Genomic DNA, 55,318 nt, shown 5'->3' on the forward strand with positions numbered 1-55,318 from the left:
GCGCCCGGCGCGCGGAACCGGCCGTCGCCGTGCTCGCCTGAAACCCCGAGGGAGAAACCATGCCGCACCCCCTGTCCGCGCTGACGGCCGACGAGATCCGGGCCACGCGGAAGATCCTCGACGAGGCCGGCCTCACCTGCGAACACACCCGGTTCTCCTACGTCATGCTCCGCGAACCGCACAAGGAGGACGTCCTCGCCTGGGACGGCACGAGCGCGTTGCCGCGTGAGGTCTCCGTGCTGCTGACCGAGCTGGACCCGCTGTCGCTGAGCAGCGCCGTCGTCGACCTCGAGGCAGGGCAGGTCGTTTCGCGCACGGAACTCGACCCGGCGGCGGCCGGGTTCGGTCCGTGCCTGGACGAGGACTACGACCTGGTGGACGAGATCGTGAAGGCCGACCAGCGCTGGCTCGACGCGGTCGCCAAACGCGGGATCACCGACGTCGGGAAGGTCCGGGCGGTGCCGTTGTCGGCCGGCGTCTTCGGGTACGACGACGAGGTCGGCACCCGCGTGTACCGGGTCCTGTCGTTCCACCAGGAGCACCCGGGCGAGCCGCCGTGGGCCCATCCGGTGGGCGGTGTCATCGCCCACGTCGACGTCGGCAACCGCAAGGTGCTGCGCGTGGTCGAGACCCACGTCGAGCACGTGCCGCAGGAGTCCGGTGACTACCTGCACGACGCCGTCCGCGGCCCGCGGCGCACCGACCTCAAGCCGATCGAGATCACCCAGCCCGAAGGCGTGTCCTTCACCTTCGAAGACGGTGTGCTCAGCTGGCAGAACTGGCGGATCCGCGTCGGCTTCAACGGCCGCGAAGGCCTGACCCTGCACCAGATCTCCTACGGCGGCCGGCCGATCGTCTACCGGGCCTCGGTCGCCGAAATGGTGGTCAACTACGGTGATCCCGGGCCGACGCACGGCTGGCAGAACTACTTCGACCTCGGCGAGTACCAGTTCGGGCGGCTGGCGAACTCGCTGGAACTGGGCTGCGACTGTCTCGGCGAGATCACCTACGCCGACGCCGTGGTGGTCGACGACCACTGCGAGCCGAAGACCATCCGCAACGCGATCTGCATCCACGAAGAGGACTTCGGCGTGCTGTGGAAGCACAACGACATCTTCACCGGCACCTCGGAAACCCGGCGGCAGCGTCGCCTGGTCGTGTCGTTCTTCGGCACCGTCGGCAACTACGACTACGGCTTCTACTGGTACTTCACCCTCGACGGCACGATCGAGCTGGAGGTCAAGGCCACCGGCATCCCGTTCCCCTCCGGCTACGACGGCGAGGACCCGTACTTCGCCGAGCTGGCCCCCGGCCTTGGCGCGCCGGTGCACCAGCACCTGTTCTCCGTCCGGCTGGACCTCACCGTGGACGGCGTGCGCAACCACGTCGACGAGCTGGAAGTGGCGCCGGTCCCGATGGGCGAGGGCAATCCGTGGGGCAACGCGATCGGCCGCAAGCGCACACGGTTGCGCACCGAAGCCGAGGCCCAGCGGGTCGCGGCCAACCACCTCGGCCGGGTCTGGGAAGTGTCGAGCGCCGAGCACACCAACCGGCTGGGCCGGCCGACGGCGTATGTCCTGCACCCGCAGGGGCAGCCGGCCCTCCTCGCGGATCCCGGCGCGCCCATCTCCCGGCGGGCGGCCTTTGCCCGCAAGCACCTGTGGGTGACGCAGTACGACCGGGACGAGCTGTGGCCGTCGGGCTACACGGTCAACCAGAACCCGGGTGGCGACGGCCTGCCCGCCTACGTGGCGAACAACCGGCCGGTCGACGGCGAGGACGTCGTGCTGTGGCACACGCTCGGGCTGACGCACTACGTCCGGCCCGAGGACTGGCCGATCATGCCGGTCGACCACGCCGGGTTCAAGCTCAAGCCGGACGGCTTCTTCGACCGCAACCCGACCCTCGACGTGCCCGACCTGAGCAAGCGGCACACCGGGTGCGAGTGCCATGAGTGACCGGGCGCTGCGGGCCTGGCTGGCCGCGGTGGCGCTGCTGGGCGCCGTCGCGCACGCCGGTGCCGTGCCGGCCGATCCCGGCCTCGCCGTGGTGTTCGCGGTGATGGCCGTGGCGTGCGTGCCGTGCGCCGTGCGCGTCTGGCGCCACGACAGCACCCGGGCGCTGGTCATGCTGGGCGCCACCGCCGCGGCGATGGTCCTGGTCCACCTCGCGCTGATGGCGCGGGCCCACGGCGGCCACGGCTCGCTCGCCGTGCTCACCGTCGTCGAAATCCTTGTCGTGGCGGGCGTCTGGTACGCGCTGCGGCACCGTGCACCGGAACAGGAGCAGTCATGACCGCCTTCACCACCGACCTGTACCTCGACGGGGCCTGGGTGCGCGGGGGAGCGGGAACCTTCACCACGCTCAACCCCGCCACGGGCGAGCCGCTCACCGAGGTCGCTTCGGCCGGGCGGGCCGACGTCGACCGGGCGGTCGCGGCGGCCACGCGTGCCCTGCGCGGGGACTGGGCGGAGACACCGCCGTCGGCGAAGGGCGCCCTGATCCACCGGCTCGCCGGCCTCGTGGAGCGGGACGCCGACCGGCTTGCGTGGCTCGAGTCGAGCGAGATGGGCGCGCCCGCCGGGATCGCGCAGGGCCTGTTCGTGCCCAACCTGGCCGCCTCGCTGCGGTACTACGCGGGCTGGGCGGACAAGATCAACGGCGAGCAGCTGAGCACCGACGGCTACTTCGGCGCGGCGACGCACTCCTACACCCGCCGTGAGCCCGTCGGCGTGATCGCCGCGATCGTGCCGTGGAACTCGCCGCTGATGATCCTCGGCTGGAAGCTCGCCCCGGCACTGGCGGCCGGGAACACGGTCATCGTCAAGCCCGCCGAGGACGCCTCGCTGGCGATCCTGCACCTGGCGACGCTGGTGGCGGAAGCCGGTTTCCCGCCGGGCGTCGTGCAGGTGCTGCCGGGCATCGGAAGCGTGACCGGAGAGGCTCTCGCGGTCCACCCCGGCGTGCACAAGGTCAGCTTCACCGGTTCCCCCGAGACCGGCAGGCGGATCCTGCGCAACTCCGCGGACACCTTCAAGCGCACCACCCTCGAACTGGGCGGGAAGTCCCCGCAGATCGTGTTCGAGGACGCCGACCTCGCCGCGGCGGTCCAGGGCGTGGCCATGGGCATCTTCACCAACCAGGGCCAGGTCTGCGCCGCAGGCAGCCGGATCTTCGTCCAGCGCACGGTGCTGGACACGGTCCTCGACGGGCTCGCCGACGCCGCCGTAGCGCAGGTGCTGGGCGACCCGTTCGACCCGGACACGACGATGGGGCCGCTCATCAACGCCCGGCAACGCGAACGCGTTCTCGGCTACATCCACCAAGGACAGGAGGAGGGCGCCAAGCTCGTCGCGGGCGGCGGAAAGCCGGACGGGCCGGGCTTCTTTGTGCGGCCGACCGTCTTCGCCGGCACCAACGACCTCACCATCGCCCGCGAGGAGATCTTCGGGCCGGTGGGCACGGTGATCCCGTTCGACGACGACGCCGAGGCGATCGCGCTGGCCAACGACAGCGACTACGGGCTGGCCGCCACCGTGTGGACCCGCGACGTCGGCCGGGCCCACGGCGTCTCCGCGGCACTGCAGGCGGGCGCGGTCGGCGTGAACGGCTGGTCGCCGTTGGCGCCGCAGCTGCCGTGGGGCGGGCTCAAGGCCAGCGGCGTCGGCCGTGAGCTGGGCTACGAAGGGATTCTCGCCGACACCGAGGCCAAGACCGTCACGATCGTCCTGTGAGGAGCGCCATGACACTCGAAGAACTCACCCGCCGCGTCGAGGTACTGGAGGCCGAAGCCGAGATCCGCCGGGTCCAGGCCCGGTACATGTTCCTGTGCGACACGCCGAACCCCGAGTACGGCGTACCCGACGACGCGAAGCGGATCGAGCTGATCCTCGAGCTCTACACCGAAGACGCGGTCTGGGAGGGCGTCGGGGAGTACTACGACAACCAGTTCGGCCGCGCGGCGGGGAAGCAGGCGATCCGCGAGCACTTCCAGCGGTTCTGGGGCGAGAAGCAGGAACCGGCGCTGCTGCTCAACGCCCACTACCTGACGTCCGAGCAGATCCACGTCGACGGCGGCACCGCGACCGGCCAGTGGATCCACATGCAGCCGTGGCTGTTCTCCGACGGCAGGTCGCTGCTGCGCTCCAGCCGGCTGAACAACGCCTTTCGCAGGGAGCCTGACGGCCGCTGGAAGATCACCCGCACCCGGACGGAGAACGTCTTCGTCGCGCCGCTGCCGGACCACTTCGCCAGCGACTACCCGGCGGCGTCGGTGCTGCTCCGGCCATGACGGGCGAGGTGGTCGTCCACATCGTCGACGACGACGAGGACCTGCGGCAGTCGCTGGCGTTCCTGCTGGGCAGCGTCGGCATCCAGGCGCTGACGTACCCGGACGCTCCCGCCTTTCTCGCGGAGTTCGACCCGGCCGAGCCCGCGGTCGTCATCGTGGACGTCCGGATGCCCGGGATGAGCGGGTTCGGGCTGCAGGAGGAGCTGACCGGCCGCGGCTACCCCGCGCCGGTCGTCTTCTGCTCCGCGCACGGCGACATCCCGATGTCGGTGCGGGCACTGACCCGCGGCGCGGTGAACTTCCTGGAGAAGCCGTACGAGCCGCAGAAGATCCTCGAAGTCGTGCAACAGCAGCAGATCGAGGCAGGTCGCCGGTTCGCCGCGCACGCCGCACGCCAGGAGGTCGTGCGGCGGCTCGACGGGCTCACGCAGCGCGAGCGCGAGGTGCTGCGGTTCGTCCTCGACGGGGCACCCAGCCAGGTGGTCGCCCACCGGCTGGGCACGAGCGTGAAGACGATCGACGTCCACCGGGCGCGGATCAAGGCCAAGACGGGGTCCGAAAGCCTGGGCTCCCTGGTGCGCGACATCCTGGCCCACCGCGTCGAGGTCTAGCGATTGCACCCCAATGTGGCGTTCGGTGCGTCAGACGCAACCAACGCCACATTGGGGTGCTTGCAGTGCGCTTTCCACCCAGCACCCGGTGGCGAGCAACGCGGTTTCCCCACCGCGGCGGCCGACGAGCTGCACGCCCAGCGGCAGACCCTCCGAAGTGGACAGACCGGGCACGGTGACCACCGGCAGGCCCAGCGCCTGCCACGGGCGGCTGAGCACCGGGTCGCCGGTCGCGTGGCGGCCGGCCGGTGGCGGGCCCAGTGCCGCCGGGCCCAGGATCGCGTCGTACGGCTCCAGCAGCGGGGCGATCCGGTCCCGAGCGTCCCGGATTGCCCGCAGCGCCGCAGCATAGGAGGCCTCGGGCGTTTCGAGCCCGGCCCGCAGCAGGGTGGCGAGGGGGACGCTCAGCCGGGCGATCTGCGCCAGCTCCGCCGCCCGCTCCCGCGCCGCCTCGTACGCCATCACCACCGGGTGCGCGGCCGTCAACTCGGCCACCGAAGCCGGGAACTCGTCGATCGCCGCGCCGGCCGCGGCCAGCCGGGCGGCCGCGAAGCCGATGGCCGCGGCCATCGATGGCTCGACGGGCGGGCGCCACCGCAGCAGCCGCGGCGGGCGAGCCGCGGCCGTGGCCGGCGAGCCGGTGAGCAGGGAAAAGGCCAGGGCCAGGTCGGACACACCGGCGGCGAACACCCCGTGGCTGTCGAGGCTCGGGCTGAGCCCGGTGACGCCGTCCATCGGGAACCGGCCGTGGCTCATGACCAGCGACGCCACCCCGCAGTACGACGCGGGCCGCGTGACCGAACCCGCGGTCTGGGAGCCGAGCGCCAAGGGCACCTGGCCCGCGGCGACCGCGGCCGCCGAGCCGCTCGACGAGCCGCCGGGCGTGTGTCCCGGGGCGCTCGGGTTGTCGGTGGGGCCGGGGGAGAAGTAGGCGAACTCGGTCGTGACGGTCTTGCCGACCGGGACGGCCCCCGCCGCGCGCCAGGCCGTGACGATCGCGGCGTCGGAGAGCGCGGGCGCGGCGTCCGCGCGCAACGGCGAACCGCAGCGCGTCGGGAAGCCGGCCACGTCGATGATGTCCTTGACGCCCAGGGGAATCCGGCCGGACGAGGGGAAGTCCAGGGCGACCCACGCCCGCAGCCGCGACTCGGTCTCGGCGATCCGGGCCCGCGACCGGGCCAACGGGGTCGCGTCCCGCAGGGACCAGGACGCGCGCAAGCCGGTCAAGCTTCCTCCCACGCGGCGTCGGCGACCCAGTAGTCCATCCCGCTCTCGCTGACGCCGTGCCGCCACTCCGACGTCCGTTTCAGCAGGGGTTCGACCCTCGCGGTGACGGCGTCCGCGGCGGCCGGCCCGTCGCCGGGGACCTGCCAGTGGACCCAGTTCAGCTCCCGGCCCTCGGCGTCGTGGACGAACAGGTCCACGTGCCGCCAGCCGTAGCCGTGGGTGTCGTTGTAGCAGGTCAGCGTCATGCGGTGCACGGTTCCTCCCGGCTCAGGCTGTGGAACCGGCGCTGGAAGTAGACGAGCGCCCCGTGCTCGGCACTGCTGGCCACCGCCTCCACCTCGACGAACAGCACCGAATGGGACCCCAGCTCCTGGTCGGCCACGATCCGGCCGACCACCGACGCGGGGGCGCCGAGCAGCAGCGGGACGCCGTGGGTCTCGGTGTCCCACGGGCCGCCGGCGAACCGCTCCTCGGTGGGCACCCGCGTCGCGCCGGCGAAGTGGCGGGCCAGCTCCTCGTGGCCCGCGCCGAGGACGTTGACCGCGATCCGGCCGTTCCCGGCGAGCACCGCGTGCGAGCGGCTCGACCGGCTGACGCAGACCAGCATGGTCGGCGGCGAGTCCGTCACCGAACACGCGGCGCTGACGGTCATCCCGGCCTTGCCGTACGGCCCGTCGGTGGTGATCACGTTGACCGCGGCGGACAGGTTGGCCATCGCGGCGCGGAAGTCCCGCTGCGTCCGGGTCAGTTCGGTCACGATTCCTCCCGTTGCTGGACAGGGTTCGACCGTAACCGCGCACACACCAGGCCGATATTGAGAGTTCTCCCGCCGGAGCTAAGGGTTTCCCCTAGCCAGCGGCAGCGCGAAGCCGAACCGCGAACCGCCTTCCGGCCGCCGCTGCGCCCAGATCCGGCCGTGCTGGCGGGTGATGATCCGGTAGGACAGGGCCAGCCCGATCCCGCTGCCGCGCTCCTTGGCCGTGAACGACTGGGCGAACGGGTCGTGCGGCAGGCCGCGCCCCTGGTCGTCCACGGTGAGCACGCCCTCATCGCCCTCGACCGTGGTCGTCAGCACCATCCGGCGGTCCGCCGGCGGGCACGCGGCCAGCTCGTCGATCGCGTTGAAGCAGAGGTTCAGCAGCACCTGCCCGGTGAGCACGCGTTCGCACCGCACCGGCACGGGGTCCGGGTGCTCCCGCACGACGACCTCCACGCCGGCGGCGTCGGCACGCAGGCGGACGAAGTACAGGCACTCGGCGAGAATCTCGCCCAGCTCCGTGACCTGCCGGACGTGCTCGAGGTGCCCGACGAAGGCCCGGACCGCGCCCACGATCGTGCTGGCGCGGTCGATCTGCCGCACGGCGCTGCCGATCCCGAAGGCGAGCGGCTCGGCCGCCTTCGCCGACAGCTCGCCCGCGGCCGCCAGGGCCTCGGCGTGCCGGGTGGCTCCGCCGAGGAAGTTCCCGGCCGCGGCGAGGGGCTGGCCGAGCTCGTGCGCGATCGCCATCGCCATGTCGCCCATCGCGGTGTAGCGGGCGAGGTAGTTCTCCCGCTGCAGCTCGCGTTCCCGCCGGACCTCCTCGTGCACGCGCCCCGACACGTCGTGCAGGATCATCAGCCACGCGTCGCCGGCGTCCCGCAGCCGCTCCAGGCTGCCCTCCAGCCACACCGGATCGGCGTCGCCCCGGACGGCCAGCCGCACCGCCGTGACCGGGTCGGCGCGGTCGCGTATTTCGTCCCATGTGGACGCACGGCCGCCGAGCCGCAGCGTGCCGTAGCGCGCCAGCGGCCCGAGCTCGTCCGCCGGGTCCGCGCCCAGGAGGGCGAGCGCGGTGTCGGTGGCGAACTGCACGAGACCGGTGCCGTCGAGCACCAGCGCGACGGTGGCGGTGTGGTGCGCGAGCGCGTCGACGTAGGACGTCGTCAGCCGCAGCCGCTGTTCGATCTCCTGCTCGCGTTCGATGTCGCGGAACTGGACCATGACCGCCGGCCCCTGGGCCAGCTCGACGCGGGCCGCGACGACGTCGGTGGGAATCACCCGGCCCGACCGGCTGCGGTAGTGCCACTCGTACCGGCAGGTGCCCTTGTCTACGGCTTCCTGCAGCAGCGCCCGGCCGATGACGCGGTCGTACTGCTGGGCCGAGCTGCTCATGTCGTTGGCCTTGAGCGGCCGCAGCTCGCTGACGCTCCACCCCAGCAGCTCGCTCGCGGCCGGATTGGCCCACAGGATCCGCTTGGTGTCCGCGTCGTGCACGAGCACGCACGTCCGGCTGGCGTGCATCATCGCGACGAAGTCGCCGGCGACCAGTTCGGGGGCACGGGGATCCACCTGCATCGGCCCAGCGTAAGCCGGATGACGCCGCCGCGCGCTGAAGGAATCCCCTACGCCGGGCGTGGGCGCTACTGATTGCGTTCACCCGGCCCGCCTCCCTACTTTCGACGAGGAAGCTGCGACGAGGAGGAGGCGCGATGGCGCACACGAACGAGTTCGCGGGCGTGCTCGCCGAACTCGCCGAGCGGAGGCTGGAGTTCCGCGAGCAACGGTACGTGCCGAAGGACTTCATCGCCCGGCTCAAGCAGCTCGGTCTCTACCGCGCCGCGACCCCGGCGAAGTTCGGCGGCGAGCCGCTGCCGCCCGCCGAGTTCCTGGACCGCGTCGAGCGGATCTCCGCGGTCGACGGCTCGACCGGCTGGGTCGCCAGCTTCGGCTCGTCGCTGGTCTACCTGGCCGCGCTGCCCCTGGAAACGCAGGCCGAGCTTTACCGCGACGGGCCGGACCTCGTCTTCGCCGGCGGGCTGTTCCCCATGCAGGCCGCCGCGCCCACCGAACGTGGTTACCTCGTCGACGGGCGCTGGAAGTTCGCGAGCGGGTGCATGGGCGCGGACGTGCTCGGTGTCGGCCTGGCCGGCGACTCCGGCACCGGCGGCAAGCCGCGCACGGCGCTGCTGCGGCCCGAGCAGTGCGAGATCGTCCAGGACTGGGACGTCGTCGGCATGCGCGGCACCGGCTCGTTCGACCTCGTGGTGCGCGGGGTCGAGGTCCCGCGCGAATGGACGTTCATCCGGGGCGGCGAGCCCACCGTGGACGAGCCCCTCTACCGCTACCCGGCGCTCGCCTACGCCTCGCAGGTGCTTTCGGTGGTCGGGGCCGGTGTCGCCGGTGCGGCACTCGGCTACGCGAAGGAGGCCGGTGGCGGGTACACCGGGGTGACCGGCGCGCCCAAGCTCGCCGAACGCCCTTACTACCGCGGCGAAGTGGCCCGGGCCGAGGCCGAACTGAGCTCGGCGCGAGCATGGTTCTACGACCTGAGCGACGAGGTGTGGCAGCACGTCCTGGCCGGACGGCCCGCCACCGACGAGCAGAACGCGCGGCTGCGGCTCGCCTCGGCCCACCTCGCCAAGGTGTCTTCCGACGTCGTCGCCAGGCTGGTCGAGATCTCCGGCACCGCGCCCATCCACATCGGACACCCGCTGCAGGACCTGCTCGGCGACGCGCTGGTGCCCAAGCAGCACGCGTTCCTCGGCCCGTCGGTCTTCGACGCGGCCGGCGCCGTCCTGATGGGACTGCCGCCCACGACCCCCGGCTTCCGCTGACCAGAACCCGACCCCGAGGAGGCCGGATGCGCGCGCTCTTCTGCATCGGCATCAACCAGAACTTCTTCGACCTGCCCGCCGGCGGCATCACGACCGGGCACGTGTGGCAGGCGACTGTGTCCATGATGGACAGTCTGAAGGCGTTGCCGGGTGTGGACTTCATCGCCGACTTCGACGACGACTCCCACCTGGTCGGGCCGTCGGACGGCTGGCCGTGGACCTGCTACATCCTGGCCGACGTCGACAGCCAGGAGACCGTCAAGGCCGCCTGCAACCTCTTCCGCACCACCCCGGTGGGTGACGGTGAAGCCAAGCTGTGGCGGTTCGCCAAGGTCGAAGCCCGGATGGGCCGCGCGCTCACCGTGCGCGAAGACGTCGAGCTGCCCGACTGACCCCGGACGGAGGATCATGACCGACAACATCGTGGCGAGCGCGCCCGCGGACCTCGTCCGCGAGGACCGCGTCGCCGGCCGCCTGTACACCGACCCGGAGATCTTCGAGCAGGAGCTGACGAAGGTCTTCGAACGGACCTGGGTGTGGGTCGCCCACGACAGCGAGCTGCCCAGGCCCGGGACGTTCAAGTCCACCTTCGTCGGCCGGCACCCGGTGGTGGTGACCCGGGACCGCAAGGGGAACGTCCACACGATGGTCAACCGCTGCCGGCACCGCGGCGCGAGCCTCTGCGAGAAGCCGTACGGGCAGGCGAACGGGTTCACCTGCCCGTACCACGCCTGGTCCTACGGCCTCGACGGCACGCTGCGCGGCGTGCCCTACCCCGACGGCTACGAAGGGGTGCTGGACAAGAAGGACCTTTCGCTGCGCAAGCTGCGCACCGAGAGCTTCCACGGCATGATCTTCGCGACTTTCGCCGAGGACATCGAGCCCCTGGACGACTTCCTCGGCGACGCCAAGCTCTGGATCGAGCGGTTCTTCAAGCAGGGTGGCGGCTACCCGGTCAAGGTACTCGGCAGGCACCGGTTCAAGTTCCGCGGCAACTGGAAGATCCAGCTGGAGAACACCACCGACGGCTACCACTTCCCGATCGTGCACCGCTCCTGGATGGCGTCGGTCGACGCGGAGACCGCGGACATGATGTCGTTCATGACCGATCCGGCGGCGATCACCCACCACCTGGGCAACGGCCACAGCGTGAGCGTCATGGTGCCCGGCCACGCCGACCTCGACGCCGACGACGGCACCGAGCCGCTCCAGCCCCGCTTCGACGTGCTCGCCGCGGAGCTGAAGCAGCAAGGCCTGGACGACACGGCCGTCCGCAAGCTGGTCCGGGCCATGCACGGGACCGGCTTCAACCTCAACCTGTTCCCGAACGTGTCGATGTCCATCTCGTTCTTCCGCGTGCTGCGTCCGCTCTCGGTCGGCGAGACCGAAATCGAACACGTGGCACTCGGCCCGGACGGGCCCGCCGCGATCGTCGACCCGGTGAACCGGGAACGCCTGCGCATCCACGAGCACTTCCAGGGCCCCTTCGGCTTCGGCACCCCCGACGACGCCGAAGGCTGGGACCGCGTCCAGCGCGGCGCCCAGGCCGTGCCCGAGATGCCCATCCTGGTCAACCGCGGCCTGGCGCGGGAGAAGACGAGCCCCGAAGGCTGGCCGACCTCGCACGTCACCGACGAGACCGGCATGCGCGCGGCCTACCGGCAGTGGAAGCGGATGATGAACGATGACTGAGGCAACCATCGCCACCCCGGTTTCCGCCGACCCGAGGGTGCAGCGGGCAATCGAGCTGATCTGGCGCGAAGCCGAGCTCCTGGATCGTAAGAACTACGAGACCTGGAACGGCCTCTACGCCGAGGACGGGTTCTACATCGTGCCCGTCGACCCGGCCACCGAGGACTTCGCGGGCACCTTGAACATGGTCTACGACGACGCCCGGATGCGGCGGATGCGCGTCGCCCGGATGACCGAGGGCTACGCCATCGCCGCGGTCGACGCCGCCCGGACCGTCCGGACGGTGTCCCGGTTCGTCGCCGAGTCCGTTTCGGACACCGACGTCGTCGTCCGCTCGGCGCAGGTCCTCGTCGCCTACAAACGCGGCCACCACGACATCTGGGCGGGCGATCTCGTCCACCGGATCCGGCTGTCGGACGCGGGGGACCGGATCGTGCAGAAGGTGATCCGGCTCGTCGACTGCGACGACGTCGTCCCGGCCGCGGGGTTCCTGCTGTGAGCGCCGCGCAGGTCGCGGTCGTCACCGGCGGGGCGAACGGGCTCGGCGAGGCGATCGTGCGCCGCCTGCACGCCGACGGCTACCGCGTCGCGATCGCGGACCTCGACGGCGCCGCCGCCGACGCGCTCGCGAAGGAACTCGGCGACGCCGCGACGGGGTACGCGGTCGACGTGGGCGACCGGGCCGCCCTGGAGCGGCTGCTGGCCGCGGTGCTGGCCGATTTCGGCGCCGTGCACGTCCTGGTCAACAACGCCGCCCGCACCCAGGCCCGGCCGCTCCTGGAAATCACGACCGGCGAGCTCGAAGCCGTCATGAGGACCAACTTCGGCGGGACGTTCACCGCCTGCCAGATCTTCGGCGCCCACCTCGCCGGGCAGGGTTACGGGCGCATCGTCAACATGGCGTCGCTGGCCGGGCAGAACGGCGGGACCGCGACCGGCGGGCACTACGCGTCGTCCAAGGGGGCGATCCTGACCGCGACCAAGGTGTTCGCCCGGGAACTGGCGCCACGCGGGGTGACGGTGAACGCCGTTTCGCCCGGCCCGCAGGACAGCCCGGCGGTGCGCTCGCTCATCGGCGAGGAGAACCTCGAGGGCTACGTGCGGAACATCCCGGTGGGCCGGCTCGGCGACCCGGCGTTCATCGCCCGGATGGTCGCCCTGCTGGTGTCCCCGGAGGCCGCGTCGGTCACCGGCGCCTGCTGGGACGCCAACGGCGGGTTGTTCCTGCGATGACGGCCATCGAGGTCCGCGTCGCGGAAGTCACCGAGGAAGCCGCCGGTGTCCGGAGCCTGCGCCTGGTCCGGGCCGACGGCGAACCGTTCGGCGCCTTCGAGGCCGGGGCGCACGTCGACGTCACCGGGCCGACCGGCGTGCTCCGGCAGTACTCGGTGTGCAGCCCGCCCGACGACCTGTCGGCGTTGCTCGTCGCGGTCAAGCTCGAACCGGAATCGCGGGGCGGCTCGGCGGCCCTGCACACCGTGGTGGCGGGGGACACGCTGGAGATCGGTGCCCCGCGGAACCTGCTGCGCCTCGCCGGCGGGGCGGACCGCCACGTCCTCGTCGCCGGCGGGATCGGGATCACGCCGCTGCTGAGCCTGGCCTACGAGCTGCGCCGGCGTGGCGAGGTGTTCGAACTGCACTACTTCGCCCGGAAGCGTGCCGAAGCGGCGTTCGCCGACCTGCTGGAGCAGTGGGCGGAGGTGCGCCTCCACATCGGCGTGCCCCGCGCCGAACACCCCACGCTGCTCAAGGAGGTGACGTCCCGGCTCACCCCGGCCAGTCACGTCTACACCTGCGGGCCGGACGGGTTCATGGCGCAGGTCTCGGCGGTGTTCGCGCCGGTAGTGGGGGAGGACCGGGTCCACATCGAGCACTTCGTGGCGGCCGGGATCGACACCAGTGGTGACCAGCCTCTGACGGTCGAGCTCGACACCGGTGAGGTCTTCGACGTCCCCGCCGGCAAGTCCATCCTCGCGGTGCTGACCGAGAACGGCATCGACGTGTTCAAGTCCTGCGAAGAGGGAATCTGCGGCTCCTGCGTCTCCGGGGTCCTGGACGGCGTTCCCGACCACCGCGACCAGTGTCTCTCGGCGGCCGAGAAGGCGGCCGGGGACCAGATGGCGCTGTGCGTGTCCCGAGCGCTGGGTGAACGGCTGAAGATCGAACTGTACTGACCGGCATCGCCCGGCAGCCCGCCGTTACGCTGGCAAGATGAGCGGAGTGGCGTACGGATCCGGCCGGCAGGCCCTCCTGGAGGCGACGGTCCGGATCGTCGCGGCCCAGGGACTGCGGGGGCTGACCTACCGCGCGGTGGCGGCCGAGGCGGGGGTCACGCACGGCTCCGTCCGGTACCACTTCGGCGACCGCGCCACGCTCATCGAAGAGGCACTGGTGTACTGCGTCGAGCGCAGCATCAAGGAGACGGAGCTGACGTCGGACCTGCCCGGCTTCGACGGCTTCGCCCGCGGGCTCGTGTCCCTGGTCGTGACCGATCCCGACGCGCAGGCGTTCCAGTACGAGCTGATGCTCGAAGCCCGCCGCCGGCCGGAACTGCGGGACACCATCCGCCGCGTCAACGAGTCCTACCGCGTCGCCACCCACCAGGAGCTCGCCCGCCACGGCCTCGACGACCCGGACCTGACCGACCTGGTCTACGCCGCGCTCGACGGCCTGGTCTTCCAGCAGACCGCCTTCGCCGACACCACCCGGACCGAGCGGGCCGTCGAAGTCCTGCGCCAACTGCTCGAAACCTACGCCACGGCCAGGTCGGCGTAGGGGCCGTGCTCAAGTGACGCGGATCAGGTTCCACGACAGCGGCGGGAGCGTGATCGCCGGCTCGCCGCCGTCGAGGGGCCGGCTTTCGGCGGTTCGGGGCACGACCCGGTGGGGTTCTTCCTCGGTGTTCGCGGCCAGGGGGTCGCCGCCGCCGAGGTAGGTGTGGGTGGCCCGGGTCAGGTGGGGGAAGGCGCGCAGCTCGATGGTCAGCGGCAAGGCCGCGTGCTGGTCGCGGTTGACCGCGAAGACCACGACCCCCTCGTCGTCGCGGACCGCCACCGCGTCCAGCAGCGGCACCTCGCCGAATTCGGCTGTCTCGTAGCTCGGCGCCGTGATCGCCGGCCGCAGCACCTCGCCGCGTCCGTAGCGGCTCGTCAGGGCGAACGGGTGGAAGATCGTCTGCCGCCAGGCGGGACCGGCCGGCTCGGTGCGGATCGCGCCGATCGCGTTGACCAGCTGGGCCAGGCAGGCGATGCGGACCCGGTCGGCGTGGCGCAGGAGGCTGATCAGCATGCTGCCGACCACGACGGCGTCGACCACGGTGTACCGCTCTTCGAGCAGGCGCGGCGCTCGTTCGAACACAGCGCGTTCGCCGGCGGGGTCCGGCGAGTGCCACACGTTCCACTCGTCGAAGGCGAAGCCGAGGCGTTTCTTGTGGCGCCCCTTCGCTCGCACGTAGTCCGCGGTGGCGATGGCCGTGTCGAGGTAGGCGTCCATCCCGGTCGCGCAGGCCAGGAAGCTCGCACGATCGCCGTCCCGCTCCTGGCTGTAGGAGTGCAGCGAAAGGTAATCGACCTGCTCGTAGCAGTGTTCGAGCACGGTGGCGTCCCACTCGGGGAACGTCGGCATCCCCGCGCCGGACGAGCCGCACGCGACGAGCTCGATGCCCGGATCCACCAGCCGCATCGCCTGCGCCGCCCGCGCGGCCAGCCGCGCGTACTCCTCGGCGGTCTTGTGCCCCAGCTGCCACGGGCCGTCCATTTCGTTGCCCAGGCACCAGACCTTCACCGCGTGCGGTTCGGCCACCCCGTGCGAGCGCCGCAGGTCCGACCAGTACGTCCCGCCGGGGTGGTTGCAGTACTCGACGAGGTTCGCCGCCGCCGCCACGCCGCGGGTGCCGAGGTTCACCGCGAGCATCGGCTCCGCGCCGGCCCGCCGGGCCCAGGCGCAGAACTCGTCGGTGCCCACCGCGTTGCTCTCCACCGATTTCCACGCCAGGTCGAGCCGGGTGGGACGGTGCTCCCGGGGGCCGACGCCGTCCTCCCAGCGGTACCCGGACACGAAGTTCCCGCCCGGGTACCGCAGGATCGGCACCCCCAGCTCGGTGACGAGCTCCGTCACGTCGCCGCGGAAACCGTGCTCGTCGGCGGTCGGGTGGCCCGGCTCGTGGATGCCGGTGTGGACGCAGCGGCCGAGGTGCTCGACGAACGACCCGTACAGCCGCGGGTCGGTTTCGCCGACGACGAAGGCGGGGTCGACGACGAGCCGGGCCTGGGACATGGGGTTTCCTTCCGCTGGACGACGAACGCCGGACGTCTCACCCCGCCTGCCGCACCGACAGCACCGCCCACGGCGGGAGGTCGGTGTCGATCTCGAGCGTGCCGCCGGTGGACGCGGTGAGGGTGAACCTGCGGAGCGAGCCGGCGACGCCACGCAGGTACTCGCTCTGCGCGCGGGACAGGTTGAGCGGGGAACCGAGCTGGTACCAGGCCTCGGCGACGTTCCCGTGCTCCCAGTCGAGGACCTCGGCCAGGAAGGGGGTTCCGGGCGCCAGCCCGCCGACCGAGTGCCGGACCCGCCGGGCCGGCCCCCGGTCGGCCAGTGAGCGGGTGGCCGCGTACGAGCCGGCCGAGCCGACGGACTTCCCGGCCATCTCGTCCGGGTAGTTGAAGAACAGCGCCGACACGGCCGAGGTCCGGCTGTCCCGGGTCACCACGCCGTCGGCCGTCGCGAGGAGCAGCCGGTCGCCGAGCCGCTCGAGCATCCGGAACGCGTGGAACGTCGGCTTGGGGATGCCGTTTTCGTTCACGAGACCGAAGCCGCCGTGGAACGGCCCCAGCCCGGCGCCGCCCTCTTCGAACACGTCGGTGAAGGTCCAGTAGGAGATCGAGTCGGCGAGCGTGGCGCACTTCAGGTACGCCCGCGTGATGTACGTCGCCGCGAAGAGCGTGTCGTGGATGAAGTCGCGGGCCGACGGCGACGTCGACCACTCGGTGATGTGGATCTCCGCGTCCGGGTACGCGCTGTTCGCCACGAGGTCGCGCAGCAGGGTCAGGTCGTCGAACGTGGCGTCGGCGTACCGGGCGATGTGGACGGCCTCGCCGTCGGCACCGTAGGCGAAATCGGTCGGGTACAGGTGCGTCGAGATGAAGTCGACGGGCAGCTCGCGCTTGGCGCACCAGTCGATGAAGTCCTCCACCCACACCGGCCGCCAGTCGAGATAGTCCACATCGGACGCACTGGCGGTCGCGTGCATCGCCGAGCGGTCTTCGGATTCGCCGGAGTAGCGTTCGTCGGGCACGAAGACGCTCGTCGCGGGCCCACCCACCTTCAGCCCGGCGTCGATCTTCCGGATCGCCGTCACGGTCTGCTCGTAGAGTTCGAAGTACTCCGTCTTCGTCCCGGTCCAGAAGTGCGGGACCAGGTTCGGCTCGTTCCACACCTCGAACCGCCATTCGCGCACTTCCGCGAGCCCGTACCGGTCGATCCAATGCTCGACGGCCCGCGTGACCAGCTCGACCCAGCGCGCCATGTCCTTGGGCGGGCTGCAGTGCGCGCCCCACCAGAACACCGTCTCGGTCGCGGTCGCCAGCTCGCGCGGCATGAAACCGAGCTCGACGAACGGACGGGCGCCGGTCTCCAGGATGAAGTCGAACACCTTGTCCACGTAGCTGAAGGTGTACACCGGCTCGGGCAGCGGTGTGTTGCGGCCGAAGCCGTGACCGTAGCTTTCCCGGTACACGAACATGTCGTCGTGGAAGAGGCCGTGGAACCGGAGGTAGCGGAACCCGCAGGCGTCGACGACCTCGCCGAACTGCCGCTGCCAGTCCGCCCGCAGCGCCTCGTTCGCCCGGCCGGCGCCGACGCACTCCGCCCAGACGTGCGGGAACGCGGTCTCTTCGGGCACGTCACCGTCGATCCGGTAGTGGGGGCCGGGCGGAAGGTCGTTGGTCATGGCCTCACTTTTCTTTCTCGAAGTCGGGGACGTGCTAGCCCTTGACCGCGCCGAGCGCCACGCCCGACTGCCAGTACCGCTGCAGGCTCAGGAACGCGATGATCAGCGGGACGATCGTCAGCAACGCGGCGGCGATCACGAGGTTCTGGATGAGCGCGCCGGTCCCGGCCGTCGAGCCCAGCTTGTTCCACTCGTTGAGGCCGATGGTCAGCGGATACCAGGCGGGATCCTTCAGCATGATCAACGGCAGGAAGTAGTTGTTCCAGATCGAGACGAACGAAAAGAGCAGGACCGTCACGCTCGCCGGGGCGAGCATCGGGAGCGCGATCCGCACGAAGGTCCGGAACTCGCCGGCGCCGTCGACCTTCGCGGCTTCGAGCAGGTCCGTCGGCACGGCTTCCGCCGCGAACACCCACATCAGGTACAACCCGAACGGGTTGACGAAGCTCGGGACCAGCACGGCCCACGGGGTGTTGGTGAGGCCGAGCTTCGCGAACAGCAGGAACTGCGGGATCGCCAGCGCGATGCCGGGCACCGCGATCGACCCCAGGATGACGAACAGGAGCAGGCGCTTGCCGCGGAAGTGGAGTTTCGCCAGCGCGTACCCGCCCAGGGCCGCCAGGAAGGTCGAGACCACCGCGCCGACGACGACGTAGAGCACGGTGTTGAGCAGCCAGCGGACGAAGATCCCGTCCTGGTAACCGAAGACAGCGGTGATGTTGTCCCACAGGGCGAACCGGCCGCCGGGCGCGAGCCCGAACGTGGAGACGAAGTCGGCCTGCGACTTCGTCGCGTTGACGACCAGCCACACCAGCGGCAGCAGGCAGTACAGGGCGAACAACCACGTCACGGCGGTCAGGGTCACGCTCTTCTTGGGGTTGTCGACGGTGGGCAACCGCCGGGTCCTAGGTGTCGAAGGCATTCCTGAGTCCTCTGATCTGGACGACGTAGGCGACCGCGATCGTCAGCGCGGCCATGACGAGCGCGAGCGCGGCCGCGTAGCCCTGCTGGGATCCGGTGAACGCCAGGTGGTACGCGTAGAGGTTGGGGGTGTAGTGGGTGGTGATCCCGCTGTTGGCCACCATGGACGGCAGGATCTGCGGCTCGTTGAAGATCTGGAACGTGCCGATGATCGAGAAGATGACCGCGATGACCACCGACCGGCGCAGCGCGGGCAGCTTGATCCGCCACACCACCTGGTACTCGTTCGCCCCGTCGAGCGCGGCGGCCTCGTACAGCTCGCGGGGGACGGCCTTGAGCACCGCGTGGAAGATGAGCATGTTGAAGCCGGTGAACGCCCAGGTGACCATCACCCCGATGGAGATGAGCGTGGTGCCCGGCGTGAAGGGGTCCAGGTCCGTGCCCAGCGCCTCGTTGAGGCTGCCGAACAGGCCGTACTTGACGCCCAGCAGGAATCCCCACATCAGGGTGGACACGACGGCCGGCACCGCGTACGGGAGGAAGATCGACACCCGCAGGAACCGCGTCCCGTGCAGCCGCCGGGAGTCCAGCGCCAGCGCGAGGGCCATGGCGAAGATCAGCATGAGCGGCACCTGGACGAGCGTGAAGCCCAGGACCCGGCCCACGCCGTCCCAGAACTGCGCGTCCCGGAACAGCTTGGTGTAGTTGGCGATGCCGGTGAACCGGGTGCCGCCGACGAGCTTCCGCTGGAAGAGGCTGAGGAACGCGGCGTAGATGACCGGGATGACGTACACGAGCGTGAACAACAGCGCGAAGGGCGCGATGAACAGCAGCCCGATCTGCTTCTTGCCGCGTTTCCGGGCCGGCGTCCGGTGCCGTGTCGTTTCCCGCGGCACCACGGCCGCGGTGGTGGCGGAGGAGGGGCCCATGTCCGCGGTGCTCCTTTCGGTCCGGGGAAGCCGTCAGTCCACCTGGAAGCCCTGCTCGTTGCCGTAGGCGATCATGCGTTTCTTCCATTCCTCGAGGACTCCGGCCAGCGAGCCCGTGCCCGAGGTGTAGAGCGGCGCGACGATGTCGGTGTAGGTCTGCCGGGCCCATTCGAAGAACGGCGGGTACTGCCAGCCGGTCGCGACGATCTTCGAGGCTTCGGCCAGTACCGGACCGACCTTCTGGCCGCCGAAGTACTGGTCGACCTTGCCCGGGGTCTCCGAGGCGAGCACCGCCGTGTTCGGCACGAAGGCGCCGGCGTCGACGCGCGCCGCGAGGCCGCCGCCGTGCGTGAAGTACTCGAGGAACTTGAACGCCGCCTCCTTGTTCCCGGAGGCAGCCGGGATTCCGAAGCCGCTGCCGCCGTTCTCGGCCCCGACCTTCTCGCCCGCCTGCCACTGCGGCATCAACGCGACCTTGAACTGACCGGCGGCCTGGGGCGCGCGCTGCGGCAGGGACGAGGTCAGCCACCCGCCCATGGTCTGCGAGGCGAGGCTGCCGTCGTTGAGCGTGCGGTTCCAGTCGTCGGACCACGCCGTGACCTTGGTGTTGAGCAGGCCCTCGTCGAGCATCTTCTGCCAGAACGCCACGGCTTTCGTGGTGGCGGGCTGGGTGAAGTCGATGTGCACCTTGGTCCCGTCCACCCGGAACGGGCGGCCCCCGGCCTGCCAGATGAGCGAGAGCAGGAAGAAGAGATCCCCGGTGTCCTGGGCGATGTAGTGGTCGCCGCCGAGCGCGCGGATCTTCTTGGCGGCCTCGTAGTACTCGTCCCACGTGGCCGGCGGCTGCTGCATGCCGGCCTTCGCGAAGGTGGCCTGGTTGTAGAACAGGACCGAGGGACCGTAGTCGGAAGGCAGCGCGAAGACCTTGCCTTCGACCGTCACGTCGTTCCACGCGGCCTCGACGTAGTCCTTCTTGAGGTTCGCGGCACCGAGCCCGCCGAGGTCTTCGAGCTTGCCGGGAATGGCGAAGTAGGGCAGCGCGAAGTACTCGAACATGGCGAGGTCGGGCACCCCCGAACCGGCCTGGATCGCGTTGTCGAGCGCGGTGTACTCGTCGAACGACGAGCCGGCGTTGACCACCTTGACCTTGATGCCGGGGTTGGCCGCTTCGAACCCGGGCACGGTCTTCGCGACGGTGTCGTCCCAGCTCCACACCGTGAGGTTCACCGGGCCTTCGCCGCCGCCCGTCGGTCCGCCGCTCGAGCAGGCGGCCAGGACGAGCATCGGCACGAGCGTCGCGGCCAGGAACCTGGCTTTCGTGGGGACCTTCATGAGCCGCCTCCTCCTTGAGATGACTCGAAATGTTTTCGCATCTTTTTCGGACGCAGGTGGCAAGCTACTCGGCGCTTTCCCACGTCGTCAAGGCGCCGACAGGGCGGTACGTAGTGCAGAGGCGGCGGCTGTGTACGCTGACCGGGGTTCGAAAAAGTTTCGACGGGACGGAGTTCTGATGAGCGGGCGATCGCGGTCCGAGCGGGCCACCCTGGCGGATGTCGCCCGGCTGGCCGGTGTCTCGCCGGCGACTGCCTCGAAGGCCCTCAACGGACGCAGCGACGTCGGGCCGGGCACCCGCGACCTCGTCCTCGCGGCGATCGCCGAACTCGGCTACAAGCCGACGACGGCCCGGCGGGACCTGCAGCGGGAACGCACGCTCGTCACCGTGCTCGACATCGTGGAGTCGCGCTACGCCGGGACGGTACTCCAGGGCATCCTCGTCGCCGCGACCGCGGCGCAGGCCGAGCTGCTCCTGCGCCTGCCGCCCCCGGACTGGACCGGCACGACCGGCACCGCGGCCCGGGCGTGGGTCGCGGAGCTGCAGGCGTCCGGGGTCGCCGGTGTCGTCGCGCTCGCCGTCGCCGTGCCCGACTCGGTGCTCGTCGCCGCGGAAGAGGCGGAGCTGCCGGTGGTGACCATCGACCCGATCGACACGACCGACTCCCGGGTGGTGAGCATCGGCTCGACCAACTGGGCGGGCGGCCGCTCGGCGACCGAGCACGTCATCGGGCTCGGCCACCGCCGGATCGGCTGGATCGGCGGTCCGCTCGGCTCCGCACCGTCGGCGGAACGCTTCCACGGGTACCAGGCCGCGCTGCACGCGGCCGGCCTCACGCTGGAGCGCGCGCTGATCCGCCACGACGCGTTCTCCGTCGAAGCGGGGCTCCGGCACGGCCGTGAGATGCTGGCGCTCGCCGAGCGGCCCACGGCGATCGTCGCGGGCAACGACGAGATCGCCGTCGGCGTGCTCGCCGCCGCCCGCGAACTCGGCATCGCCGTGCCGGCGGAGCTGTCGGTCACCGGGTTCGACGACACCCCGCAGGCACAGTGGACCACGCCGCGGCTGACCTCGGTCGGGCAGCCGCTCGCCGGGATGGGCCGGATGGCCGTCGAGACCGTCCTCGGCATGGCGGGCGGTGTCCAGCCCGCCTCCCGGCACCTCGAGCTGGCGACGACCCTCAACGTCCGCGACTCCACCGGCCCGGCCTGAAGCTCACCGGCGGTTCCGGGCCATCCACTGCCAGAGGTGGGTGCTCCCGATGGCCGGGTCGTTGCGGGCGACGTAGATCCACGACCAGTGGCCGGGGAACCGGTGGCCGTTCCAGACGACCTGGTCGTAGAGCGTCATCGCCGAGCGGGGGATCAGCTCGTGCGCGTGGACGGTGTTGGCCACCGGGTCCACCGTGTCGTCGTCGCGGGAGGTGACCAGCCAGGTCGGGGTGCTGATCGCGGCCAGTTCGGCGTCGGGCAGCAGCGGCGGATCGCCGGCCTTCCGGGCGGTGACGACGCCGCAGACCGGGACCGACGCGGCGAACGTGGCCGGGTAGGTCGTCGTCATCTTCAGGGTCATGTAGCCGCCGTTGCTGCAGCCGGCGACGTAGACGCGTCCGGGGTCGACCGGCCGCGAGCGGTGCACCTCACGGATGATTTCGCGGATGAGCGGGGCGAAGCGGGGACCGTCGTCCATCCAGGCGGACGTGCTCTGCGGGGCCACCACGTAAGCGCCGTCGAAGATCGCCTGTGCTTCCCGGGTGGCGAAACCGAGGGCGCCGCGGTTGGCGCGCAACGTGGTTTCGTTGTCGTAGTAGCCGTCCGGCAGGGAAGCGCCTTCGCCACCACCGTGGAGCCAGACGATCAAGGGACGCCGGCCGCGGACTGCCGTGGGGGAGTACAGCCGGTACTTCATCCCGGCGCGGGAGGTGTGGTAGCCGAAGGCGTCGACCTCGGGATTGGCCAGCCGGCCTTGCGTGAACCGGGTGAAGGTGACCGGCCGGCCGTACCGCGGCCGAACGGGCGCGGTCTGCGTGATGGTGTAGCGGAGATCGAGCCGGACGTTGCGCCTCCTGCTGTCGAGGTAGCCGAGGGTGCCGCCGCCGGTCTGGCCTTCGCCGTGGCTCAGTTCGAGCACGATGTCCCCGCGGCGATCGAGCCGCGCGGCCGTCACGGGCCGGTCGAGGTCGTAGCCGACATCCTGGCCGCCGGTGTCGATCGGGCTGGTGGCCTTCGCGTGCACGCGGAAGGTGCCGGTGGTCAGGCTCGCGGGATCGATCGGCCCGAGCCGGGAAGTGTAGAGGGTGATCGAGGTGACCTGTTCCCCGCCGTCGAGCGTCTCCGCGTCGAGGGTGAAATTTACCTCGAGACGGTCGTCGCCGGTGGCGAGAGCAACCCCCGGCAAGGCGAGTCCTGCGGTCAGGCCCGCGCCGGTGACCAGCACATTTCGGCGGCTGAAGACCTTGTCCATGCGAACCCCTTTCGTAGCTCACGACTTCCCATGCTATTCCGGTGAACGCCGTCTTATTTCTCGATCACTCGAGCGCGTTTTTCTGCCCGGAATTCGCGATTGCCGAATTCGGGCATGGGACCAGCGGGTGAGCCGGCCGGCGCGGCGCGGCGGTCAGCCGGCCGAGCCGGGCCGGTCGGCCAGGCCCAGCCGGAGGTGTTCGCTGTGGTAGATGGCCTCGTCGAGGAGCTGGGCGACGTGGTTGTCGTAGAGGCTGTAGACGATGCTGCGGCCGGAGCGGGTGCCGGTGACCAGCCCGAGGTTGCGCAGCAGGCGGAGCTGGTGGGAGACCGCCGACTGTTCCAGCCCGACCGCTTCGGCCAGTTCGGTGACCGGTCTGGGGCCCTGCCGCAGTTCGGTGAGGATCAGCAGCCTGCTCGGGGTGGCGAGGGCCTGCAGCGTGGTCGCCACGTGAGCGGCGGCTTCGGCATCCAGCCGGCCGGCCGGCCGGCCGCGGCCCTCGACCCCGTGTCCCATGGCGGGAAGCATACCTCCCCATACACATGAAGACGTCTTCATGTGTTCTGTTATGGTCGAGCGGTCTGCTCGTTCCGTCCTGGAGGTGCTCGTGGCTTCGTCCACTGCCACGCCGGCCCGTCCGGCCCCGCCGCAACCGGCTGCCGCGCCGCCCCGGCGGACCCGGTGGCTCGCGCTGCCCGAGATGCGCTGGGCCGCCGCGGCACTGGTGCTGTTCCTGGCCGGGCTCGTCGTCCAGGTGCTGGGCGGGCCGTCATGGGCGTGGTGGGCGCTGTACCTGGCCTGCTACGCGACCGGTGGGTGGGAGCCGGGCCTGGCGGGGCTGAAGGCGCTGCGGGAGAAGACCCTGGACGTGGATCTGCTGATGGTGGCCGCCGCGATCGGGGCGGCGGCGATCGGGCAGGTGATGGACGGCGGGCTGCTGATCGTCATCTTCGCCACTTCCGGCGCGGTGGAGGCGCTGGCCACCGCGCGGACCGAGGACGCGGTGCGCGGGCTGCTGGAGCTGGCCCCGGAGACCGCGACCCGCCTCACCCCCGACGGCGACGAGCGGAGCGTGCGAGCCGCCGACCTGGATGTCGGGGACGTGATCCTGGTCCGGCCGGGGGAGCGGATCGCCGCCGACGGCGCGGTGGTGGCCGGGGCGAGCGAGGTGGATCAGGCCACGATCACCGGGGAACCGCTGCCGGTGGACAAGACCACGGGCGACGAGGTGTTCGCCGGCACGCTGAACGGCACCGGGTCGCTGCGCGTGCGGGTGGACCGCCGCGCCGGGGACTCCGTGGTGGCGCGGATCGCGGCCCTGGTCGAGGAGGCCGGCCGGACCAAGGCCAAGACCCAGCTGTTCGTCGAGAAGATCGAGCAGCGTTATTCGGTCGGCATGGTCGCGGCCACCATCGCCGTGTTCGTCATCCCGTTGTTGTTCGGCGAGCCGGTGCAGGAGTCGCTGCTGCGGGCGATGACGTTCATGATCGTCGCCTCGCCGTGCGCGGTGGTGCTGGCCACGATGCCGCCGCTTCTGGCGGCGATCGCCAACGCCGGTCGCCACGGCGTGCTCGTGAAGTCCGCCGTCGTGATGGAACAACTCGGGGCCACCACGCGGGTCGCGTTCGACAAGACCGGCACCCTCACCCGCGGCACCCCCGAGCTCACCGAGATCCACGCCCTGCGGGCAGGTGGTTGCACCGAGGAGCAGCTGCTGCGGCTGGCCGCCGCCGCCGAACACCCCAGCGAGCATCCGCTGGCCGCCGCGATCGTGCGCGCCGCCCGCCGCCGCGACCTCGGCCTGCCCACGGCCGACGAGTTCAGCGCCCGACCCGGCCGAGGCGTGTCCGCCCGGGTCGGAGACCACTTCGTCGAAGTCGGTTCACCCGCGTCCCTGCTGTCCACTTCGGACGCGGAGGCCACCGAGGCCATCGCGGCTGCCGAGGCGCTCCAGCAGCGTGGGCACACCGCCGTCGTCGTGCTGTGCGAGCGGCGCCCGGTCGGTGTGCTGGGCTTGGCCGACCAGGTGCGGCCCGAAGCCGCCCCGGTCGTCGCCGCGGTGACCCGGTTGACCGGTGCCGCACCGGTGCTGCTCACCGGCGACAACGCCACCGCCGCGGCCCGGCTCGCACAGCAGGTCGGCATCGCCGGCGTCCGGGCCGGGCTGCTGCCCGAGGACAAGGTCACCGCCGTCCGCGACCTCGAAGCCGGCGGACAGCGGGTCGCGGTGGTCGGTGACGGCATCAACGACGCGCCCGCGTTGGCCGCGGCACACACCGGGATCGCCATGGGCGGGGCGGGTTCCGACCTCACCCTGCAGACCGCCGACGCCATCGTGGTCCGCGACGACCTGGCCACCATCCCCGCCGTTATCGCCTTGTCCCGCCGCGCCCGCCGGGTCGTGGTCGCCAACCTGGTCATCGCGGGCACCTTCATCGCCGGTCTCGTGCTCTGGGACCTCATCGGCACGCTGCCGTTGCCGCTGGGCGTGGCCGGACACGAAGGCTCCACCGTCATCGTCGGCCTCAACGGCCTGCGGCTGCTCCGCCGAGCCGCCTGGCACCGCGCGATCCGCGCCGGACAACCGGGCTGACGTCGGACGCCTCGGTGCCGCGGGCCGGGCGTGGAACTCCGCCTGGAACCGGGCTCCTGGTCGGCTCGGTGTTCGCCGAGGGGCCGGGGGAGGAGCCCGGCGCACTGCTGGGGCCGGACAGCCCGCTGCTGCCCGGCCCCAGCAGCGTGAGGTGGTGCTCGCCGGCTGCCGCCTTCGCCGTCAGGAATCTGCTTTGGATGTGTGTGGTCAGGTGCCGGGCTGGGCGGACAACTCGTCGAAGTAGGTTTTCATCGCGGGGTAGTAGTCGTCGAAGCTCGGTTGGGGTGAGCCGTCACGGGCGGCTGTGAGCATGTCGAGGTAGTACTCCCAGCCGGGCCCGACCTCGCCGATTCCGTCCTCGGTGTCGAGATGGTGCACGAGCCGCAGTTCCGTCGAACCGTTCGCCTCGGACAACAGCAGTTCCATGCGCCAGGCCCCGGCTTCGTCGGTCATCGACACGGCCAGCCGCCGGGGCGGCTCACACGCGTCGATGCGCAGATCGCACCACGGAGCCTCGTCCTCGAACGCCATCTGCACCTTGATCGTCCGGCCGGGTGCGGCGTCACCTTCCCAGGGCCCGAACCAGCGGGTGGTGCGCTCGGGTTCGGTGAGACTGGCCCAGACATCTTCGGCGGGTGCCCGGAACGTCCGGCTCAGGACGAGATCGCTTCCGGTGCCGGTGTGGAACAGCCGGCCGGTGGGTAGGCGGTTCATGCCGTGTTGCCCTCTCCTTGGTTGGCCGCGCGGTGAGTGCGGCGTTCGCGGCGGGTGCGGTAGATCTCCGTGGTCAGCGCGTCGAGGCGATGCTCCCAGCCGGAAGGCCGGAGGAACTGGGTGAGCCACGTGGCGAGCTCGGCGAACTGCTCGACGTCGAGTACGTAGAACCGTTGCCTGCCGACAAGTTCGTCACGAATCAGCCCGCTCTGCCTGAGGACACGCAAGTGACGGCTCACGGCAGGCCTGCTGATCACGAAGTGCCCGGCGATCTCTCCGGCGGACATCCGCCCGTCCCGCAGCATCACCAGAATTTCCCGTCGCACGGGGTCCGCGATCGCGCCGGCCACCTCGTCCACTGCAAAAGCGTAACACATCGGTTACGCGTTAGGAAGGCCCGGGCGAGGTGGCCGACCACGTGCGCTGGGCGCCCGGCCCCGCCACCCGCGGGCGGCTTCACTGTCCGTGATGGAGGGTGGTCAGCCGGACCTGCGGGGCCGTCACGTTGCTCGGCGATGCCGGCCGCGCCACCTCACCGACCGGCGGCAACGGCGCGAACATGGGCACGCCCCGCCACGGAGCCGCGGTGCGGACCCGCCAGCGGATCTCGTCGATCAGGTGCCGTCTTTGGGCCGTCGACACGCCCGACAACGCCAGCTGGGCTTGGGGTGAACCTGGCACCGGAGTCCGGGCTGGTGTGCTCGTGGGTGTGGGCCCGTAGCCGTGGGGCTGCGGGCCTGTCCCGTGTTCAGGCTGTGAATGGGAGTGGTTCGTGGAGGTTGTTGCGCCTTGGCTTTCGGCGCCGGTCGATGAACACCGGTGGCAGGAACTCCGGTAACCCGTCAACGGCGATGCGGACTTCCCAACCCGAACGGTGCAGCAACCGATGGTGATGAGCACACATCAGCACCAGGTTGGTGAGATCGGTGGGGCCACCATCTGCCCAGTGCCGGATGTGGTGACCTTGACAGTGCCGGGGTGGCCGATGACAGCCCGGGAACGCACAACCCCGGTCCCGGAGGAACAACGCCCGGCGCAGCCCGGCGGAGATCAGTCTGCGGAGGCGGCCGAGGTTCAGCGGTTCGCTCTTGGCGCCCAGGACCGCGGGGATGATCATGGCGTCGCAGGCATGCACCCGCGCTTCGGCCGCGGTCATGGTGCCGGTGTCGCCGAGGGTGGCCTTGCCAACTCCGGACTTCAGGTCCTCCAATGACACCGCGACCATGACGTGGGCCCGTTCCCCGGCCTGCATCGGCAACTCCGGAGAATTCAAGGCCAGGTCGACGGCGTCGGAGAACGCATCGCCATAGCGCTGCGGGGTGGTGCGGAAGTCAGGACCCTCATCCCCGGTACGACGCCCCGCCAAAGCATCCAACAAGGCGTGGGCGCGGGTGCCGGTCTCGTCATCGAACCGGCCGCTGAGTTCCCAGATCCCGGTTCTTTTGTGGCGGAGGAACAGCTCCCGGGTCGGGGCGGTGGGTTCGGTGTCGTCGGGTGCGGGGCCGTCGGGAACCAGGTGGGCGAGGATGCGGACGCCGAGGGCAGCGACCTGCTTGTGCCCGGCCTCCTCGGCGAAGGTCAGCAGGTTGGTCTCGGCACTCGCGCAGTGCTCGGGCGGAACCTGGGCCAGGACAGAGGTGATCACGTCGATCATCGGGTTGCTCAACCGCCCCGCCCGAGCCGCGGCACCGGTCGAGGGAGCCAAGGCAGGGATCGGGCTGCCGTCAAGGTTGCGGCCCGGATTCACCAGGCGGGCGCGTTTGATCAACCGTTCCGTAGCCGGCTTCGGCACATCGGCCAAATGCTCCAACAGTCGGGCAGCGGACCGGTAGCCGAACAGCTCCATCACCCCGCGCTGCTCGATTTCCACCAGCACCGCACCAAGTTCGGCCTCAGCAGACCGTATGCGCGCGACCAGCTCGCCGATGCGGTCGGCGAGAGCCACCGCCTCGGAGGAGAGAGCCGCGTCGTTGGTCATGTCTCCAAGCTACCGGCGATCGAACACAGGGTCATCACTCGATACGGTGGGAACAAAAGGTAAAGCCGCTGTCCGCACCCGAGAACACCGAAAACCACGGCAGGGCAACCGAAGCGTGGGGAATCGGCGCTGCCGACCAACAACGCGACCCAACCCCTGGAACGCCGATTTCCCACGCCACGGCGAAGCCGTGCCTGAAACCCAGCCAGGACGTCAAGGCACCGCAGCGGCAGCAATCGACGGCGCGATCCGCAGCGCATTGGCCCCAATGGTCAACGCCGGGTTGAGCGCGGCCGACGAGGGAAAGAACGACGCGTCCACCAGCCACAGGTTGCCAACGTCGTGACTGCGGCACAACGGATCCAGTACGCTCTCCGCCGCATCAACCCCGGCAACAGCCGTACCGCACATGTGCGAGTTCGTCTCGATCCCCATCCGCTGCGTGCCCAGCAGATACGGAGAGCTCTCGTAGAAGTCGTTGATCCCCAGCATCTCCTGCCACTTCGTCGGATTGGTCCGAAGTGGATTCACGCTCCGCCGAGTTGACCGCGCCCGCCGCGACGACGAACTGGCGGGCGGTGATCCGGATCGTCCGGCCGCGCTCCGCCACAGGTCCTAGCTCGAGGCCGAGCCGAGGTAGACCCGGGCGGTGGACGTCTGGCCCGCGGAATCCTGGATCGTGTAGTCGAACCAGTCCGATGTGACCCACGGACCGGCCGGGGTGTAGCCGAAACCGGTCGGGCCGAAGCGCACCGTGCCGCTGTGCGCCGGTCCGCCGCGCACGACCGTTACCCCGTCCCCGGTGTCGTTGGCGATCACGTTGCCGCTGACGGGGCTGCCCTTGCGCATGTCGAACGAGTCGTCGTGGGCGACCGGTGGTGCGGGCAGCGGTGGTGGGGCCAGCACTTTGCGGATGCGGTTGTTGTACTGGTCGGCCAGGTACAGGTTGCCCGCGGCATCCACCGTGACGCCCGAGACAGCGCGGAAGCTCGCCGAACGCGCGGGTCCTCCGTCGCCGGCGAACCCGCTGTCGCCGTTTCCGGCGACGGTCCGGATCCGGCCGTCGGGCTGCACCATGCGCACCCGCCCGTTGCCGGTGTCCGCGATGTAGAGGTTCCCGGACCGGTCGACGGCGACGCCGTACGGGAAGTGCAGCTCGGCCTGGGTCGCCGGGCCGAGGTCGCCGCTGAAGCCCGCGGTTCCCTTGCCCGCCACCGTGGTGATGACGCCGCCGCTCACCTTGCGTACCCGCTCGCCGTTCGTTTCGACGATGTACAGCGCGCCCGCCGCGTCGATCGCCAGGCCGCTCGGGTTCGTGAGGCACGCGTTCGCCGCCGGGCCGTTGTCGCCGCAGGAACCGAGGGTTCCGTTGCCCGCGAAGGGCGTGATCGTGCCACTGGGTGTCACCTTGAGGACTCGGTTGCCGTCCCACTCGGCGACGTAGAGGTTCCCGGCGGTGTCGGTGACGACCCCCCTCGGCAGCGCGAACGTGCCGACGGTCGAGATCCGCCCGGCGGTGTCGACCTTCCTGACCCGCTGGTCGTTGCCCGAGAAGTAGACGTTGCCCGAGCTGTCGGCCGTGATGCCCCACGGGCCGTCGAGCTGCGCCCACGTCGCCGGGCCGCCGTCGCCGGTGTGGCCGCGCTGCCCGGTTCCGGCGAACACACTGATGTTCCCGGCCGGGTCGACCTTGCGGACGAAGTCCTGCAGGGCGTCGGCGATGTAGAGGTTCCCGGCCCTGTCGAACGCCGTGTTGGCGGGCGCGTTCAGCGACGCCGCGGTCGCCTGCCCTCCGGTGCCCTTGCCGAAGACGCCGGTGCCCGCGAGCGTGGTGATCACGTTGGCGGCCAGGTCGACGTGCCGAAGCCGGTAGTTGTCGACGTCGCCGATGTAGAGGTGGCGGCCGGCCGGGTCGACGGCGGTGCCTTCCGTGTGCAGGCCGAGCAGCGCGCCGGTCGCCGGGCCGTTGTCGCCGCCGTAGCCCGCCTGCCCGTTGCCCGCGACCGTCGTGATGACGTGGCTCGCACGGTCGATCCGCCGGATCCGGACGTTGTACTGGTCGTTGACGTAGAGGTTCCCCGCGTCGTCGACGGTCACGTCGAGGGGACCTCGGAACTGCGCGGCCGTCGCCGGGCCACCGTCACCGGAGCCGCCGGACTGGCCGGTGCCCGCGATCGTCGAGATGAAACCCCAGGTGTCCACCATCCTGATCCGGTTCTGCGAGTTGGCGGCGATGAAGACGTTGCCCGCGCGGTCGACGGCGACGCCGAACGGTGAGCCGATGGCGGCGCTGGTGGCGGGCCCGCCGTCGCCCAGGCTCGGCCCGCCGCCCGCGATGGTGCGGATGATCCCGGACGTGTCGACCTTGCGGATCCGGCTGTTGTAGGTGTCGGTGAGGTAGACGTTTCCGGTGCCGTCGACCGCGACGTCCCAGCTCCCGTCGAGCAACGCGCTGGTCGCGGGGCCGCCGTCGCCCGCGAACCCGTGCGAGCCGGGCGTGCCCGCGACGAGGGTGCGCACGCCCTGGGGGCTGATCTTGTACACCGAGTCGGAGTCGGCGCTGAAGAGGGTGCCGTCCTCGGCCACGGCGAGACCGAGGCCGCCGCATCCGGTGCAGACCGTGCTCAGGACGCCCGCGGCGTCGATCTTCATGATCCGCGCCGGTTCGTAGTACTCGGAGTAGTACCGGTTGCCCGCGCGGTCGGCGGCGACGCCCCGGGGGTGGCCGATCGCGTGGCGCGCCGACGGCGGTCCGCTGGTGTCGAGGGTCGTGCCGTCGCCGGCGAACGTCGAGATCGTGCCCGATTCGGCGGCCGAGGCCGGGGGAACCGTGATGGCGGACGCGGCGACGACAGCCGCGAGCACACCGAAAACTCTGCGTGCGAAGGACATGCGGCCAAGAAACCACACCGGAGGCGCGAAACGGCCCCCGCTGAACCTCGGGGCAGGCGATCCCACCCCGGCGGACGGGCCTTTCGGGCCGAAGCGAAAGGCCGGTCAGACCCGCTCGCCCACCGGGGTGAGCCGAAGGGCGAACCGGGCGTGCTCGGGCAGTTCGATGAACGAGACCGGCTCCGGCGTGGCGCCGCGTGACGCGCTCGCCGCGCCGATCCCCACGAGGCTCTCCACCAGCCCGCGTACGGTCGGGACGTCGCAGTTCAGGTCCCGGGCGAGCCGCGCCAGCGTCGTGGTGCCGCCGGAAGCGGCCAGGGACCGGGAGATCAGGCCGGTCACCCTGGCGATGGCCGGGCTCGGGGCGGCTCCGCCCAGGCTGTCTTGCAGCCGCGCGTGCCGGAAGTGGTGGACCGCGCCGGAGCGGCGCAGCACCCCGAGTTCGCAGGCCTCCGCCAGGAACCGGTGGAGGCGCCAGGGCAGCCTGCCGCGCAACGGCAGCCAGATCCGCACGAACAACACCCAGCGACCCCAGACCGAGGCCAGCAGGACACTGGGCAGGGCCAGCGCGAACGTGCCGACGCCGGTCAACCCGAGGAGCCGGGAACCGACGGTCCCCGCGACGGCGGCGAGGGCGAGGTTGACCAGCGCCGTGGTGCGGCTGCGGGCCAGCAGCCGCTCCGGGTTGGCCGCGCGCTGTTCCGGGTCGGGGACGACGAAGACGGTCGCGGCCACGCCCACGAGCGTTGTCACGGCGACGACGGCCGTGACGTTCTGAACGCCCAGCCCCGTGCCCACCGCCCAGGCCATCAGGCCGATGCCCAGCGGCAGTGCCCCGGCACGCAGTTGCTCCCCGGTCAGGCGGAGGCGGTAGCGCAGCAGCCCCGGCCGGAACTTCAGCGTGAGCTTGCCGATGAAGACGCCGGCGAGCGGGCCGATCGTGAGGCCGGTCAGGGCGCGGGCCAGGATTCCCTGGAAACCGTGGTCGACGACGGCGCCCAGGACGACCGAGCCGACGATCGAGGTCAGCGTGACGAACCCGGCCACGACGAGGACCTGCGCGCGGTCGGGCACCAGGTGTTCCAGCCGCCACCACGCGATTTCGCGGGTGCCGGTGGCGTGCAGGTGCTTGGCCAGTCCCGTGAACCACCGGGTCGGCCGGCGCGGGTCCCGGTAGACCGCCGGCAGGAAGCGATCGACGAGGTGCGCCTCCAGCTCTTCCTTGCTCGCGGCGGCTCGGAGCAGCTCGGCGGGGTCCTGGCCGGGGCGCTCCACGTACGAGGCGATGGCGAGGAAGGTCATCAGCGGGCTGGTCAGCACGTCGCGCAGCGGGGCCTGGCGCCGGAGCGCCCGGATCACGCCGTTCCAGAACGGTTTCCCGTCGGCGGTGTGGCGCTGGGTGCTGCGTCCCAGGTAGGCGGCGACGTCGTCGGCGCCGAGCGGGGCCAGCCGGACGACCGCAGCGGCCTTGAGGGGTTCGTCCCCGGCGGCCTCGCGGTATTCGTCCAGCCCGCCGGTGACCACGAGCGGCAGGCGGACGTCGGCGTTGAGCCCCGCGATCGCCGCGGCCCTGAGGTGGCCGGCCAGCTCGTCGAAGCCGTCGAGGACGGGGAGCACCCGCCGCTGGTCCTTCACCAGGACGTCCGCGAGCCTGCGGCCTCGGCGGTCGCGGGCGTCGAGCACCTTGTAGTCGCGGGCCAGCCGATCGGCCAGCCAGTCGGCGAACGCGGTGGTCTCCGGGTTCCAGGACGCGATGCCGACGACGACGGGGATGGGGCGCAGCGGGTCCCGCCGGGCGCGGGGCAGCAGGTGCTCGCTCAGCCGCGCGGCGAGCACCGTCTTGCCCGAGCCCGGCGCGCCGACGATCACCAGCCGCCCCGGCTCCAGGGTGCCGAACAGGTCGCAGAGCTCTTCGGCGCGGCCGGAATCGACGACGGGTGCCTGGCCCGGCGTGCCGGCGACGTTGTCCCAGTGGTCCGCCCACCGCTCCCGGACGAGCCGCCACGACACCGGCATGGGCGCGGGATGCCTCGTGGTGCTCAGGTAGCCGGCCAGCTGGTGCTGGACGAGCGTGCCGAACCGGTCGGCCGCGCCCGCCGGGTCGGCCCCGCCTTCGGCCCAGCGCTGGGCCTGCCAGAACAGGAGGGCGGCGCCCGCGCCCGCCAGCGACCCGCCCGCGATCCACCACAGCGGATGGCTTTCCACCGCGGGGAACCAGGGACTCTCGCCGCCGGTCGCCACGTTGACCGCCACGGCCACGATCGCCGCGGCCGCGGAACCCAGGAGTGCGGCCGCGATCAGCACCAGCCAGCGCCGCACCGGCACCTCCGCGGTCACGAACCCGATTGCAGTCTGCGGACTAGTCGCGGGCGGGCGGACACGCGTTACGAGCGCGCGGCCACGTTCGGCTGTTCCGCCCGAGGGAACCGCCGCGACCTGTTACGTTGCGACCGGTCCACGGGGGATCCAGGGCGAGGAGAGTCGATGGTGGAAGCTGCTTCGCCGCAGCTCCTCCGAGGGCGCTACCGGCTGGGCTCGGTGCTCGGCGAGGGCGGTTTCGGCAAGGTGTGGCGCGCGATGGACGAGCTGATCGGGCGGGCCGTCGCCGTCAAGGAGCTGCGGCCGCCGTCCGGGCTCCCGGTCGACGAGAAAGCGCTGCTCGGCCGCCGCGCGTTGCGGGAGGCGCGCACCGCGGGGCAGATCAGCCACCCCGGGGTCGTCGCGATCCACGACGTCCTGCCCGCCACCGAGGACGACGACGCGGTGTACGTCGTCATGGAGCTGGTCGAAGCCCCGTCGCTCGCGCAGGTGCTGGAGCGCGACGGGCGGCTGCCGGAGGGGCGGGTCGCGGCGCTGGCGGTGGGGATCTTCGACGCGCTCGCCGCGGCCCACCGGATCGGCGTGGTGCACCGGGACGTCAAACCGGGCAACATCCTCGTCCTGCCCGGCGACCGGGTGAAGCTCGTGGACTTCGGCATCGCGCACGCGGTCGACGAGACCCGGCTGACCCGCGACGGCGTCACCGGGTCCACCGCGTACATGGCGCCCGAGCTGTTCCACGGCGAAGATCCCACGCTGGCCGCCGACCTGTGGTCGGTGGGGGCCACGCTGTTCCACGCACTCGCGGGCCGCGGCCCGTTCGACCACCCCGCCGCCGCGGCCGTCGTGCACGCCGTGCTCTACGCCGAGATCCCGGCGCCCCCGTGCGGTGGCCCGCTCGGGCGGGTCGTCGCCGGGTGCCTGGTCCGCGACCCCGGGCGGCGCCTGACGGCCCAGCAGGCCTTGGCGCTGCTGGGTTCCGACGTCACCGTGCCGCAGGCGCCCGGCACCGGCCCGGCGGTGCCGCACCGCCCGGCGACCGTCGCCGCGACGGCGCCCCACGGCCCGGCGCCATCACGGGTGAAGCTCCCCATGGTGTTCGCCATCGTGGGGCTGGTCGTCGCGCTCGTGGTGGTGCTGGCCATCGCGAACCCCGGGGACAAGAAGACGCCGGTGCCCGTTGCCACGCTCGGGGCGCTGCCGGGCGCGGTGGCACTGGGCGGGACCGAGGTCACGCAGGCGGCGACCTTCAGCCCGGACGGGCGCCTGCTCGTCACCGCGGTCGAGTCGGCCGTGCAGTTCTGGGACCTGGCCGATCCCGGCCACCCGCGCCCGGCGGGCCGGATCCCGCGGCCCGAGCTGGGCAAGCAGCCCTACTTCGAGCTGGCCGCCTTCCGCCCCGACGGCCGCGTGCTCGCCGTGACCGACGAGCTGGACGAGACCGTCCAGCTGTGGAGCACCGCCGATCCGGCGCACCCGGCGCAGCTCGGGCAGCTGTCGGCGCGGGAGCTGCCGTGCTGCGCCATCGACGCCCTCGCGTTCAGCCCGGACGGCCGGACACTCGCGGTGACCCGCTCGGGCGAGGTGCAGCTCTGGACCGTCGCCGACCCCGCCCACCCGGCGAAGCTGGGCTCTTCGGTGAAGCTGGCCGGTGTCGCGTCGGCCAAGCTGATGGCGTTCGGTCCCGACGGCCGCACCCTCGTCGCCGGCCAGCAGGACGTCGGCCCGGTGCTCGTCCTGGACGTCGCGAACCCGGCGCACATCACGCCGTTGAGCAGCTCGGACGAGGACGGCCTGACGGCGGTGGCGGTGCGCCCGGACGGCCGGGGCTTCGCGCTCGGCAAGTCGGGCTCGGTCCAGCTCTGGACGGCCCCGGTCCGGACGGCCGGTCCGGCTCAGCGGCACCAGTACGGACCCGTCAGCTTGGCGTTCGGTGCGGGCGGCCGCGTGCTGGCCCTCACCGCCAACACCGGCACGGTCGGGCTCTGGGACGTTCCGGACGGCGGCGAACCGGCCTTCAAGGGCGAGGCGAAGCTGCCCGGGACGGACAAGCTCGACGGCCTGGTGCTCGGTCCGGACGGGCACACCGCGGTGACCGTGACCCGGGATTCGCTCGCCCTCTCGCTGCTGCGGATCGGCTGAGCGGCACGGCGAGGTGCCCGGCTTTCGATGATCTTGCCAGGAAATCGCGAGCCGGTACCGAATGGCGTGAGCCGTTTACCCGCCTGGCGGTCCCGGCGGCGGTGGAACGTGCGTAGCGTCACGGGTCCGGATCCAGCGGCGGATCCGCGGATGGGGTGAGCCTGGAGAGCTCCCCGGCGCCGTTCCGCCGCGGTGGGGCTGCGGGGGGTTTTGCGGGGGATGGTGCGAGGACGAGGGTGGGGGCCGCCCGCGGTGACGATCGCGGCCGGTGGTGCGGCGGCCGCCGCGCTGGGGAAGGTCGCGCCCGTCTCCGACGCGGTGCGCGGTGCGTTCGGGCTGTCGGCCACGTGGCTGGGGCTGGTCATTTCGACCATCACTTTCGTCGCCGCTCTCTTCGCGCTGCCCGTGGGGGAATGGCTGCGTCACCGGGCGGTGGGTGCCTGGGTGGCCGCCGGGCTGGCCGTGCTCGCGGTCGCCGGCGGGCTCATGGTCGCCGTGGCGCCGGGCGCCGGCGTGCTCGTCGGCCTCCGCGTCGCCGAAGGGGCGGGTTACCTGCTGGTGATGGTCGGCGGCCCGGTCGTGCTGATGTCCCAGGTGCCCGAGCGCCGGCTGGCGCCGGTGCTGGCCGTGTGGGGCGCGTGCGTCCCGGCCGGGCTCGCGTTGAGCGCGGTCGCGGGCGGTGTGCTCGGTTCGGCCTGGGGCTGGCGCGGCTGGTTCCTGCTGCTGGCCGCGGTCTGCGCGGTGCTGGCCGTCGTCGCCGGTGCCACCGCGGGCGCGAGCCGGACGCCGGCCCCGCCCGGCTCGCCGGGACGCCGGGTGACGGCCGGGCCGCTGCTGCTCGGGACCGGGTTCGCCCTGACCGCGCTGATCGGCGTCGCGGTTCTGTCGTTGTTCCCGCTCTACCTGGGGTCGAGGTTCGGGCTGCCGCCGGGCACGGCCGGAGCGCTCACTTCGGCCGTGGCCGTCGCGAGCGTGCCGGGCAGCCTGCTGGCCGGCGCCCTCCTGCGCCGCGGCGTCTCCCCGCAGGCGCTCGGCACGGCCGCCCTGTCCTGCCCGGTGTCCGCCGGCCTCGCCTTCGGCGGAGCGTTGCCGCCGGCCGCCACCGTCGTCATGGCGGTCCTGCTGCTGTTCGCGGCGGGGATCGGGGTGGGCGCCGCGTACGGCGCGCTGCCGTCCGTGGTGGCACGGCCGGACGCCCTGCCCGCCGCCAACGGCGTCCTCGTCCAGCTCGGGAGCGCCGGGACGCTGCTCGCGCCGCCCCTGTTCGCCGCCGTGACCGGCCTCGAGCGATGGGAGCGCGTCGCCTTTCTGGTGCTGCCCGCCGCCGTGGCCGGGCTGGCCCTGCTCATCCGCGCCACCGCGCGACGTCCCCGCGACGCCGGACACCCCGGGCACGCGGAAACCGAGGAGAAAGGGAACCGATGACCCTGCCCAGCCTGAAAGAGTTGTTCGCGGCTCCCGGCGAAGCCCGGGCGGACCTCATCCGGCGGACCCGCTGGCGTCCCGGCCCGCTGCCGGACCGGGGTTCGAGCTTCTTCATCCACCTCAGCGAGCTGTGCCCGGTCGCCTGCAAGCACTGCATGTACTCGTCCGACCTGGAACGCAAGTCCGAAAAGGACTCACTGAGCCCGGCGGAGCTGGAGGACGCGATCGCCTTCATCGACGAGACGGGGTCGGAAAAGCTCAACATCACCGGCGGCGGCGAGCCGTTCCTCAAGCTGCCCAGCATCCTCCGGCTCCTGGAAACCGTGCGGGTGCCGCGGATCGAGCTGGTCACCGCCGGGTACTGGGCGAAGACGCAGGCCGCGGCCGACCGGATGCTCGACCGCCTCGTCGGGGCACTGGCGAAGAACCCGCGGAAACCGGAGCTCATGCTGCGGCTGAGCCTCGACCGGTACCACCTGAACGCGCCGTACCCGGTGCTGATCGAGCACTACGGCAACATCGCCCGCGCCTGGGACCGGGGCGGCCACGACATGCTGCTCGGCTTCCGCGGCATCCAGCCGGACCTCGGGCACGTCGACCGCCTGCTCGCCGAGGAGGTCGGGGGCGAGCTGACCGAGGTCGACGCGTGGAACCTGCGGCTGAAGCTGCCGGGTGGTCGGTCGGCGCCACTGACGTTCAACGTGTTCCGGCTCAGCGGCAAGGCGGGCGAACTCGTCGAAGGCGCCGAGCTCAGCACACATTCGAAGACGATCCGGGAGTACTACGGGCCGTTCGAGAAGCGCCAGGGGCAGCTGGTCCTGGCGACGGCGGTCAACGACGCGATCCGCGGCAGCTACACCGACACCGGCGGGCTCGCGATCACCATGAACAGCGACGGCAGCTTCTGGATCTTCTGCGGCACGGCCCCGGACCGGCGGCTCATGCTCGGCGAGACGGACTTCGCGGGTGCCATCGAGCACTTCTTCGACGACCCCATCACGCGCTTGCTGGTCGACGACGGCGTGTGGGCGCTCGCGGACGTCGTGGCCGAGCTCGACCCGCTCTGCTGCACCGCCGCGGTGGCCAAGAACGACGTCGCCTCGCTGGTGGAGGACCTGCTGGCGGACCCGGCGGTCCGGCTCGCCGTGACGCTGGTCGCGCTGCACCGGCTGCTGGGCGAGGACCGGTTGAGCGTCGACGGCCTGCCGCCCGGGCACGAGATCCTGCTGCCGGAGGCGGACCTCGTCCGGTCCTGCCGCGGCGCGATCGCCGGGGAGGGGGCATGAGGGCCGGGGTCGTCGAGCTGCCCGACAGCGAGGGCCTGTACGCCGCGATCACCGTGGCGGACGTCCCGAAAGCCCTGCTGCGCAAGCGGATCGGCCGGCTGGGTCGCGGGCTGGCGCGCGCGGTCCGTGACGCGGGGAGACCCGGCGAACGCGTGCTCTGCGTCGTCGTGCTGCGGGGCGGGGCCCTGCTGTACCCGGCGTTCGCCGACGAGTTCGGCGACGCCGCGTTCTGCATGCTGGGCCTGCGCCGCGTCGGCGGCGACGTGGTCACCGAGTACCGCACCGAGATCCCGGGCGGGGCCTACGACCGCGTCGTCTACCTCGACTGCGTGGCCGCGACCGGGCGGACGATCTTCGCGGCGCGCCGGGCGATCGCGCCGATCTGCCACGCCGCCGAAGAGGTCGTGGCGGTGGTCTGCGCCGCCACGACCGCGACGCGGGCGCTGCGCGCGGCGGAGCTGGGGGTGATCGGCTTCAGCCTCGACGAGGCCGAGACGAGCGGGGTCGTCGCGCCCGACTTCGGGCGGCTCGACGCGGGCGAGGTGTTCGCCGACGGCGGCGACGGCCGCATGGGTCAGCCGCCGGCGATGGACGCCGCGGGACGGCGGCCGCATGGGTGAGCCGCCGTCGCTGGTCCTCGGCGGCGTGACCCTGCCGGACGGGCGCGTGGCCGACGTGGCCATCAGCGGCGACCGGATCAGCGCGGTCACCGAGCCGGCTGCCGCGGCGGCCGGTGCCCGGATCGAGCTGCGCGGTCACCTGCTGCTCCCGGCGCCGGCCGAGCCGCACGCCCACCTCGACAAGGTGCTCACCGCGGGACTGATCGAGAACGCCACCGGCGACCTCGAAGGCGCCGTCGAATCCTGGTACCGCTTCCGCGCGACGGCGCCGCACCGGGACATCGCGGACCGGGCGCTCCAGGCCTGCCTGCGGATGCTCGGGCACGGCTGCACCGCCGTGCGCACCCACCTGGACGTCGGCACCCGGACCGGCCTGCGCTTCCTGGACGCGGTGGTGGAAGCCCGGGAGTACCTGCGCGGGCGGCTGCACCTGGAGATCGCCGCTTTCGTCGACGTGCCTTCCTCGGGGCCGGCGGGCGCGGGCAACCTGGCGGTGCTGGCCGAGGCGATGGCACGCGGCGCCGACGTCGTCGGCGGGGCGCCGTACCGGGACCCCGACCCGTTGGCGTGCCAGGAAGAGCTGCTCGCCGTCGCCGCGCGGCACGGTGCGCCGGTGGACCTGCACACCGACGAGACGCTCGAGGAGTCCGTCTCGTGCCTCGGGGAGCTGGCTGCCCAGGTCACCCGTTCGGGATTCCCGCACCGGGTGACCGCGAGCCACTGCGTCAGCCTCGGCGTGCAGGAGCCGGCCCGGGTGCGGCGGATCGGCGCCGGGTTGGCGGCGGCGGGGATCGGCGTGGTCTGCTGTCCCGCGACCAACCTCTACCTGCAGGGCCGGGACCACCCGGTGGCGACGCCGCGCGGCCTGACCGCGCTGGCACCGCTGGCGGCGGCCGGGGTGACCGTAGCGGGCGGCGGGGACAACATCCAGGACCCGTTCAACCCGCTGGGCCGCGGCGACCCGCTCGACACCGCCATGCTGCTGGTCCTCGCGGGTCACCTGCCGGTCGAAGCGGCCTACGCGGCGGTCAGCGAGAAGGCCCGCTGGGTGCTGGGGCTGCCGGAGGTCCGGATAGCGCCGGGCTTCCCCGCCGAGCTGCTGGCCATCCCGGCGCGGGATCTGCGCGGCGCGGTCGCCGACCGCGACGGGCGGCGCATCACGATCCACTGTGGACGAATCGTCGCCGGCCCGCACCGCGGTGCCGGAACCGGCTGACCGGGTGCCCGGCCCGGGATCAGCCGTCGGCGACCCGGCGCAGCCACGCGGCCGTCGCGGCGGTCCGCGCCACCACGAGCGGCGGCCGCTTCCCGGTGGCCGCCGGGAACCCGGCGCCGTCCGCCGTGGCCGCGTACCCACCGGCTTCCTGGTGCAGCAGGACGCCGGCGGCGTGGTCCCAGACGTTCGTCCAGCCGAACACCGCCGCGTCGTACCGGCCGAGCGCCAGTTCGAGGTACACCACGCCGACCCCGCTGCACGGCACCACGCTCAGGCCCGCCCCGGCGAGCCGGGCGATCGCGGCGTCGTCCTCGGGGGTCCGGTACGCCGGATCGGTGACCACGACCCGGAGCGGGTCCCGATCGCCGCCCGGCACCCGCAGCGCCCGGCCGCCGGCCACCGCCCCGGCGCCCGCGCGCGCCATCGCGCTCAGGCCCAGCGCGGGGGCGCACAGCCACGCCCCGAGCACGCTTCCGCGCAGGGCCAGCGCCACCATGACGCAGAACCGCTCGTCGCCACGCACGAAGTTCGCCGTCCCGTCGAGCGGATCGGCGATCCACACCGGCCGGTCACCAGTCAGCAGCTCCAGCTGCCCACTGTCCGCGGCGACGCCCTCTTCCCCGACGAAGACCGACCCCGCGACGAGGCCGCAGAGCTCTTCGGCCAGCCGCCGCTCCGCTGCCACGTCCGCGGCCGTGACGAGATCACCCGCGGACTTCTCCCAGACGTCCGCCGCACGCAGCCGGCGAAACCGGCTCAGCACCTCCTGCCGCGCGACGTCGGCCACCACCGCCGCGACCGCACCGAACCGCACCGGCGAGTCCATGGCACCAACCTAGCCCGGCCGGGCCCGGAGGCGGGAGAGCTTCCCACTGGTCGCACGGCGCCGAGCGCCTGCTCGGAGAAGCGGAACTTCGATCCGCGTCCCCGAGCCCGGCGTGCGGGCGTCGCGTTCGACCAGGCACGTAGGGGTTCGCGGGGCGACCGTCCACGGCCGCAGGGCGTCGAGTGCACGTCGGGCGGCGGGTTCCGCCGTCGGCAACGCCGGTGCCCACTCAGCTCGTCCACAGTGGACTTACTTGCGAGGTGCCGGGCAACGCCGCCGTCACCTCGTCGATCAGCTCGGCCAGCTCCCGGGGCCGGGCCAGGAAGGGGGAGTGGCCGCCGGGCAGGTGCCGCACCACAGCCGCCATCCGCTCGGTGACGGCCCGCTCGATGAACATCTCCGGCATGCTCCGGTCGTCGTCGCACACGATCAGCGCCGACGGGATCGTCCGCCACGAGGCCCGGGTCAGCTCCTCGGTGAACGCCTTCGCGCTCTGGGCGCGCAGCAGTCCCACGGCCTTGCGTGCCCAGTCGGCGGGCACGTCGTGGTAGTAGGCCTCGAGCGGTTCGGCGCCCGGCGCGAACTCCGCGTCCGCCGGGAACCACGGCCCGCCCAGCGGCGCGACCAGGGATTCGCCCTCCTTCAGCAGGTGCGCCGCGAGGTAGATGATCCGTTCGGTGTTCGGGCCCGCGCCTTCGGTCGCCGGGAGGCCGCCGTAGGAGTGCGCGAGCACGGTCACCGGGCCGTCGATCGCCGCCAGGTGCTCCCGCACCGCGCGGGCGTCGTCGTGCATGCCGGTTTCCGGCTCGCCCCACGTGCTCGGCAGGTCCACGGCGGACACCGCCCAGCCGCGGCTCTCCAGCTCGGGTACGAGCAGTTCCCAGCACCACGGTCCGTGCCACGCTCCGTGCACGAGCACCAGGTTCCGTCTTCCGCCGGTCATGTTTCCTTCTTCCTGTCAGGCAGCCGGATGGGGTGTTATTCGAAGGGGCAGCCGGGGTTGGGGACGTCCACGGCGAGCGGCTGCCCCACCGGGCTCCGGTAGAGCACCTCGAGCACGACCGGCGTCGTGCCCAGGTTGCGTCCGATGTGGACGTACCCGGCGCCGCTCTCCTCGGAGATGAGCTGACCGGCGTGGTAGATGCCATCGCCGGCGCAACTCGCGTCGTTGTGGCTCAGCACACCTTGTTTGACGTACCCGGTGACCTGGCCGGGGTGGTAGTGCCAGCCGGTACTGCCGCCCGGCGCGAGGGTGATCTCCTTCAGGACGTAGTCCGTGTCACCGACGACGTGGTCGAAGAGCGTGACGGCCGAGACGCCCCGCCCCGGGGTCGCGTCCGCCGTGCCTGGCGGGACGGCCAGCGCCAGTCCGGCGGCAGCGAGCACGGCACCTGCTGTTTTCCCGATCATGCGGCCGAAGCTAGGGCACCGTTGTGCACAGCGGATATACGCGCGATCGATGGCGTCGATCACGCGTATAGACCGCGGCGGCACCATCGGACCCATGTCGGAGACGATTTCCGGGGAGACCCGCGCACTGGCCCTGCCCACCCTGCTGCGGGGCACGATCGAAGCCGCTCGGGACGACGCCGAACGACGCGGCGACCTGCCGGACCACCTCGTGGCGGAACTCCGCGCGTCGGGTGCCTTCAGCCTGCTCACCCCCGCCGAGTACGGCGGGCTGGAAGTCCCGGTCACCACCGCGCTGACCGTGTACGAGGGGTTGGCCCGGATCGACCCCGCAACCGCGTGGGTCGTGTGGAACGCGAACTTCGGCTTCACCGCCGCGATGCTGAGCGAGGCGGGCGCCGCCAGGATCTGGACCGGCGGCGGGGAACCGGTGCTGGCCAACGCCGGCCAGCCGGGCAGCGCCGTCGCGGTGGACGGCGGCTTCCGGCTCTCCGGCCGGTGGCGCATCGTCAGCGGGATCGAGCACGCCGAGTGGTTCGTGCCGCTCGGCGTCGTGCTGGACGGCGAACAGCCCGCGATGACCGAGGCGGGCAAGCCGGACGTGCGCCTGTTCCACGTTTCGCGGGACCAGCTGAAGATCGAGCGCACCTGGAACGTCGACGGCCTGCGCGCGACCGGCAGCCACGGTGTCCTCGTGGAGGACGCGTTCGTCCCGGCCGACCTGACCGCGAACATCGACGCCCCGCTGCGCCTCGATCGCGCGCTCTACCGGCTCAACCCGGTCCTGCTGGTCTTCGCCGGCTGCACCGCCGTCGCGCTGGGCACGGTCGGGCAGGCGATCGACGAGCTGGTCGCGCTCGCGCCCGGCAAGCCGACGGCGTTCGGCGGCCTGCTCGCCGAACAGCCCCGCGTCCAGGAGCTGCTGGCCCGCCACGAGACCGCGGTGCGCGCCGCCCGGCTGTTCCTGTTCGACGTGACCCGGCGGATCGACGACACCGCCCGGCGCGGCGAGCCTGCCACCCTCGACCTGCACGCCGACCTGCACTCGGCCATGGCCCACGCCGCCGCCGTCGGCCGGGAGGCCCTCGTCGCGATGTACCAGCTGGGCAGCTCCACCTCGCTCTACCTCGGCAACCCGCTCGAGCGGCTGCACCGGGACGGGATGGCCGCGTTGCAGCACGTCAACCAGGCCCCGGAGTTCTTCGGCGGTGCGGGACGCGTGCGGCTGGGCCTGGAACCCGGCCTGCCGCTGTTCTGACGGTCCGCTGCCCGAATGGCCTCGGACCTCGGCTTCCTCGCCCGATCAGACCAGGGCCGCGCTGATCCGCGCGTGCATCCGCCGCAGCCCGGGGCCCGGCTCCAGGCCGAGCTCCTCGTCGAGCAGCCGGGCGATCCGCCGGTAGGCCGCCAGCGCCTCGTCCCGGCGGCCTTCGCTGTCCAGCGCCCACATCAGCAGCTCCCACCACCGCTCGCGGTAGGGCTCAGCGGTGGTGGCCCGCGTCAGCTCGGTGATCGCCCGCGCGCAGTCGCCCCGGCCGATGTCGAGTGCCCAGCGCTCCTCCACGGCCGACGCCCGCAGCTGCTCCAGCCACGTGCGGCGGCCCTCGAAGAACGGGCCGCCGAGGCCGTCGAGCGCCGGCCCGCGCCACAACGCCAGCGCTTCGCGCAGCAACCGGGCCGCCTCGGCGGCCTCGCCGCGGTCACGGGCGTCGCGCGCGTCGGCCGCGGTCCTGCGGAACGTCGTCACGTCGACCGCGGCCGGGTCGACGAGCAGCCGGTACCCGCGGCCCGCGGACCGGAGCTCCGCCTCGGCGGCCACCTCGGCCAGCAGCCGGCGCAGCCGCGAAACGTAGGTGCGCGCGGTGACGACCGCGCTGCGCGGCGCCGCCGGCCCCCACAGCGCGCCCACGATGTCGTCGAGCGTGACCTGCCGTCCCTCGGCGAGCAGCAAGAGGGCGAGTACCCCGCGCTGCTGCGGGGAGCCCACGTCCAGCCGGCGACCGTCGTGCCACACCCCGATCGGGCCCAGCACCCCGAACCTCGCCCCGGCCATGTGCTTCTCCCGTCCTTTCGCGACGCACGAGATGGTGAAGCCGACACTGTGCCAGAGCCGCTGAGCCGAAGGCGGTGACGTACGGGCACAGCGTCATCCGACGCTCGCGAGGGCCGTCCCGGCCGGCCTACTTTCCGGCTGTGCGCGTGGTCTCGGCCCCATGCCGGTTCACCATCCTCGGACCGCCCGGCCTCCGCCGCGGCGACGCCGAGCTGGACCTGGGCGCGCCGCAACAGCAGGCCGTGCTGACGCAGCTGGTGTCCCGCAGTGGCAGTTTCGTCCGGATCGGCGAGCTCGTCGACGGCCTGTGGGGCGACCGGGCCCCGGCCACCGGCGAAGCCGTCATCCGCACGTACATCTCGCGCCTCCGGCGCGTGCTTTCCGAGCACGGTCTCGGCTCGGCGATCCGCTCGCAGTCGGGCGGCTATCTGCTCGACCCGGCGCTGTTCGCGCTCGACGCGAGCGAATTCACGCGGCTGGCCGAGACCGCCCGGCGGGAACGCGCGCGCGGAGACATCCCGGGCGCGGCCGCGCACCTGCGGGAGGCGCTCGGCCTGTGGACGGGCACCGCGCTGGCCGGGGTACCGGGCGAAGCGGCCGAGCGGGAACGCTCCCGCCTGGAACGGCTCAAGCTCATCGCCACCCAGGACCTGCTGCGGCTGCGCCTGGAGCTGGGCGAGCACGCGGAGGTGGTGGCCGAGGTGCCGCTGCTCATCCAGCTGAACCGGCTGGAAGAGCCGCTCTACGAGATCCAGCTGCTGGCCCTCTGCCGCAGCGGCCGCCGCGCCGAGGCGCTGGAGGTCTACCGGATGGTCCACGACCTGCTCGGCAAGGAGCTGGGCGTCGGCCCGGGACCGCGGCTGCGGGCCATCCACGAGAAGATCCTGCGGGCCGGCTCCGAAGCCGAGGACGAGATCGTGCCCGCCGCGGCCCCGCGGGCCGTGGTGCCGGCGACGGGGAAGCCGCCGGGCCGTCCGGCCGGCGCGGCGCTGGACCGCAACGCCGGATCCCGGTTCGTCGGCCGGGACGCCGAACGCGCGGCTTTCGCGGCCATGCTCGGCCGCGAGCGCGGCGACGGTCTCGAGGTGTTCTTCCTGTGCGGCAACGCCGGCGTCGGCAAGTCGACCCTGCTGCGCCGGTACGCCGAGGACGCCGCGGCCGCCGGCCGGACGGTGTGGCACCTGCGCGACCTCACGACCGCGGAGCTGCGCGAGCGGCTGGGCCGGCTCGCCGGCGAGCTCGCGGGAACGTCCGCCGGTCCGGTCGTGCTCGTCGACTCCTTCGAGCGGCACAGTGAACTCGAGCCGTGGCTGCGCGACGTCCACCTCCGCACGCTGCCCGCCGGCTCGATCGTCGTGATGGCGAGCCGGCGCGGGCCCAGCGTCACGTGGCTCACCGACCCGGCGTGGTCCGGTTCGATCGTGGTGCGGCAGCTGGAAGCGCTCAGTGCCGCGGAATCCACGGCCCTGGTCGAGGCGCGCGACGTCGACCCCCGGCTCATTCCGTCCATTGTGGACTTCGCGGCGGGCAACCCGTTCGCGCTGTCCCTGGCCGCCGAGGTCGGCCGGAGCATGTCGGCGACCGGACAGCCGTCGCGCCGCGAAGCCGTGCGGTTCGTGGTCGACACCGTGGTCGACACCCTGATCGGTGCTGTCCCCGCACCACAGCACCGGTGGGCGCTGCACGTGTGCGCGCACGCCCGGTACACCACCGAAGACCTGCTGCGCGTCGCCGTGCCGGACGGGAACGCCGCGGAACTGTTCGACTGGCTGCGGGGGCAGCCCTACGTCGAAACGCCCGGGCACGGCCTCGACATCAACGGGGTGCTCCGGGAGGCGCTGGAGGCGCACCTGCGCTGGCGGGACCCGGTCGGGTACGAGCGGATGCACCGGCGGATCCGGGGTTACGTGATGAACGAGCTGCTGCGCGACTCGACCGATCCGCGGGCGAGCGCGGCGGTCCTGCGGACGATCGGCCACCTGCGGCGCCGGGGTGGTGTGACGAACCGCTACGTGTCGGCGACCGGGGAGCCGGACGTGCGGCTCACCCGGGCCACCCCCGAGAGCCACGACGAGCTCGTCGCACTGGCGCGCGAGACCTCCGGCGAATTCACGGCTTCGTCGGTCCGGTTCTGGCTGAACCGCCGTCCCGGAGCCTTTTCCGTTCTGCGCTGCGCCACCGGCAACCGGGTGCGCGCCTTCATGAGCTGGCTCACCCTGCGCCGGCCGGAACCGGAGGAGCTGGCCGCCGACCCGGTCATCGCGGACATCTGGACCGACGTCGGACGTCAGAACCCGCCGCCCGGCGCGCACTTCGCGGTCGCGCGGCACCTGATCTGCCCCGCCCTCGAGACCCAGCCGAACCCCATCACCGACGTGTTCCTGGCGCGGATGATGCGGGGTTGGCTCCACGAGCCGGAGCTGGCGGCGTCCTACCTGGTGATCTCGAACCGGCAGCTGTGGGCGCCGCTGATGGACTACCTGGACCACTACGAGCTGCCCGGCGCCGGACCGAGCTACCCGTACGCGATCTTCGGGCACGACTGGGTCGCCGACCCGCCCTCGGCCTGGCAGGACCACCACCTGGACGACGAGCTCTGGGCACCGCGGCGGCCGGAGCTGTTCCGCCGGGAAGGACGCTGAGCAGGCAGGTCACGCACCGCGTTCCCGGTCGGCGGCCGCGGTGACGATCGCCTTCGCCAGTTCCACCGAGGAGAAGGGGTTCTGCCCGGTGTAGAGGTTGCGGTCGATCACGACGTGGGACGACCACGGGGCGGCCGCGACGAAGTCCGCTCCGAGGGCGCGGAGGCGGTCTTCGACCAGCCACGGGGCCTTGCCGGCGAAACCGTTCGCGGCTTCTTCGGCGTTGGTGAACGAGGTCATGCGGTAGCCCGCGAAGGGCCACGAGCCGTCCGGTCGTTCGGCTGCGAGCAGGGCGGCGGGTGCGTGGCAGAGGACACCGAGGATCTTGCCGGCGTCGAGGGTGGAGGTCAGGAGCTGCCCGGTGGCGGGGGAGACGGCGAGGTCTTCCATGGGGCCGTGTCCGCCGGGGACGAACACGAGGTCGTAGTCCGCCGGGTTCACTTCTTCCAGCCGGGCGGGGTGGCCGAGTTCGGTCCGGATGCCGTCGAGGTACTCGCCGAGCCGGTGGGCGCGCTGCTCGTCGCCGCCGTTGCCCGCCGCGGACAGGCTGGTGCGGTCCACCGTGGGCGCTACGCCGCCCGGGGTGGCGATCGTGATCGTGAAGCCCGCTTCGCGGAAGATCCGGTGCGGCTCCGCCAGTTCCTCCGCCCAGGCTTCGAGATCCGCGGCAGGACCTCCGCGAGAAGCGGCCTCCACGCCGCGTTCCGGACGGTCGGGAAGCAGGACACGGCAACCCGGAACGCCGAAGTCGACATCATGGAGCACCCGGGCCGGACACCGCGGAACTTCAACTTCAGCCTGCACAAGTGGTCCGATCCGGCGGTCCCGGAGGTCAACAACTCGATCGGTACCAGCTTCGACCTGGCCGGGGGATGCACAGCCGTGGACCCCGGCGACCCGAGGCCGAAGGAGTTCGTGGTGGACTACTTCCGGGCCTACCGCAAGGCTTAGCCGGCGGGCTCGCAGAAGATCTACCTGACCGGCGGGCTTCCTCCGGACTGAGCGTTTCTGAAATTTTCACAATTGGCCGGCGTGGAAAGGTCGTGAAACAAAACCTGTTTCTTGACAATTCCGCTCGATTCCGTGACGGTGGCTCCATCCCCCGACGAAAGGGCCTCGTGTCATGCGACGACACTTCCGGCCGCGGCGCCGTCGACCCTGCACGCTGTTGCTCGTCGCCGCCGCGGTGGCCGCCGTCGCGGGGACGCACCCGGCCGCGGCGGCTCCGCGGTCCGTGGCGCCGGGGCCTGCCGCGCAGGTCGACGGCGTCGCCGCGGGCAACGCCGCGATCGGGTCGGTCGACCTGGCCGGGACGTGGAGCTTCACCCCGGCGGGCCGGGCCACGACGTCGATCACCGTGCCCGGTGGGGGCTGGTACAAGCAGGGCTTCACCGACGTGCACGAGGCGGTGTACTCCCGCAGCGTGACCGTGCCGGACTCGGGACAGCCGCAGTCGGTGTGGATCGAGTTCGGTGCCGTCAACCACCAGGCGACGCTGTCCGTGGACGGGCGGGTGGTCGCCACCCGGACCACGGCCTTCACCCCGTCGAACTTCGACATCACCGCGTACGCCGCCCCCGGCACCACGCACACGATCAGCGTGGCGGTGAAGGGCCGCGGCGCCTTGCGGAACAGCGCGGGCAAGTACCTGGTTCCGGTGGCCGCGGACTGGTCGGAGTCCGTGCCGCAGGGCATCTTCCGCTCGGCTTTCCTGCGGACGTACCCGGCGGTGTACGTCAGCGACACGTTCGTGCGCACGTCGGTGGCGAACCAGACCCTCACCTACGACGTGTCCGTGACCAACACCTCCGCCGCCGCGCGGTCGGTGACCCTCACCGGGGCGCTCGCCCCGGACGGCGGCGGCTCGTTCGCCTACCCGGCGCTGCCGAGCCGCACGGTCAGCGTGCCCGCCCGCTCGACGGCGAAGGTGACCGTCGGCCCGGTCGCGTGGAACCTCGGGACGGCCTCGTACTGGTGGCCGAACGTCCCGTACCGCCCGGGGTACCGGGCCCAGCTGCACCGGCTGTCGGTGCACGCGGCCACCGACGACGGGCGCACCAGCGACGCCGCGTACCGGTTCGGGTTCCGCGAGAGCCGGCAGAACGGCGAGTACTTCGAGCTCAACGGCGTGCGCCTGAACTACCGCGGCGACAACCTCCAGGGCGCCGACTACGACCGCGTCGACCACGGCGGGAAGGGCGACGCCTACGACACGCTGCCCGGGTTTCTCCCGCCGTCACCGGGAAATCCCGGCTGGCCCCAGGCGGTCGACAACTACCAGCGGCTGAACTTCAACGTCGTGCGGATCCACCAGGAACCGGCCAGTCCGTACATGCTGGACGTCGCCGGCGAGCTGGGCCTGATGATCATCGACGAGAGCGGGGTCCGCGGCGGTCCGGAGGACTTCGTCGGCGGCCACGACAACATGGTCGACCACGTCCGGGCGTTGACGCTGCGGGACCGCAACCACCCCTCGGTCGTCCGCTGGAGCCAGGCGAACGAACCGAGCTTCAGCAACGACTCCGAGCAGTTCGAGCAGGACCTCTACGCGGCGGTGAACGGCGCCGACGGCACCCGCCCGATCAGCGTGGACGCCGCGCCCGGCGCCGACTCGCCGAGCCGGTACCCGAACATGAACTACCCCAACTTCGCCATTTTCGCGCACTACCTGGACGGCACCGGGCAGTACGGCGAGCGGGTGCCGTCCGTGCCCGGCCGGCCCGACGGCGAGGGCGAGTACATCTGGCCGAAGTGCAACACGAAGCAGGGGTTCGAGTGGTTCGCCACGGCGACGGCCGCCAAGCGCGGCAAGGGCGCCAACGACCTGCGTCCCTACACGCTGCTGTCCGCATGGGCGAGCGTCATCCCGGGGGTGCGGACGACGGACTTCACGCCCGAAGAAGGCGGCCACCCGGTCTACGGCGCGGACAACCTGGCCGACCCGTGGAGCAACCCGCAGTTCCAGCGGGTGCAGGCGGCGTTCAACCCGGTCGCCGCGATCGACCTGCCCTACTGGTCGGCGTCCGGCGTCTCGGATGCCAACGGCAGCTTCCCCCTGCCGCAGGCGGTACCGAGCTACGCCGCCAACGCCACGGTGAACCGGACCGTCACCGTCTTCAACGACGACCTCGCCGGCACCGCCGTGGACTTCGCCTGGACCGCCCGCCTCGACAGCCCCACCGGCCCGGCGATCGCCTCCGGTGGCGCGGCGCTGTCGATCCCGCTGGGCTCACGGGTGTCCCAGCCGGTGTCGTTCACCGCCCCGGCCACCGGCTCGCGGGTGTACCTCGTGCTGTCGACCGCCAAGGCGGGCACGCCGACGTTCACCGACACGGTCGAGTACTTCACCCTGGGCGGCTCGAACACCGGCCCGGCACCGGGCACGTACCGCATCGTCAACCGCAACAGCGGCAAACCCCTGGCGATCGCCGGCAATTCTCCCGCGGACGGCGCCAAGGCGGTCCAGCAGACGGGGAACGCGACCTGGACGGTCGGCACCGCCCAGGGCGGGGCGTACACCCTGCGCTACACCGCGAGCGGGAAAGCCCTGGACGTCAACGGCTCGTCCACCACCGAAGGACTGCAGCTGCAGCAGTGGACGCCCCACGGCGGAACCAACCAGCAGTGGTACCTGCGCCCGACCGGCGACGGCTACTACGCGATCGTCAGCACCGGCAGCGGCCTGGTGGCCGACGTGTACGGCCAATCAACCAGCGACGGCGCGCAGGTCGTCCAGTGGTCGGCCAACAACGGACCCAACCAGCAATGGCAGCTGACACCGGCGTGAGCCCACGGCGCCGGGACTGTGCTGGGTCCGTATTTCTCGTGACAACCGTCGGCGGTGAAGCACGGCAGGAACAGGCCAAGGGTCGTCGCGGCCGGGGACCGGTTGCTACCCATAGTGCATGCACCGCAAACCGCCGTCCGCGTCGCCGACGTCCAGCTTCGAGCACCCGTCCGTACCGTCCAAGCCCGTCGCCAAGGCTGTCCTCGCGTCCGTGGGAGTCCTCGGGCTGCTGACCGGCTGCGACGGCGGTGCGCAGCCGGGCGTTTCCGCGCCTGCACCGTCGTCCTCCCCGGCGGCGTCCGCCCCGGCTGCCGCCGATGGCAGTGACTACTCGGCCTGCGCCGACGGCACCTGCGAGGTGCGGGTGAGTGGCCCGGTGGACATCCCGCTCACCGGACAGGGTGGGCTGCGCCGGATCTCCGTCGCCGCCGTCACCGCGAACGGCATCGACTTCACCACCGATGGCGGCGGCACCGGCAACGTGACGCGCGGGTGCGTGATCACCCTGTACGAGCACGGAAGCGGATCTCGCTGCAGCAGCGGCGAACCGGAGCGGCCGCGACCGGTGGACGGCGTGCTCGCCCTGCAGGTCGCCGATCTGCGCGACGGCGCCGCGATCCTCCGGCTCGTCTCCGGCAAGGTCGGTCCGCCGCCCGCCTCGCTGCGCCCACCCACCTGGTCCTGGTGAAGGAGAGTTCACGTGATCGAGAATCCGCACGTCGACCGCGACAAATGGACCCGCCGCCGCGATGCGCGCCGCGCCCACCCCACCCCGCTGGCCGCCGCCGCGCCGGACCGGCCCGCCAATCTGCGCCGGGCTTTCGTGGTCTGGATGGTGATCGGGGTGGTGACCGTGCCGCTGATCATCGGAATCATCATCGTGTTCGCGGCGTTCAACCTCCGCGCCGGCTACCGAGGCGCCCGCGTCATGCTGACCGTGATCGGGGCGGGAAGCCCCGTTTCGGTCCCCGTCATCCTCGGCGCGATGATCTGGTCCGGGAATTTCGACGCCATCGCCCTCATCCCGCTGGGCTTCACCTCGGCGGTGTTCGCGGCCGTGTTCCTGATGTGGCGCCCGGATGTCACCGCCTGGTTCCGGGCGCAGCGTCAGGCTTCGAGCAGATAGCCGATCGTCGGGACCGTGCGGACCGGCTGGGGCTCGCCGAGCTTGCGGCGCAGGTTGCGGATCGCCACTTCGAGCGCGTTCGACGCCGGCGGGTCCGGCCACGCGCAGGCGATCAGTTCCTTGCGGGACACCGGTTTCCCCGCCTCGGACATCAGCCGTTCCAGCAGGTCGAACTCGGTGCGTGTCAGGCTCAGCAGCACCCCGCCGCGGCGGACCTCGCGGCGTCCGGTGTCGAGTTCGAGGTCTGCGCAGCGCCGGACCACCGGCTGCGGCAGCGCGCTGCGGCGGCACAGGCTCCGGACCCTGGCCACCATCTCCTCGGCCAGGAACGGCTTTTCGAGGTAGTCGTCGCCGCCTCGGCTCAGCCCGGCCACCCGCTGGGCCGGGTCGCCCAGCGCGGTCAGGAACAGCACCGGGACGGCCCAGCCCTCCCGCCGTTTCCGCTCGACGTACCCGAGCGCGTCGCCACCCGGCAGCATGCGGTCGAAGACCGCGCAGTCGTAGGTGTTGACCCACAGCAGCTCGTCGGCGACCGGCAGGTCGCCTGCCGGGTCGACGGCGAACCCCGCGCCGCGCAGCGACGTCGTGATCGCCAGCCGCAGGTCGGGGTCGTCCTCGGTGACCAAGATCCGCACCCCGCCACTAAACCAGCCTCAGCTCGCGCGTTCCAGCAGCCAGCCCCGATCGGCCGCCTTCACCCCCGCCTGGAAGCGGCTGCGGGCGCCGAGCTGGTTCATCAGGTCCGACACCATCCGGCGGACCGTGCGCACCGAAAGGTCCAGCCGCGCCGCGGCCGTGTCGTCCGTGCAGCCCTCCGAAAGCAGCGTCAGCAGTTCCCGCTGGCGCGCGGTCAGCCCGGCCTCGTTCGCGGGTTCGGCGGACAGGAACGGGGTCGCGCCGGACCAGAGGCGTTCGAACAGTTCGACGACGGTCGTGACGACGGCGGGCAGGTGCACGGCGGTGACCCCGGAAGCCGGACGGCGGGCCGGCAGCACGGCGACCGCGTGGTCGACCACCAGCGCGCTCGAGGGCACCTGCGCGACGGTCCGCACCACGGCCCCCGCGCGCACCAGCGCGGCCAGCCGCGTGGCCACCGTCGGGTCCAGCCTCGCCCGGTCCGGCATGAGGACCCGGTACCGCACGCCGCGGCGCAGGTTGTCGAGATCGATCCGGCGCAGCGGCGCGATCGGGTCGGGCGCACCGGGCGCGAGGACGGTCATCACGACGACCTCCGTGGTGGCCGAGGCCAGCAGCCCTGCGGCCCCGCCGGCGCGGTCGGCGGCCAGCACGACGGCGGGGCGTTCGGTCAGCACCTGGTTCATGCCGGCACCCCCCGCAGCGCGAGAGCCGGGGTTTCCGGCATGGTGACGCCGATCCGGTCGGCGAGCCGCACGGCGGTCTGGACCGCACGCACCGCCCCGACGAGGAGATCCTGGATCTGCGCGATGTCGGCGTCCGACGGCGGCCCGCCGAGAAGCACCGTGCGGTGCGCGCTCGCCAGTGCCGTCCCGGGTTCGACGCCGAGTTCCGCCCGCAGCACCGCTCGGGCGCGGGCGAAGACGTCGAGCGCTTCGGCACGGCGGCCGCCGTGGTGCAGCGCCAGGACCAGCCGGGCCCACGCGTCCTCCCGCAGCGGGTCCTCCTCGGCCAGCGTCCGCGCGAGGACGACGGCTTCGTCGTGCCGTCCGGCGGCCGCGTAGACGTCGGCCAGCCGGCCGCGGACGCGGGCGTGCAGCTGGCCGGCGGCCGCGACGGCCGGGACCGCCCAGTCGTGCTCGATGCCCCCGTAGGGACGGCCGCGCCACAGCCGCAGCGCGCCGGTCAGCCGCTCCGCCGCGGCCGCGGTGTCCCCGGCACGCACGGCCCGCTCGGCGGCGTCGAGCGCCAGCCGGGCCAGGTCGAGGTCCAGTTCCCCGGGCTCGACCCGGATGCGGTAGGCGCCCGCGGCGCTCTCGATCCGCGCCCCCACCGCGGGCGGCGGCAGGTCACGGCGCAGCCGCCAGACGTAGGTCTTCAGGTTGCGTTCCGCCGACGGCGGCACGTCCTGTTCCTGCCACAACATCGTGATCAGCTGGTCTACGCTCACCCACGCGTTAGCGTGGACGAGCAGTGCCGAGAGGAGGGCGGCGGGCTTGCCGGCACCCACCCTGACCTCGGCCCCGCCCGGCCTGCGCACCTCGAGCGGCCCGAGCACTCCGAACGACACTGGACACCTCCCTTTGATCGACTGCACTCACGATGCCGGACCGGTGATGAGGATTTGATGACATGAGCGGAGCGAGGGGCCGGGTGCTCGTCGTCGAGGACGAGGAGGACATCCGGGTGGCCGTGACGGCCGAGCTGCGGGGTGCCGGCTTCACGGTCGACGCGGTGGGCACGCTCGCCGACGCGGCGAAGGCGCTCGACGCGGCCGAGCACGCCTGTGCCGTCTTCGACCGCATCCTGCCGGACGGCGACGCGCTCGGGTTCGTCGACGCGCTGCGCCGCCGCGGCCGGGCGGTGCCGGTGCTCTTCCTGACCGCGCGCGACGCGGGCGCGGACCGGGTTGCCGGGTTCGCGCACGGCGGCGACGACTACGTGACCAAGCCGTTCGTGCTGGCCGAGCTGCTGGCCCGGGTGACCAACCTGTGCCGCCGGGGCGGCGTGCGGCCGCCGGTGCTGCGCCACGCCGACCTCGAGGTCGACTGCGCGCGCCGGGAGGTCCGCCGCGGCGGCGTCCTGCTGTCGCTGAGCACCCTGGAGTTCGCGATCCTGGAGCACCTGGCCTCCCGGCCGGGGCTGGCGGTGACCCGCACCGAGCTGATCGAGCACTGCTGGGAAGCCGAGCCGCTGGCGAACGTGGTGGACGCGGTCGTCAAGCGGCTGCGGGGCAAGCTCGGCGAGCCGGAACTGGTGCACACGGTCCGCGGCGTGGGGTACCGGCTGTCGTGAGCGACTCGTCCGCCGGCCAGCTGCGCCGCCTGCGCCGCCTGCTCACGCTCCTGTTCACCGTGATGAACGCCGCCGGCCTGATCCTGTTCGCCTGGCTGGTGATCAAGGCCGACGCCGACCGGGGCACCCAGCGCCTCGACAGCGAGGTGCAGCTGGTCGTCACCGGGGTCAACCGGCTGCTCGGCTACTCGGGCGGCTCGCTCGTCACCGCGTTCATCGGCCAGGACCCGCTCAACGACAAGTGCCCGCAGTTCGCCGTGCTCCCGGGCGGCACGCCCGCGTTCGCCGGCTACTACAGCAAACGCCGGTGCGTGAGTGTCGACGACGCGTTCCTCGACGGGCTCGCG

The 55,318-nt window shown here is 72.1% G+C and carries 54 protein-coding genes (2 of these 54 only partly in view); 28 read left to right on the plus strand and 26 right to left on the minus strand.

From position 1 onward, the window contains the following. The 6 genes in view from I4Q55_RS41555 to I4Q55_RS41580 are tightly spaced (at most 18 nt apart) and all read left to right on the plus strand, a layout consistent with a single transcriptional unit that may run on beyond the window. Positions 1–41, plus strand: the final stretch of a protein-coding gene (locus tag I4Q55_RS41555; protein ID WP_206796045.1) for an APC family permease. The gene continues 1,375 nt to the left of window position 1, outside the view; only the last 41 of its 1,416 coding nucleotides appear in the window; its start codon lies beyond the left edge, outside the window; it ends in the stop codon at positions 39–41. A gap of 18 nt (positions 42–59) precedes the next feature. Then, the gene (locus tag I4Q55_RS41560; protein WP_206796047.1) at positions 60–1,958 is read left to right on the plus strand and encodes a primary-amine oxidase; all 1,899 of its coding nucleotides are present in this window, start codon (positions 60–62) and stop codon (positions 1,956–1,958) included. Next, positions 1,951–2,295 (plus strand): hypothetical protein, encoded by a 345-nt coding sequence (locus tag I4Q55_RS41565; RefSeq protein ID WP_206796049.1) that lies wholly within the window; start codon positions 1,951–1,953, stop codon positions 2,293–2,295. Before I4Q55_RS41560 ends, I4Q55_RS41565 begins: the two co-directional genes overlap by 8 nt. After that, the gene (locus I4Q55_RS41570; protein ID WP_206796050.1) at positions 2,292–3,734 is read left to right on the plus strand and encodes an aldehyde dehydrogenase family protein; all 1,443 of its coding nucleotides are present in this window, start codon (positions 2,292–2,294) and stop codon (positions 3,732–3,734) included. The genes I4Q55_RS41565 and I4Q55_RS41570 overlap by 4 nt, the downstream gene beginning before the upstream one ends. An 8-nt stretch (positions 3,735–3,742) precedes the next feature. Beyond that, the gene (locus I4Q55_RS41575; protein ID WP_206796052.1) at positions 3,743–4,291 is read left to right on the plus strand and encodes a nuclear transport factor 2 family protein; all 549 of its coding nucleotides are present in this window, start codon (positions 3,743–3,745) and stop codon (positions 4,289–4,291) included. Then, on the plus strand, positions 4,288–4,902 hold the full coding sequence (locus I4Q55_RS41580) for a response regulator transcription factor (protein WP_206796053.1): 615 nt from the start codon (positions 4,288–4,290) through the stop codon (positions 4,900–4,902). The genes I4Q55_RS41575 and I4Q55_RS41580 overlap by 4 nt, the downstream gene beginning before the upstream one ends. A 30-nt stretch (positions 4,903–4,932) precedes the next feature. Here the strand turns inward: I4Q55_RS41580 and I4Q55_RS41585 are convergent, their stop codons facing one another. The 4 genes from I4Q55_RS41585 to I4Q55_RS41600 all read right to left on the minus strand — a co-directional run bounded on the left by I4Q55_RS41585 (position 4,933) and on the right by I4Q55_RS41600 (position 8,464). Continuing rightward, the gene (locus I4Q55_RS41585; RefSeq protein WP_242547695.1) at positions 4,933–6,129 is read right to left on the minus strand and encodes an amidase; all 1,197 of its coding nucleotides are present in this window, start codon (positions 6,127–6,129) and stop codon (positions 4,933–4,935) included. Further along, on the minus strand, positions 6,126–6,374 hold the full coding sequence (locus I4Q55_RS41590; protein WP_206796055.1) for a hypothetical protein: 249 nt from the start codon (positions 6,372–6,374) through the stop codon (positions 6,126–6,128). Before I4Q55_RS41590 ends, I4Q55_RS41585 begins: the two co-directional genes overlap by 4 nt. After that, positions 6,371–6,886 carry a flavin reductase gene (locus I4Q55_RS41595; RefSeq protein WP_206796056.1) on the minus strand — a complete coding sequence of 172 codons (516 nt, stop codon included), beginning with the start codon at positions 6,884–6,886 and terminating at the stop codon, positions 6,371–6,373. Before I4Q55_RS41595 ends, I4Q55_RS41590 begins: the two co-directional genes overlap by 4 nt. Before the next feature lie 78 nt (positions 6,887–6,964). Beyond that, on the minus strand, positions 6,965–8,464 hold the full coding sequence (locus I4Q55_RS41600) for an ATP-binding protein (RefSeq protein ID WP_206796057.1): 1,500 nt from the start codon (positions 8,462–8,464) through the stop codon (positions 6,965–6,967). A 134-nt stretch (positions 8,465–8,598) separates the two neighbouring features. Between I4Q55_RS41600 and I4Q55_RS41605 the strand changes: the two genes are divergently transcribed. From I4Q55_RS41605 to I4Q55_RS41635, 7 genes are read left to right on the plus strand one after another with little or no spacing between them, the layout of a single operon-like run. Further along, positions 8,599–9,723, plus strand: coding sequence for an acyl-CoA dehydrogenase family protein (locus tag I4Q55_RS41605; protein ID WP_206796058.1), 1,125 nt, complete (start codon positions 8,599–8,601; stop codon positions 9,721–9,723). A gap of 26 nt (positions 9,724–9,749) precedes the next feature. Next, entirely contained in the window at positions 9,750–10,115 is a 366-nt protein-coding gene (locus tag I4Q55_RS41610) for a hypothetical protein (RefSeq protein WP_206796059.1), read from the plus strand. Between the two features lie 16 nt (positions 10,116–10,131). Further along, complete coding sequence (locus tag I4Q55_RS41615) at positions 10,132–11,415, plus strand: Rieske 2Fe-2S domain-containing protein (RefSeq protein WP_206796061.1); 1,284 nt, start codon at positions 10,132–10,134, stop codon at positions 11,413–11,415. Continuing rightward, complete coding sequence (locus tag I4Q55_RS41620; protein ID WP_206796063.1) at positions 11,408–11,914, plus strand: aromatic-ring-hydroxylating dioxygenase subunit beta; 507 nt, start codon at positions 11,408–11,410, stop codon at positions 11,912–11,914. The genes I4Q55_RS41615 and I4Q55_RS41620 overlap by 8 nt, the downstream gene beginning before the upstream one ends. After that, positions 11,911–12,648 carry an SDR family NAD(P)-dependent oxidoreductase gene (locus tag I4Q55_RS41625; protein WP_206796065.1) on the plus strand — a complete coding sequence of 246 codons (738 nt, stop codon included), beginning with the start codon at positions 11,911–11,913 and terminating at the stop codon, positions 12,646–12,648. The genes I4Q55_RS41620 and I4Q55_RS41625 overlap by 4 nt, the downstream gene beginning before the upstream one ends. Continuing rightward, positions 12,645–13,589, plus strand: coding sequence for a PDR/VanB family oxidoreductase (locus I4Q55_RS41630; RefSeq protein WP_206796066.1), 945 nt, complete (start codon positions 12,645–12,647; stop codon positions 13,587–13,589). The genes I4Q55_RS41625 and I4Q55_RS41630 overlap by 4 nt, the downstream gene beginning before the upstream one ends. 37 nt (positions 13,590–13,626) lie before the next feature. Continuing rightward, complete coding sequence (locus I4Q55_RS41635) at positions 13,627–14,190, plus strand: TetR/AcrR family transcriptional regulator (protein ID WP_206796067.1); 564 nt, start codon at positions 13,627–13,629, stop codon at positions 14,188–14,190. A 9-nt stretch (positions 14,191–14,199) separates the two neighbouring features. Here I4Q55_RS41635 and I4Q55_RS41640 read toward each other — a convergent pair whose 3' ends face one another. Genes I4Q55_RS41640 through I4Q55_RS41660 form a run of 5 tightly spaced genes read right to left on the minus strand, consistent with a single transcriptional unit; the run spans position 14,200 to position 20,547 of the window. Beyond that, positions 14,200–15,690 (minus strand): alpha-N-arabinofuranosidase, encoded by a 1,491-nt coding sequence (locus tag I4Q55_RS41640; RefSeq protein WP_206796068.1) that lies wholly within the window; start codon positions 15,688–15,690, stop codon positions 14,200–14,202. A gap of 37 nt (positions 15,691–15,727) precedes the next feature. Then, positions 15,728–17,365: a hypothetical protein gene (locus tag I4Q55_RS41645; protein WP_206796069.1), complete on the minus strand. Its 1,638-nt coding sequence runs from the start codon at positions 17,363–17,365 to the stop codon at positions 15,728–15,730. A 34-nt stretch (positions 17,366–17,399) separates the two neighbouring features. Then, on the minus strand, positions 17,400–18,260 hold the full coding sequence (locus I4Q55_RS41650) for a carbohydrate ABC transporter permease (RefSeq protein WP_374194537.1): 861 nt from the start codon (positions 18,258–18,260) through the stop codon (positions 17,400–17,402). A gap of 10 nt (positions 18,261–18,270) precedes the next feature. After that, positions 18,271–19,215, minus strand: coding sequence for a carbohydrate ABC transporter permease (locus tag I4Q55_RS41655; RefSeq protein WP_206796072.1), 945 nt, complete (start codon positions 19,213–19,215; stop codon positions 18,271–18,273). A 33-nt stretch (positions 19,216–19,248) separates the two neighbouring features. Then, positions 19,249–20,547 (minus strand): ABC transporter substrate-binding protein, encoded by a 1,299-nt coding sequence (locus I4Q55_RS41660; RefSeq protein ID WP_206796074.1) that lies wholly within the window; start codon positions 20,545–20,547, stop codon positions 19,249–19,251. 178 nt (positions 20,548–20,725) lie between these two features. On the opposite strand from I4Q55_RS41660, the gene I4Q55_RS41665 reads away from it, so the two are divergent. Then, complete coding sequence (locus tag I4Q55_RS41665) at positions 20,726–21,760, plus strand: LacI family DNA-binding transcriptional regulator (protein ID WP_206796076.1); 1,035 nt, start codon at positions 20,726–20,728, stop codon at positions 21,758–21,760. Between the two features lie 3 nt (positions 21,761–21,763). Here the strand turns inward: I4Q55_RS41665 and I4Q55_RS41670 are convergent, their stop codons facing one another. Continuing rightward, complete coding sequence (locus I4Q55_RS41670; protein WP_206796078.1) at positions 21,764–23,011, minus strand: prolyl oligopeptidase family serine peptidase; 1,248 nt, start codon at positions 23,009–23,011, stop codon at positions 21,764–21,766. A gap of 153 nt (positions 23,012–23,164) precedes the next feature. Next, on the minus strand, positions 23,165–23,527 hold the full coding sequence (locus tag I4Q55_RS41675; RefSeq protein WP_206796080.1) for a metalloregulator ArsR/SmtB family transcription factor: 363 nt from the start codon (positions 23,525–23,527) through the stop codon (positions 23,165–23,167). A gap of 52 nt (positions 23,528–23,579) precedes the next feature. On the opposite strand from I4Q55_RS41675, the gene I4Q55_RS41680 reads away from it, so the two are divergent. Next, positions 23,580–25,604 (plus strand): heavy metal translocating P-type ATPase, encoded by a 2,025-nt coding sequence (locus I4Q55_RS41680; RefSeq protein WP_206796113.1) that lies wholly within the window; start codon positions 23,580–23,582, stop codon positions 25,602–25,604. A 207-nt stretch (positions 25,605–25,811) separates the two neighbouring features. Here the strand turns inward: I4Q55_RS41680 and I4Q55_RS41685 are convergent, their stop codons facing one another. From I4Q55_RS41685 to I4Q55_RS41715, 7 genes are all read right to left on the minus strand, one after another. Further along, positions 25,812–26,318: an SRPBCC family protein gene (locus I4Q55_RS41685; RefSeq protein WP_206796081.1), complete on the minus strand. Its 507-nt coding sequence runs from the start codon at positions 26,316–26,318 to the stop codon at positions 25,812–25,814. Then, a complete protein-coding gene (locus I4Q55_RS41690) occupies positions 26,315–26,677 on the minus strand; it encodes a metalloregulator ArsR/SmtB family transcription factor (protein WP_307793452.1) in 363 nt (120 codons plus the stop codon). Before I4Q55_RS41690 ends, I4Q55_RS41685 begins: the two co-directional genes overlap by 4 nt. A gap of 97 nt (positions 26,678–26,774) precedes the next feature. After that, complete coding sequence (locus I4Q55_RS41695) at positions 26,775–26,999, minus strand: hypothetical protein (protein WP_206796083.1); 225 nt, start codon at positions 26,997–26,999, stop codon at positions 26,775–26,777. 67 nt (positions 27,000–27,066) lie between these two features. Further along, positions 27,067–28,296, minus strand: coding sequence for an HNH endonuclease signature motif containing protein (locus tag I4Q55_RS41700; RefSeq protein ID WP_206796084.1), 1,230 nt, complete (start codon positions 28,294–28,296; stop codon positions 27,067–27,069). 213 nt (positions 28,297–28,509) lie between these two features. Further along, positions 28,510–28,788, minus strand: coding sequence for a GMC oxidoreductase (locus I4Q55_RS41705; protein WP_206796085.1), 279 nt, complete (start codon positions 28,786–28,788; stop codon positions 28,510–28,512). Positions 28,789–28,911: 123 nt separating this feature from the next. Next, a complete protein-coding gene (locus tag I4Q55_RS41710; protein WP_206796086.1) occupies positions 28,912–31,188 on the minus strand; it encodes an NHL repeat-containing protein in 2,277 nt (758 codons plus the stop codon). Between the two features lie 105 nt (positions 31,189–31,293). Then, positions 31,294–33,525, minus strand: coding sequence for an NACHT domain-containing NTPase (locus tag I4Q55_RS41715; RefSeq protein WP_206796087.1), 2,232 nt, complete (start codon positions 33,523–33,525; stop codon positions 31,294–31,296). 147 nt (positions 33,526–33,672) lie between these two features. Between I4Q55_RS41715 and I4Q55_RS41720 the strand changes: the two genes are divergently transcribed. From I4Q55_RS41720 to I4Q55_RS41740, 5 genes are all read left to right on the plus strand, one after another. Then, positions 33,673–35,649, plus strand: coding sequence for a WD40 repeat domain-containing serine/threonine protein kinase (locus I4Q55_RS41720; RefSeq protein ID WP_206796089.1), 1,977 nt, complete (start codon positions 33,673–33,675; stop codon positions 35,647–35,649). Positions 35,650–35,901: 252 nt separating this feature from the next. Then, positions 35,902–37,074: an MFS transporter gene (locus I4Q55_RS41725; RefSeq protein ID WP_206796091.1), complete on the plus strand. Its 1,173-nt coding sequence runs from the start codon at positions 35,902–35,904 to the stop codon at positions 37,072–37,074. After that, positions 37,071–38,360: a radical SAM protein gene (locus tag I4Q55_RS41730; RefSeq protein WP_206796092.1), complete on the plus strand. Its 1,290-nt coding sequence runs from the start codon at positions 37,071–37,073 to the stop codon at positions 38,358–38,360. Before I4Q55_RS41725 ends, I4Q55_RS41730 begins: the two co-directional genes overlap by 4 nt. Continuing rightward, complete coding sequence (locus tag I4Q55_RS41735) at positions 38,357–38,980, plus strand: phosphoribosyltransferase (protein ID WP_206796093.1); 624 nt, start codon at positions 38,357–38,359, stop codon at positions 38,978–38,980. Before I4Q55_RS41730 ends, I4Q55_RS41735 begins: the two co-directional genes overlap by 4 nt. Next, positions 38,973–40,196 carry an amidohydrolase family protein gene (locus I4Q55_RS41740; RefSeq protein ID WP_206796094.1) on the plus strand — a complete coding sequence of 408 codons (1,224 nt, stop codon included), beginning with the start codon at positions 38,973–38,975 and terminating at the stop codon, positions 40,194–40,196. The genes I4Q55_RS41735 and I4Q55_RS41740 overlap by 8 nt, the downstream gene beginning before the upstream one ends. Positions 40,197–40,215: 19 nt before the next feature. Here the strand turns inward: I4Q55_RS41740 and I4Q55_RS41745 are convergent, their stop codons facing one another. From I4Q55_RS41745 to I4Q55_RS41755, 3 genes are all read right to left on the minus strand, one after another. Beyond that, positions 40,216–41,022: an inositol monophosphatase family protein gene (locus I4Q55_RS41745; RefSeq protein WP_206796095.1), complete on the minus strand. Its 807-nt coding sequence runs from the start codon at positions 41,020–41,022 to the stop codon at positions 40,216–40,218. 229 nt (positions 41,023–41,251) lie between these two features. Beyond that, positions 41,252–41,965, minus strand: coding sequence for an alpha/beta hydrolase (locus I4Q55_RS41750; RefSeq protein WP_206796096.1), 714 nt, complete (start codon positions 41,963–41,965; stop codon positions 41,252–41,254). A 35-nt stretch (positions 41,966–42,000) separates the two neighbouring features. Then, positions 42,001–42,432 carry a cupin domain-containing protein gene (locus tag I4Q55_RS41755; protein WP_206796097.1) on the minus strand — a complete coding sequence of 144 codons (432 nt, stop codon included), beginning with the start codon at positions 42,430–42,432 and terminating at the stop codon, positions 42,001–42,003. Between the two features lie 94 nt (positions 42,433–42,526). On the opposite strand from I4Q55_RS41755, the gene I4Q55_RS41760 reads away from it, so the two are divergent. Next, positions 42,527–43,690 carry an acyl-CoA dehydrogenase family protein gene (locus tag I4Q55_RS41760; RefSeq protein WP_206796098.1) on the plus strand — a complete coding sequence of 388 codons (1,164 nt, stop codon included), beginning with the start codon at positions 42,527–42,529 and terminating at the stop codon, positions 43,688–43,690. Positions 43,691–43,735: 45 nt separating this feature from the next. Here the strand turns inward: I4Q55_RS41760 and I4Q55_RS41765 are convergent, their stop codons facing one another. Further along, a complete protein-coding gene (locus I4Q55_RS41765; RefSeq protein WP_206796099.1) occupies positions 43,736–44,485 on the minus strand; it encodes an AfsR/SARP family transcriptional regulator in 750 nt (249 codons plus the stop codon). A 140-nt stretch (positions 44,486–44,625) separates the two neighbouring features. Between I4Q55_RS41765 and I4Q55_RS41770 the strand changes: the two genes are divergently transcribed. Continuing rightward, complete coding sequence (locus I4Q55_RS41770; protein WP_206796100.1) at positions 44,626–47,127, plus strand: BTAD domain-containing putative transcriptional regulator; 2,502 nt, start codon at positions 44,626–44,628, stop codon at positions 47,125–47,127. Between the two features lie 9 nt (positions 47,128–47,136). Here the strand turns inward: I4Q55_RS41770 and I4Q55_RS41775 are convergent, their stop codons facing one another. Then, positions 47,137–47,823, minus strand: a complete 687-nt coding sequence (locus I4Q55_RS41775) for a type 1 glutamine amidotransferase domain-containing protein (RefSeq protein WP_307793453.1) — start codon at positions 47,821–47,823, stop codon at positions 47,137–47,139. Between the two features lie 60 nt (positions 47,824–47,883). Between I4Q55_RS41775 and I4Q55_RS41780 the strand changes: the two genes are divergently transcribed. The 4 genes from I4Q55_RS41780 to I4Q55_RS41795 all read left to right on the plus strand — a co-directional run bounded on the left by I4Q55_RS41780 (position 47,884) and on the right by I4Q55_RS41795 (position 52,040). Next, a complete protein-coding gene (locus I4Q55_RS41780) occupies positions 47,884–48,078 on the plus strand; it encodes a hypothetical protein (protein ID WP_206796101.1) in 195 nt (64 codons plus the stop codon). Positions 48,079–48,250: 172 nt separating this feature from the next. Continuing rightward, positions 48,251–50,914, plus strand: a complete 2,664-nt coding sequence (locus tag I4Q55_RS41785; RefSeq protein ID WP_206796102.1) for an RICIN domain-containing protein — start codon at positions 48,251–48,253, stop codon at positions 50,912–50,914. 118 nt (positions 50,915–51,032) lie between these two features. Next, positions 51,033–51,602 (plus strand): hypothetical protein, encoded by a 570-nt coding sequence (locus I4Q55_RS41790; RefSeq protein ID WP_206796103.1) that lies wholly within the window; start codon positions 51,033–51,035, stop codon positions 51,600–51,602. A 12-nt stretch (positions 51,603–51,614) separates the two neighbouring features. Continuing rightward, on the plus strand, positions 51,615–52,040 hold the full coding sequence (locus I4Q55_RS41795) for a hypothetical protein (RefSeq protein WP_206796104.1): 426 nt from the start codon (positions 51,615–51,617) through the stop codon (positions 52,038–52,040). Here the strand turns inward: I4Q55_RS41795 and I4Q55_RS41800 are convergent. The 3 genes from I4Q55_RS41800 to I4Q55_RS41810 are packed head-to-tail and all read right to left on the minus strand — an operon-like array spanning position 52,022 to position 54,246. Continuing rightward, the gene (locus I4Q55_RS41800; RefSeq protein WP_206796105.1) at positions 52,022–52,675 is read right to left on the minus strand and encodes a response regulator transcription factor; all 654 of its coding nucleotides are present in this window, start codon (positions 52,673–52,675) and stop codon (positions 52,022–52,024) included. The genes I4Q55_RS41795 and I4Q55_RS41800 overlap by 19 nt on opposite strands. An 18-nt stretch (positions 52,676–52,693) precedes the next feature. Continuing rightward, the gene (locus tag I4Q55_RS41805; protein WP_206796107.1) at positions 52,694–53,362 is read right to left on the minus strand and encodes a LuxR C-terminal-related transcriptional regulator; all 669 of its coding nucleotides are present in this window, start codon (positions 53,360–53,362) and stop codon (positions 52,694–52,696) included. Next, positions 53,359–54,246 (minus strand): BTAD domain-containing putative transcriptional regulator, encoded by an 888-nt coding sequence (locus I4Q55_RS41810; RefSeq protein WP_206796109.1) that lies wholly within the window; start codon positions 54,244–54,246, stop codon positions 53,359–53,361. The genes I4Q55_RS41805 and I4Q55_RS41810 overlap by 4 nt, the downstream gene beginning before the upstream one ends. Before the next feature lie 62 nt (positions 54,247–54,308). Between I4Q55_RS41810 and I4Q55_RS41815 the strand changes: the two genes are divergently transcribed. Continuing rightward, entirely contained in the window at positions 54,309–54,971 is a 663-nt protein-coding gene (locus tag I4Q55_RS41815) for a response regulator transcription factor (protein WP_206796110.1), read from the plus strand. Next, a protein-coding gene (locus tag I4Q55_RS41820) for a HAMP domain-containing sensor histidine kinase (RefSeq protein WP_307793454.1) crosses the window boundary here: on the plus strand, positions 54,968–55,318 show its beginning. 921 nt of this gene lie beyond the right edge of the window; only the first 351 of its 1,272 coding nucleotides appear in the window; the start codon lies at positions 54,968–54,970; the stop codon falls past the right edge of the window. The genes I4Q55_RS41815 and I4Q55_RS41820 overlap by 4 nt, the downstream gene beginning before the upstream one ends.

Source organism: Amycolatopsis sp. MtRt-6 (assembly GCF_017308975.1).
GTDB lineage: Bacteria > Actinomycetota > Actinomycetes > Mycobacteriales > Pseudonocardiaceae > Amycolatopsis.

What these genes read in the sequence shown, in the direction of transcription:
- I4Q55_RS41805 (WP_206796107.1), bottom strand. Translation starts at nt 53,362, where the DNA reads ATGAACCAGGTGCTGACCGAACGCCCCGCCGTCGTGCTGGCCGCCGAC.
- I4Q55_RS41785 (WP_206796102.1), top strand. Translation starts at nt 48,251, where the DNA reads ATGCGACGACACTTCCGGCCGCGGCGCCGTCGACCCTGCACGCTGTTG.
- I4Q55_RS41620 (WP_206796063.1), top strand. Translation starts at nt 11,408, where the DNA reads ATGACTGAGGCAACCATCGCCACCCCGGTTTCCGCCGACCCGAGGGTG.
- I4Q55_RS41675 (WP_206796080.1), bottom strand. Translation starts at nt 23,527, where the DNA reads ATGGGACACGGGGTCGAGGGCCGCGGCCGGCCGGCCGGCCGGCTGGAT.
- I4Q55_RS41735 (WP_206796093.1), top strand. Translation starts at nt 38,357, where the DNA reads ATGAGGGCCGGGGTCGTCGAGCTGCCCGACAGCGAGGGCCTGTACGCC.
- I4Q55_RS41610 (WP_206796059.1), top strand. Translation starts at nt 9,750, where the DNA reads ATGCGCGCGCTCTTCTGCATCGGCATCAACCAGAACTTCTTCGACCTG.
- I4Q55_RS41660 (WP_206796074.1), bottom strand. Translation starts at nt 20,547, where the DNA reads ATGAAGGTCCCCACGAAAGCCAGGTTCCTGGCCGCGACGCTCGTGCCG.
- I4Q55_RS41600 (WP_206796057.1), bottom strand. Translation starts at nt 8,464, where the DNA reads ATGCAGGTGGATCCCCGTGCCCCCGAACTGGTCGCCGGCGACTTCGTC.
- I4Q55_RS41710 (WP_206796086.1), bottom strand. Translation starts at nt 31,188, where the DNA reads ATGTCCTTCGCACGCAGAGTTTTCGGTGTGCTCGCGGCTGTCGTCGCC.
- I4Q55_RS41630 (WP_206796066.1), top strand. Translation starts at nt 12,645, where the DNA reads ATGACGGCCATCGAGGTCCGCGTCGCGGAAGTCACCGAGGAAGCCGCC.
- I4Q55_RS41635 (WP_206796067.1), top strand. Translation starts at nt 13,627, where the DNA reads ATGAGCGGAGTGGCGTACGGATCCGGCCGGCAGGCCCTCCTGGAGGCG.
- I4Q55_RS41750 (WP_206796096.1), bottom strand. Translation starts at nt 41,965, where the DNA reads ATGACCGGCGGAAGACGGAACCTGGTGCTCGTGCACGGAGCGTGGCAC.
- I4Q55_RS41580 (WP_206796053.1), top strand. Translation starts at nt 4,288, where the DNA reads ATGACGGGCGAGGTGGTCGTCCACATCGTCGACGACGACGAGGACCTG.
- I4Q55_RS41670 (WP_206796078.1), bottom strand. Translation starts at nt 23,011, where the DNA reads ATGGACAAGGTCTTCAGCCGCCGAAATGTGCTGGTCACCGGCGCGGGC.
- I4Q55_RS41720 (WP_206796089.1), top strand. Translation starts at nt 33,673, where the DNA reads ATGGTGGAAGCTGCTTCGCCGCAGCTCCTCCGAGGGCGCTACCGGCTG.
- I4Q55_RS41765 (WP_206796099.1), bottom strand. Translation starts at nt 44,485, where the DNA reads ATGGCCGGGGCGAGGTTCGGGGTGCTGGGCCCGATCGGGGTGTGGCAC.
- I4Q55_RS41760 (WP_206796098.1), top strand. Translation starts at nt 42,527, where the DNA reads ATGTCGGAGACGATTTCCGGGGAGACCCGCGCACTGGCCCTGCCCACC.
- I4Q55_RS41700 (WP_206796084.1), bottom strand. Translation starts at nt 28,296, where the DNA reads ATGACCAACGACGCGGCTCTCTCCTCCGAGGCGGTGGCTCTCGCCGAC.
- I4Q55_RS41705 (WP_206796085.1), bottom strand. Translation starts at nt 28,788, where the DNA reads ATGCTGGGGATCAACGACTTCTACGAGAGCTCTCCGTATCTGCTGGGC.
- I4Q55_RS41615 (WP_206796061.1), top strand. Translation starts at nt 10,132, where the DNA reads ATGACCGACAACATCGTGGCGAGCGCGCCCGCGGACCTCGTCCGCGAG.
- I4Q55_RS41665 (WP_206796076.1), top strand. Translation starts at nt 20,726, where the DNA reads ATGAGCGGGCGATCGCGGTCCGAGCGGGCCACCCTGGCGGATGTCGCC.
- I4Q55_RS41790 (WP_206796103.1), top strand. Translation starts at nt 51,033, where the DNA reads ATGCACCGCAAACCGCCGTCCGCGTCGCCGACGTCCAGCTTCGAGCAC.
- I4Q55_RS41645 (WP_206796069.1), bottom strand. Translation starts at nt 17,365, where the DNA reads ATGACCAACGACCTTCCGCCCGGCCCCCACTACCGGATCGACGGTGAC.
- I4Q55_RS41605 (WP_206796058.1), top strand. Translation starts at nt 8,599, where the DNA reads ATGGCGCACACGAACGAGTTCGCGGGCGTGCTCGCCGAACTCGCCGAG.
- I4Q55_RS41565 (WP_206796049.1), top strand. Translation starts at nt 1,951, where the DNA reads ATGAGTGACCGGGCGCTGCGGGCCTGGCTGGCCGCGGTGGCGCTGCTG.
- I4Q55_RS41655 (WP_206796072.1), bottom strand. Translation starts at nt 19,215, where the DNA reads ATGGGCCCCTCCTCCGCCACCACCGCGGCCGTGGTGCCGCGGGAAACG.
- I4Q55_RS41590 (WP_206796055.1), bottom strand. Translation starts at nt 6,374, where the DNA reads ATGACGCTGACCTGCTACAACGACACCCACGGCTACGGCTGGCGGCAC.
- I4Q55_RS41575 (WP_206796052.1), top strand. Translation starts at nt 3,743, where the DNA reads ATGACACTCGAAGAACTCACCCGCCGCGTCGAGGTACTGGAGGCCGAA.
- I4Q55_RS41730 (WP_206796092.1), top strand. Translation starts at nt 37,071, where the DNA reads ATGACCCTGCCCAGCCTGAAAGAGTTGTTCGCGGCTCCCGGCGAAGCC.
- I4Q55_RS41570 (WP_206796050.1), top strand. Translation starts at nt 2,292, where the DNA reads ATGACCGCCTTCACCACCGACCTGTACCTCGACGGGGCCTGGGTGCGC.
- I4Q55_RS41685 (WP_206796081.1), bottom strand. Translation starts at nt 26,318, where the DNA reads ATGAACCGCCTACCCACCGGCCGGCTGTTCCACACCGGCACCGGAAGC.
- I4Q55_RS41755 (WP_206796097.1), bottom strand. Translation starts at nt 42,432, where the DNA reads ATGATCGGGAAAACAGCAGGTGCCGTGCTCGCTGCCGCCGGACTGGCG.
- I4Q55_RS41680 (WP_206796113.1), top strand. Translation starts at nt 23,580, where the DNA reads ATGGTCGAGCGGTCTGCTCGTTCCGTCCTGGAGGTGCTCGTGGCTTCG.
- I4Q55_RS41640 (WP_206796068.1), bottom strand. Translation starts at nt 15,690, where the DNA reads ATGTCCCAGGCCCGGCTCGTCGTCGACCCCGCCTTCGTCGTCGGCGAA.
- I4Q55_RS41560 (WP_206796047.1), top strand. Translation starts at nt 60, where the DNA reads ATGCCGCACCCCCTGTCCGCGCTGACGGCCGACGAGATCCGGGCCACG.
- I4Q55_RS41815 (WP_206796110.1), top strand. Translation starts at nt 54,309, where the DNA reads ATGAGCGGAGCGAGGGGCCGGGTGCTCGTCGTCGAGGACGAGGAGGAC.
- I4Q55_RS41745 (WP_206796095.1), bottom strand. Translation starts at nt 41,022, where the DNA reads ATGGACTCGCCGGTGCGGTTCGGTGCGGTCGCGGCGGTGGTGGCCGAC.
- I4Q55_RS41780 (WP_206796101.1), top strand. Translation starts at nt 47,884, where the DNA reads ATGGAGCACCCGGGCCGGACACCGCGGAACTTCAACTTCAGCCTGCAC.
- I4Q55_RS41740 (WP_206796094.1), top strand. Translation starts at nt 38,973, where the DNA reads ATGGGTGAGCCGCCGTCGCTGGTCCTCGGCGGCGTGACCCTGCCGGAC.